Raw genomic sequence first — 56,015 nt, 5'->3', positions numbered from 1 at the left:
CGTCGCCGCCTATGCAGTCCCACAATCGCGACACGATCTCGTGCTGTGTCGCACGAATGGCGCGGTTGTGGCGCATCCAGGGCGCACAACCGACAGTGATGGCTCCGGATATCGGGGGTTGTTCCGGCGCTTAGGAGTAACGCGACCTCAACAGCGGCGGCCCAGAGTTGGTGAGGGAGCCGAAGGTCGCGATTTTGGTAGCCATGTTGGACTTGGGGGGTGTCGGGGCGGATGCTCGGACCGAATCCGAAATGCCTGACCTGTCGCCACGTGCACCGGGCGGAACGGTTTCGCTCGCGCGCGCGCAGCGTCCCCTGTTCTTCTCGCCGTGCGATCTCCGCCACCTTTGCCCTGCTGCTGTCGCTTCCGCTCGCCCATTGCGGCAGGGCGCCAAGCCCCGGCACGCTGGCGGCCAATGCCACTCCGGCACAATCTGCAAGCTTCGACGAGCGCTTCCCGGCACCCCAGTTCCGCGATCGCTTTCCGTCGTCTGCCGAAAGCTTCGAACTCCATAGGCCCTCGGATTTCGCGGCGCAGCCGGCATCCTATCAGGTCGCCTCGCTCGAGCCGCAAGGGCCCGCCACACGCCCGTCTCGCGAGCCGCTGACCACGCTGGTCAGCATGAAGTCCTCGGCATTCCCTTACTACGGCAACAACCCGGCCTCGGACGCCCCCTTCCTCAATGTCACCAGCGGCGACCGGCGCGGCCACCGCAGTTTCTCGGGCCGCGTCTACTGGCAGGACCAGACCTACAATGACAGCCGCGTGCTCGTGCACGTCCCCGAACATTTCGACGTCCGCAAACCCGGCGTGATCGTGGTGTTCTTCCATGGCAACGGCGCGACCTTGGAACGCGACGTCCGCGACCGGCAATTGGTGCCGCAACAGATCAGCGACTCCGGCGTCAATGCGGTGTTGCTGGCGCCGCAAATGGCGGTCGACGCCGCCGATTCCAGTGCCGGCAAGTTCTGGCAGCCCGGCGGCTTCAAACGTTTCATGGACGAGGCCGCGGGCAATCTCGCCCAGCTGACCGGCGATCCTGCCGCAGCGAAGGCGTTCGCCACCATGCCGATCGTGATCGTCGGCTATAGCGGCGGCTTCCTGCCGACCGCCTGGAGCCTCGAGGTCGGCGGCGTCACGAACCGCGTGCGCGGCGTCGTGCTGCTCGATGCCGTCTACGGCCAGCTCGACAAGTTCGCGGGCTGGATCGAACATAATCGGTCCGGCTTCTTCATCTCGTCCTACACGCACTACACCGCCCGTCACGACCAGGAGCTGATGACGACGTTGCGGGATCGCGGGATCGCCATCTCCGAAGACATGGACGGACCGCTCAAGCCCGGCAGCGTGGTGTTTGTCGAGACGCCGGAAGGCGTCACCCACCGGGACTACGTCACCCTGGCCTGGACGCGCAATCCGATCGAGGATGTGCTGGGGAAGATGGCGGCGGCCCAACCGCCGATCCGCATTGCTGCTGGTAGTTCAAGGGCGACAAACCGCTGAGCCGGCGCGCGGCTGAGACCGTAGGCCTCAAAGTGATGTTGATGGCGGCTTGAAGTATCGGCGCCGCGCATTGTCCGCTATCAGCACCCGCCTTAAGATGAAGCATTGTTTGATTGCGATATTGGGGACGGACATTGCGCGATGGGCTTTACAGAGTGGAATTTCACACCGTTCACGGCACCGGATCCGGCGTCGTCTATGCCTGCAGCGGCAAGCTTCGCGGCGGCAATTCGGCCTTCGCCTTCATCGGTAGTTACAGCTCCACGCCGAAGGCGATCCAGGTGAAGGTCTCGACCGAGCGCCACGATCCGGATCCCGCGTTCAAGCCGCTTTTTGGGATCGACAGGGTGACGCTGACGTTGAGCGGGCAGGAAAACGGCGACATGGTCGATTTCGAAGGAACGGCACTGCAGATGCCGGGGCTCGCCTTCAAGGCGGTGCTGACCCGCATCGCCGATTGAACCGGCGCCGACGGGTGGCGACCGCCGTGTCTCGAGCATGATCCGAAAATGCTGGCGCGGCTTTTCGTAGGAGTCTTGCTCGATCAAAAACCAGAGGCGCGACGGCGAGCTGACCTCATCGCCTCGCGCCTCCTGGATCAGGTCTTGGAATCGGGCTTGGCGTCGGGCTTCGGCTGCTTATCAACGAAACCGTTGAAACAGGCCAGCCGCTCGTCCTCTTCCTTGGTGAACTTGCAATCGCTCACCGACTTGGCCTTCATGGCCTTCGGCTTCGGCGCGGGCGGGATCACCCCGTCATAGCAGTTCAGCCGTTCCTTGGTGCCGTCATCGATCTCCAGACACGCCTGAAGGCGCGCGGCCATCGACTGCGGCTTTGCTGCAGCTGCGGTATGGGGCTTGACCTGGACCAACGGATGGCCGCCGACCATCGGCGGGCTGGCCTGGGCAAGAGCGGCCGTCGAAATGAGCGCCACGGCCAGGCTCAAAGTCATTCGCTTCATGTCATATCGCTTTCATATGAACCCGCGGGGGGCGCCGGGCCTCGGTCTGATTAGCCGCCGGTTATGGCGAAATCATCCAGAGCCCCGCATCCCACGTGAAGCGGCTTTAAGCCGGTCTTGCGGCATTTGCCAAGCGACTCTTGGCTGAATCAGGCTAATGCGGCGACCGGTACCCGCGGCCTGCTGGACAGAATGGCCAGGACGGCCATGGCGACGAAGGCCGTGGCAACATAGCCGGTGCTACCAAGCAGGTTCTGCGCGAACAGCGCCCCGCCAATGGCTGAGCCGATCGCCTGGCCGATATAAAGCACCGAGGTGTTCAACGACACGGATGCCGATGCGAGTGGCGGCGCGGCGCTCACCAGGCGGACCTGCTGCATCGAGTTGGCCGAGGCGAAGCCAAGCCCCCAGACCACAACCGCTGTCGCCATCATGGGATAGGTTCCAGCTCCCACGGTCCAGCCCACGATGCCGGTCAGGATCAGGCTGGTGAACAGCAGCGAGGTCCGGAACGCTCCCCAGGAATCGACGATACGGCTGGCGACGATCACCCCGACAAAGCCCGCCACACCATACAGCGCGAACACCAGCCCGACCTGGTTCGCATCCGCGCCGGTCAAGGTCTGCAACAGCGGACCCATGAAGGTGAAGACGACGAACTGCCCGGACATCTGCAGCGTCGTGATCAGCAGCAGCACCACCACCGTCCGGTTGCGGCCGAGTTCGACCCAGGTCTTCAATTCGACGGGCGCGCCCCGCAGCCCGTTCGGCAACCGCCACACCACCAGCAGGCAGCTCACGACACCGACAAGGCCGACCAGCAGATAGGCCATCCGCCAACCCAAATGGCTGCCGATGAAGGTGATCAGCGGCAGGCCGACGGCCGCGGCCAGCGACCAGCCGAGAAAGACATAGGCGATCGAGCTCCCGCGCCGCTCGGCCGGCACGATCAGCGCCGCGGTGCCGGCGGCCTGTGGCGTATAGAGCGCGCCGACCGCAAGCATCCCAAGGCGGATCACCAACAGGCTCGCATAGCCGGGCGCGACGCTCGAGGCCAGATTGCCGAGCGCGAACACCGCGAGCGTGACCGCAAGCAGCCGGCGGCGGTCAATGCGGCTGGTGAGCCACGCGGTCAGCGGCGAACAGATGCACAGGATCACCGCGCCGAAGGTGATCAAAAGACCCGTGGTTCGAATGCTGACGTCGAGCTCTGCGGCGAGCTCCGGCAACACCCCGGCAGGCGCCAGGACGGAGCAGCCGGTGACGAGATTGCCGAGCATCAAGGCCGTGGGAGCAAAGCGAGGGGATGCGGAATGAGCGGTCATAATGGCTTTATACCAGAAATTTTCATGCATCTGCATGAAACATTATCATGTTGAGCATGACATCTGTTCACCGCAGCAGATATCTGGCTCGACGCGTAGCTCACCTCGCCGCGCCGACCACCTGCTCGCGCTCGGCCGATGACGACGTCACTGAGGTGCGCTTGGGCTGCGGGCAGCCGGAAAGCAGCCGCTGCAGTGCCGCCTGCAGACCCTCGGTGGAAAGCCGGGAGGACGCGAATTGCCAGCTGCCGGCACGCAGCTCACCCTCGTTCAGTTCGGGACCGGTGCTGGATGCGAGCGCGCGGAGCCGTGGTCCGGTCACGCCCATGCCCCACGTCTCCTCGCCAGGGTCCTTGTCGCCAAGCCCCTTAGCGTCACGTCCCTTCGCGTCGTGCCCCTTGCGCGGCGGATACAGGAAGTTGAGCCGGTCGGTTCCGTTGGTGATGGCCACCGAGGTGGATCCGGATGCTGCCGGTGCGGGCCGCTGGAAATCCAGCTCGAAGCGGTCGGCATCGAAGCAGACCAGCTGAAATCGCGTGGTACGGAACGAGGTCTCGCCCGGCTTGCGCGTCATCACCGTCTTATAGACGAAGCCGCGGCTGGCGTACTCGAATGTCCAGGGCGTCTCTATTTGCTCGCGCCGGTCGACGCCGAATTTGGCGATCTCCTCGCGGCTGAGGACATGCAGATCCTCGAACCGCACCGAGCGCGACACGCTGAGCAGGCCCGGGTCGACGCCCATTCGCTTCAGATAGTCCAGCACCAGACGGTCAGCACGTGCATTCGCCTGTTGCAGCGCCTGCATCCGCACCTCCGCCGGCGGCGCGCCGCTGCTGAAATTCAGGATCACCCGCGGCGAGTGCACAGCCAGCAGCGTATCCGGCGCGATCTCGCGCGTGGGCGCGCCCAGGATCAGATAGGGGCACGCGGAGTTGCACATCGCCCCTCGGGTCCAAAGCTCTCCCGTCAGCTCGCGGCCGGACTGCTTGAGCTTAACGCAGGCCTCGCCATCCTGGGCCTCGAAGCCGCATTCGCGGACCACGGTGCGCCCCACTCGCGCAATGGCCTTCGTTTCCCGCAGGATGTTGCCGATCGCGAGCCCCTGCTCGAGATTGCCGCCGGGCGAGTTGAAATAGATCGGCAGCCCGCGATCACCGACCTGCTTGACGAATTTGCGAAAGCGGGCTGCGGCGAGGCTGTCGATCTTTCCCTCTGCCGCGATCCAGCTGTCACAACCTTCGCCGCAGACACCGGGCGGTCCCTTGACCACGTAGAACGCGATCGGCGGCGTATGGTCGGCAAAGCGCTGGGCCGGCGCGGCACCTGCAGGCGCGCATGCCAAAGCGAGCGCCGCGAGCAGGATGAGGCGCTGGATCATCCGACCCGCACGATTACAGAGCACAAACATCGGAAAACAGCGCAAGCCCCAAATGTTTCGGTTGTATCACACCGCACCCTCGCCGCAAGGCTGGCAGGTTGATCCCGGCAGGAACTGCCCGGTTTCCGTCGCGAGCCCGGTTGCAGCCTCCGATTCCCCTGCTATATCGCTTGTTCCGCTTACCTGCGCTCGTTCGCAGGAGTGAGCTTACGGAGAACACCATGCCTGACCAGTCCAAGCCTGACCCGTCCAAGTCCGACCCGTCCAAGTCCGACCCGTCCAAGTCCGACTCGTTGAAGTCCGACTCGTTGAAGTCCGATCAGCCCAAATCCGAATCCGGTTTTCAATACAGCCTCAGCAATCTGAAGCCGGCCGAACCAGTGCAGAAGATCATCATCACCTTTCCGGACGGCGCCAAGCGCGATTATCCGAAGAATACCACCGGGTTCGAGATCGCCAAGGGCATCTCACCCTCGCTCGCCAAGCGCACCGTGGCGATGGCGCTCGACGGCACGCTGGCCGACCTCAACGATCCCATTGGACAGGATGCCCGGCTCGAGCTGGTCGACCGCGACGATCCGCGCGCGCTGGAATTGATTCGGCATGACTGCGCGCATGTGCTCGCCGAAGCGGTGCAGTCGCTGTGGCCAGGCACCCAGGTCACCATCGGCCCGGTGATCGAGAACGGCTTCTACTACGACTTCTTCCGCAACGAGCCGTTCACCCCGGAGGATTTCGCCGCGATCGAGAAGAAGATGCGCGAGATCATCGGCCGCGACAAAGCCTTCACCAAGGAGGTGTGGGATCGCGAGAAGACCAAGCAGGTGTTCCGCGACAAGGGCGAAGCATTCAAGGTCGAGCTGGTCGACGCCATTCCCGGCAACGAGCCGATCAAGATCTATTTCCAGGGCGAGTGGTTCGATCTCTGCCGCGGCCCACACATGACCTCGACCGGCAAGATCGGCAACGCCTTCAAGCTGATGAAGGTGGCGGGCGCCTATTGGCGCGGCGATTCCAACAATCCGATGCTGACCCGGATCTACGGCACCGCCTTCGCCAAGCAGGAGCAGCTCGACGCTTACCTCAAGCAGATCGAGGAGGCCGAGAAGCGCGACCATCGCAAGCTCGGCCGCGAGCTCGACCTGTTCCACTTCCAGGAGGAAGGCCCGGGCGTGGTGTTCTGGCATCCGAAAGGCTGGAGCATCTTCCAGGCGCTGATCGCCTATATGCGTCGGCGGCTCGCCGGCGACTACAGCGAGGTCAACGCGCCGCAGATCCTCGACAAGTCGCTGTGGGAAACCTCGGGCCACTGGAATTGGTATCGCGAGAACATGTTCGCGGCCCAGTCGGCCGGCGACGAGGCCGAGGACAAGCGCTGGTTTGCGCTGAAGCCGATGAACTGTCCCGGCCATGTGCAGATCTTCAAGCACGGCCTGAAGAGCTATCGCGACCTGCCGTTGCGGCTCGCGGAGTTCGGCGTGGTCCATCGCTACGAGGCCTCGGGCGCCATGCACGGCCTGATGCGCGTGCGCGGCTTCACCCAGGACGACGCCCACATCTTCTGCACCGAGGAGCAGTTGGCCGACGAGTGCCTGAAGATCAACGACCTGATCCTGTCGACCTACGCCGATTTCGGCTTCGAGGGCGAGCTGACCGTGAAGCTCTCGACCCGGCCGGACAAGCGCGTCGGCACCGACGAGATGTGGGATCATGCCGAGCGCGTGATGGCCACGGTGCTGCAGGAGATCAAGACCCAGCGCAACAACATCAAGACCGAGATCAACCCGGGCGAAGGCGCGTTCTACGGGCCGAAGTTCGAATATGTGCTGCGCGACGCCATCGGCCGCGACTGGCAATGCGGCACCACGCAGGTGGACTTCAACCTGCCGGAGCGGTTCGGTGCGTTCTACATCGATGCCGACGGCGCCAAGAAGCCACCGGTCATGGTGCACCGGGCGATCTGCGGCTCGATGGAGCGCTTCATCGGCATCCTGATCGAGCACTATGCCGGCAGCTTCCCGCTGTGGCTGGCGCCGACGCAGGTCGTGGTCACCACCATCACCTCCGAAGGCGACGAATACGCCAAGCAGGTGCTGGCGGCGGCGCGGCGCGCGGGCCTGCGGGCCGAGATCGACCTGCGCAACGAGAAGATCAACTACAAGGTCCGCGAGCACTCGCTGCAGAAGATCCCTGCCCTTCTCGTCGTCGGCAAAAAGGAGGCCGAGACGCATTCGGTCTCGGTGCGCCGGCTCGGCAGCGACGGCCAGAAAGTGATGCCGACGGCGGAGGCCATCGCCGCGTTGGTCGACGAGGCGACGCCGCCGGATGTGCGGCGCCGCCAGCGCGACGCGGCCTGACCGATCAAGCCATCCGCGTGGCGGCTGCGGCATGGTCCGCAGCCGCCGGCCGGGCTTGCAGCGCCACCTCCGCGCAGTCGGAGAGGTAGAGGAACATGCTCGCCAGCATGCCTCCCAGCGCCTCCCGCCCGCGGGGCAGGATGGTGATCTCGTCATTGGCTCGGCCCCCGCGCAGGAGCAGTCCCTGCGCTTCCGCATCGCGCAGCACGGTCAGCACGTGTTTGCGGGACACCGAAAACCGCGTTGCAAGTCCGTTGATCGAGAGCGGCACCGGTTCGGCCGGAGGAAACCCCTCGTCTGCAGACCCGGACAGCGCCAGGCTGAACAGGATCATCATTCCGGCATTGCGCTCGGCGAACATCGCAAGATCAGGCGCACTGTCGAGGACGCGCAGGCCAGCATAAAATCGGCGGCCGAGTTCGAGCACGAAGGTCTTGAGAAAGGCCGGGTCGTTGAGCGCGGCCCGATAAGCGACCGCGGCGGGGATCACCCGGCTCATGGCGTCGAATTGGCCACCCCAGCGCTCCCGGTGCAGCATCATCAGCTTTTCGGTGGGAACGAGAGGACGGCGACGCCGATCCGTGTTTGGCGCGGCCGCCAGAAAACCGACCGCGCGCATCAGGCCCAGCATCGCCTCGCAACGGCCACGGCTGCACAGACCGAGCCTGACGCACATCTCCTTCATGGCGCCTGCGGTCAGCCCAGGCTCTCCATCGCGCTCGCCGTCGAAATGCAGATAGAGTGCGAAATATGAAAACAGCGCGCGGGCGCGGTCGCTGAGGAGCGCATTGAGGACGCGGCCGCTGCGATAAAGTGCCACCGAACTGTGCGCAGAGGCGCGCATCGCCGCCGGAAAGCCGGAATGGCCGCGCAACCGGGCGATCGCATCAGGTGACGGTGTCAGCACCGGTTCGGTCATGCGCACGCCAATCTGTTCGGCCCCGCGCCAAAATCAGCTGAGCCCTTTTACCGATCCGCCCGAACCTGGACAATCGTCACCGCCAGTCATGTCCGGGCAGATCGCCGCAGGCGCACTGAGCCTTTGCCGTAGAACCGGTGCCTGTAGAACCGATCAAAACGGCCTGGGCGCGCCCTCGTTGCGGGCCGATCCGCATGTTATCTAAGGGCCATCCATCAGCTACCGAGAACCCATAGTGCCCGACACCATTGAACTCCTGAAAACCCGCCGCTCGGTCAAGCCGCGCGAGATGACCGGCCCCGGCCCCTCGCCCGCCGAGCTCGAGACCATCCTGACCATCGGCGCCCGCGTGCCCGATCACGGCAAGCTCGCCCCCTGGCGCTTCATCATCTTCGAGGGCGATGCGCGTCAGCGCGCCGGCGAGATCATCGCCCAGGTGTTTGCCGGCAAGAACCCGCAAGCCACTGAGGCCGACATCGAAGCAGAGAAGAAGCGATTGACCGATGCGCCGCTGGTGATCGGCCTGGTCAGCATCACCAAGCCACATCCGAAGGTGCCGCCGTTCGAGCAGGAGCTGTCGGCGGGCGCGAGCGCGATGAACATCGTCACAGCGGCCACCGCGCTCGGCTACGGCGCGGCCTGGCTCACCGGCTGGTTCTGCTTCGATCGCGACGTGCTCGATCGCCTCGGGCTGAAACCTGAGGAGAAGCTCGCCGGCATGATCCATATCGGCACCCCGACCAAGCCGAGCGAGGATCGCCCGCGCCCGGTGCTGTCAGAGATCGTGACGCGGTTTTAGCGGCGGCCTATGAGCACCTGAGGTCCTGCCGCGAGATCCGAAGACGGGCAGCGCGACGCCCCTTCAGAGGGCGCCGCGGCCGCTTCAGTATGATGGTGCGCCCCCGCTCCCGCGTCCTGCTATTTCACGCCATCAAGAAATTGGCGTATCGTCTTGATGGTCGCCTCCGGCTGCTCTTCCATCAGCCAATGTCCGGCGTCGGGGATGACCACTTCGGTGACATCCGTGGCGGCGTTGCGCATCACCACCGCTTCCATCGCGCCAAAGGATTTCTGACCTCCGACGGCAAGCACCGGAATGGTCAGCTTTGTCGCGATCGCCTTCTTGTTGTCCTCCGCGTCGGTGCGGATCGCCCTGAACTGGGCGAACGCGGCATGCATGGCGCCCGGTCGCGCATAGAGTTCGGCATAATGCCTGCGTGTCGCCTCCCCGACCTTCGAAGGCGTGCCCGCGAACTCATTCCAGAAACGGTCGAGGTAGATGCGCTCGCGGCCCTTGACCAGCCGTTCCATATCGGGGCCGCCGAAATCAAAGTGCCAGAGCTGCGGGCTGCGCACGATCTCGTCCCACGGCGGCACGCCGGGCACCGGAGCATCCATGACGACGAGCTTCTCCGTCAGGTCGCGATACCGCGCCGCGTAGGCATAGGCCACCATGGTTCCGATATCGTGTCCGACCACGAAAGCCTTGTCGATGCCGAGCGCCTGCAAGACGGCCCGCATGTCAGCCGCCTGGGTCCATTTGTCGTAGCCGCTGTCGGGCTTGTCCGAGAGGCCCATGCCCCGCAGGTCCGGCACGACCACGGTGTGATCGCGCACCAGCTCTGCCCCGAGCTTGGCCCACATGTCGCCGGTGTCGCCGAAGCCATGGATCAGGATGACGGCGGGTCCCTGACCGCCGACCCGAACATGGATCTGGGCCCCGTTCGCAGCGATCGTTCTGGTCTTGAAGCTGGAAGGGAACGACCCGACCTCGGCGCGGGCTGCAGGAGCCAGCAGCATGAGAAGAATTGCAAGGCATCTTGCGCGCACCGGCGCCCCCTATCATCTTTGTTTGGCTAGCAATGCGACCGATTATAGAACGATCGATCTATAATAAGCAAGCCAAAGGTAAAATGACGCATGAGGGTGTATCATGAGTGCCGGACGACCCCGTGAATTCGACCTGGATCAGGCTGTCGAGCGCGCACTCGGCCTGTTCTGGCGGCGCGGCTATGAGGGAACGTCGATGTCAGACCTGACTGACGCCCTCGGCATTACCCGCGCCAGCCTCTACGCGGCGTTCGGCAACAAGGAAGGCCTGTTTCAGCGCGTGATGGACCGCTACGAGGCGAAGGCCGGCGCCTATAGAACAGCGGCCGACCAGGCCGCGACATCGCTCGAAGCAGTGCGCCTCTGGATGACCGGCCCAGTCGAGCTCCATGGCGACAAGCAGAATCCGCCTGGCTGCCTCGGCGTTCAGGGTGCGCTTGCCTGCGGAGTGGAATCGGAAGCCGTCCGCCGCGATCTGGCTTCGCGACGCCATCGCGGCGAAGCAGCGATCCGCCGCCGGCTTCAGCGCGCGGCGAAAGAGCACGACCTGCCGGGTGATGACGATCCCGCGGACCTCGCGCGCTATCTCTCGGCGCTGATCTACGGAATGGCCGTGCTGGCGGCCGGCGGGGCCACGCGCAGCGAGCTGCAGGGGGTCGCGGACGTGGCTCTTCACCATTGGCCAAAAGCGCCGCAATCGCGGACGAGGAGAAGCAAGCCGTCGTGACCGGGCACCACTTGCTGCGTCACAAGAGCCGTCATTCCGGGTCAGCCCGCGCGACAAAATGGCAAAGCCATTTTGCGCGGAGGGCTGAACCCGGAATCTCGATATTGTCAGATGCGCAAGTGCGCATCGCCACGCGCGCTACGGCCCGTCCTGGCAGAGGCCGGGTGCCGCCGGCACCTGAAAACGCTTGCTGGTGTCCATGACCTTGCGGTCCCTGACCTTCAGGATCGAAAAGTCCTGGGGTCAGCTAGTTGCCGATTCGACGTCGAGGATGTCAGTTGAGTTCGCGATGCGAACCCAACTGTTGATGACCAGCCAGGCGCATGATCCCCGTTAGCCGACCATACGGTGCCTGAGGCTCTGGTAGAATGCCGTCTCGAAGTTCATGTAGCCGATGAACGACGTGGGATCACCGAACGGCAGGATCTGGGTTGCCCAGAATCCGCCGAAGCCGTTCCGCCGATCGATCCAATAGAACAGGTTGGCAAGACCGGCCCAACCAAGCGCTCCAGCAGGGCGTCCCGTCGGAGCTTCTTCGTCGTTGACCATGAAGCTCGGCGCCCACGACTTGGATTGGCCTGGGAAGAACTCCGCATCGTTGCAGAGCGAGGTGATGACGCCCGTAATCGGGGTCACCTTCTTGTCGCCCAGATGGTTCTGTTCCGCCATGCGCACGGTCTCGGCCTTCAGCACGCGGCCATGTTCGCCAGCTCCGTCATTCAGCCACATGCGGATGAAGCGCATGTAGTCGCCGACCGTGCCGTAGAGGCCATGACCGCCCATATGCACCTCAGGCTTGGCCGGCAGCTCAAAATCCATCGGCGTCAGCGAGCCGTCGGCGTTGCGCGCGTGGATGCCGGCCAGTCTGGCGCGCATCGCATCGTTCAACTCGAACGTCATGTCCTTGATCCCGAGCGGTTCGAAGATGCGGGTCTTGAACACCTCGCCCAGCCGGCGACCGGTGATGGCCTCGACGATCTGCCCGCACCAGTCGAGATTGGTGCCATACTCCCACCGCTCGCCCGGATCGAACAGCAGCGGGGTCATGAGGCAGGCCTTGGTCGCCGTGATGACGCTGGGCTGTCCCTTTTGCTCCGCGAGCCTGTTATAGGTCTGATTGATGAAGTCGTAGCTCAGACCCGCGCTATGGGTCATCAACATGCGCGTGGTGATGTCCCGGCTCGGCGGGCGCAGGATGGGCTCGCCCTTGCTGTCGAAGCCCTCGATGACCTCGAGCTTGCCGATCTCAGGCGCGTAGCGCCTGGCAGGTGCATCCAGATCGAGCTTGCCCTCTTCAACGAGCTGCAACACGGCCGTCGCGGTGATGGCCTTTGTCGTAGAGAAGATCGCGAAGATGCTGTCCGTTGACATCTTGGCCGGCTGGTCCAGACGACGTTGCCCGGCCGCACCTTCGTAGATGTTGCGATTCCGATCCGTCACCATGGCGACGACACCAGGAACCCGCGGCGTGGATGTCACGACCTCATTGAGAACGGCGTCTGCCGCCGCTCTAAGATCGATGCTCATGTGCTTCCTCCGATGCTTATTATGTTGTGCTTTGATTGGGCTCTGTCGCATGGTTCAGCGCATGGCAAAACCCTGGTAGCCGCTCGCTGCGACCTCATCGCATTTCTGGCGATAGGCGCCGACGCCGCCGCAATAGGACAGCACGCGGCGAGGCTTGCCTTTGACGTTCGAGCCTAGGTACCAGGAGTTCGTCTTCGCGATCAGCGTCGCATTCGCAATCTCATCGTGATGGGCGACCCAGGCATCCTGCGTCTCCTTGGTCGGCTCGACCGCAGCGAGACTGTTCGCGCGAACATATCTGATGCAATCGTCGATCCATTCGACCTGCTGCTGAAGGCAGGTTGTCATGTTGCACAGCGCTGCCGATGGCGCCAGCGGCACGGCGGTCGTAAACAGATTGGGGTAGCCGTGGATCTGCAGTCCCATCGTGGTGCGGATGTCCCTGCTCCACTCGTCCTTCAGCGAGCGCCCGCCGCGCCCCCTGATGTCGATCCGCATCAGGGCGCCGGATCCGGCATCGAAGCCGGTCGCGAGGATGATGATGTCAAGTTCGTGGACCGTGCCATCGGCCAGTTGGATCCCCTCGCGCGTGACACACTCGATCGGATTGGTCTTGACCTCGACGATCTCAACGTTCGGACGGTGGAACGCCTCGAGGAAGTTCTGCTCCAGCGGCACCCGATGCGTTCCGAAGCCATAGTCTTGCGGGATCAACAGATCGCACAGCTTCGGATCCTTCAGCCGCTCGCGCATCTTCTCGCGCACGAACTCGGAGATCTCGCCATTGACCGCGTCGTCGAAGAACAGCTCGGCAAAGGACGAGATCCACAGCTTCAGGGAACCATCGTTCCAGCAATCCTCGAGCACCTCACGGCGCTTCTCGGCCGTCAGCGCCGCCCAGGCGTGCTCGAAATCGTACTCGAACCCGGTGAAAGTGTGTGGCAAGCGCTCCACGAAATGCTTGAACTTCGATTTGTAGGCTTCCGCATCGGCCGCGCCGTATTTGGGATTCTTCATCGGGATGATGTATTGCGGCGTGCGCATGAACACCTTGAGGTGGCCGACTTCGCTCGCGATCGTCTGAATGACCTGGATGCCGGTTGCGCCGTTGCCGACAATGCCGACACGTTTGCCCGCGAAGTCGACCGGCTGTGCCGGCCACCGCGCCGTGTGAAACACCTGGCCACCGAAGGTGTCCTGCCCGGGAAACGACACGTGAGGCGCGGAGAGCATGCCACAACAGGTGATGATGAACTGGGTATCGACGCCGTCGCCCTGATCGGTGGTCACCCGCCACCGCTGCGTTGCATCATCGAAGTGGGCGCTCACGATAGCGGTGCCGAACTGGATGTCCTTGCGCAGATCCAGGCGATCGGCCACGTAGTTGAGCCAGCGCTCAATCTCCGGCTGGCCCGGGAATCTTTCGCTCCAGCTCCATCCTTTGTAGAGCTCTTCCGAAAACAGATATTGGTAGATGTAGCTTTCTGAATCGAATCTCGCGCCGGGATAGCGGTTCCAGTACCAGGTGCCGCCGACGCCTGACGCAGCGTCGAAGGCTCTGACCGTCAAACCTTGCTCGCGCAGACGATAGAGCTGATAGAGTCCGGCGACCCCGGCTCCGACGACGACGGCATCGAGCTTTGCCGTCACATGTGTACCGTTGTGCCCATTGGATTTGGTCACGGCTTCTGTCATTTGCGTCCTCCTGGAGCGTTTTTTCAGTGCGCGCCGCGTTCCCGTCCGGTTCGTCGCAGGACTTGGTAGCTCGGCGTTGTCGTTCCCGGAGTGGACCGGATTGCGTTGGGCGTCCTGCTGGTCGTTCGACCTTCCCCCACCGTTCGGGATGGAGGAGCCTAGGAAGTGCGGTCGGCTCAGGCTTGAACGAAACCAACAATCCTTTGAACGGAGCTCGACCTGGCGAGCGAGAGCGGCGCTGCTCGATCTCGCTTGGCGGCAGCCAAAGCCGGCGTATACTGCCCGACGCCATCAGGCCAATGAGAAGCAGGAGCGGTCAACCGCGCCCAGCACTCCGGGGAGGGAGGCTCACGCGATGGGCCAACTTATTACGGTCGAGGAGCTGCCACATTACGCTCCCGGCGAGTTGATGCTCGATAGTATGGCGGTCGGAAAGCCCGAGCTTCGGCTACGCGTCTTCCGCTATGCACCATCAGACATCTGGGTACCACCGTCCGAGAACTTCCTGATCGTCTCCTATCGCGTCGGCACGACCTCGATGAACCGTCGTGTAACGGGCGCCTGGAAGCAGGATCAGGTGGGACGCGGCGCGACGACGCTGCTCACCCGCGCGGAAGCGTCGAACTGGCGCTGGAGCCACGATATTGAGGTGAGCCACTTGTACATCTCCCCGGCCTGGATGGTGAGAACCGCAAGCGAGGCCTTCGACCGCGATGCTGTATCGATCGAGCTCCACGATCTGCTGCGCATCGAGGATTCGGTCCTGTCCTGGATCAGCGAGCGAATGGTGCAGGAGGTTGCGGACGGAGGCCCGGGCGGTCGACTCTGCTATGATGCGCTGGCGCTCCAAGCCAGCGTGCACATCCTACGAAAATACGCCTCGGTCGAGTTCAAAATGCCCTGTTCGCAGGGGCGCTTCCGACCGACGCATGCACGACTGATCGAAGATTATGTCGAGCAGAATATTTCCAGGAATATCACGCTCGAGGAACTGGCCAACATTTGCAACTGCACGCAGGTGCAGTTCGCACGCAAATTCCATGTCCATTACGGAATGCGGCCGCATACCTACGTGCTCGGCCGGAAGGTCGCGCGCGCATGTCATCACTTGCGCCAGGACCGGCTCCCGCTGAAGGAGATCGCGCTTCTGAGTGGATTTGCCGATCAGAGCCATCTCAACCGGATCTTCCGCCGTTTCATGAACATGACGCCCGCCGAATTTCGAAAGCAGTGCGCCGGCTAGCGAAGTACCTCGCCCTAGTTGACTTGGAGGGCGGGAGATTGGTCGAGCAACGCCTGACGGGCGGCGCGCTCACCTGCGAACATCGGAGCCGAACGATGCTGACATGACGCAACATCCAGTGTGGCTTTGCGACTGACACTCGCCTGGGATCACCAGCAGATATGCTCAAGCGAATGTCAAACGCGCCACACTGGATTTGGTGGCGCGCGCTACGGCCCCATCCTGGCCGACGCCGGGTGCCCCGGCACCTGAAAGCGCTTGCCGGTGTCCACGACCTTGCCGCCCTCGACCTTCAGGATCGAAAAATCCTGGGTCAGGTAGTTGCCGACCAGGAGATATTTGCCGTCGGGCGTGAACGCCGCAGCCTCGGGCAATCCACCGACCTCGACATCCTGGGTCTTGCTGACGGTCTTGCCGTCGATTTTCAGAACCGTGATGCTTCCGTTTTTTTCATAGAAGTAGGCGTTCTTTTGGTTGGAGCCGCGGAGGATAACAGATGCGGCAATATCCCCGGTCGGACTGATGGCGAGCCCTTCCGGTCCGTCACCGACGACCACGCGATCGATGATGCGCGGCGGATTGGCTTCGAGATCGATGACGCTTGTGGTGTCGACGCTCCCGTCCGAGGCGCCTGCATTGCCGTTGTCGGAGGTGAGCGCAATCTTCCCACTCGGCGCGACCGCGACATTGTAAGGCCATTGCCCGGCCGGAAGATCGATCTTGCTGTAGGACACCTTGTCACCGGCGACATCCAGGATCGAGATCTTGTGAGCAGGGAAGCGAGCGGCAAGCGCGCGCTTGCCGTCCGGCGCGAACGCTACATGCGAGACGCTGTCCGGCATGGCGACCGTGTCGACAATCTTGACGTCGGTGCCATTGACCGCAAGCACACTGATCGAATTGTCACCGCGATTGGCAACCAGCGCCATCTTGCCGTCCGGACTGAAGCTCAGGCCGGAAGGTTGTTTGCCACCGGTCAGCGTAGCCGCAAGCTTGGGTGGGCTGGCCGCGAGATCGAGCACATAGATCTTGTTGTCAGGCACCTGCTTGAGCGCGTCACCGTCTTTCACGACATCGACGGAATCAGCCACCAGCGCGATTGTCCCGCTCGGATCGATCGCCACGTTCACCGGCGGCCCGACCACGGAGTTCTTGAGCGACAGGGACGCGACGATCTTCGGGCTTTCAGGGTCTGCGAGATCGACGATCAGGACCTGATCCTTGCCCGGCGGGAACAGGATCGGCTTCCCGCCGTCGTCCCACAGCAATTTTTCGTCCAGGCCGACGATCATGAGTGGCTTGGCCTGCCCGGCGCTCAGATTGGCGCTGAGCAGGATCGCAGCTGCAGATAACAGTCCCACGGCACGGCGAGCCGGCATTTGGGCATCCTCCATTGAACACTCGGCCTCTCCAGGGCCGATCTCGGTAGACTACGCTGGGGAGCAGCTATCCGCCAGCGCTTCGCTGTGGCCGCGCGTTAGTAAAGGCCGCCGGTCCCTGGCCGCATGACCGCGCCGGTGTCCAGCGCAGTGCCCTGTGGAACAAGTGCGCGGTCGGGATCGGCTTCGCTCATTGTCGAGAAGCTGTCCGGCGGCGCTGTGCCAGGTTTGAAGGGTTCGAGGATGGCGCCAGCCTGGCCTGGGACGGCGCGCATGCCGGTCCTGGCATCGACGCGGACCAGCTTGATGCCGGCGGGGATTTTGAATGGTGTCGCTGGCTTGTCGATCAGCGCCAGCTTCATGAAGTCGCGGGCAATCGGCGCTGTGATACGCGCGGCCTGCGCTGTTCTGCCAAGACTGCGTGGCTTGTCGTAGCCGACATACAGACCGATGACGAGATCCGGCGAGAACCCGACGAACCAGACATCCTTGGCCTCGTTGGTCGTTCCGGTCTTCCCGGCAATCGGCTTGCCGACCTCCTTGAGGGCAATCGCGGTGCCGCCCTGGACGACCCCTTCCATCAGTTCGGTGATCTGATAGGTCGTCATGGTGTCCAGCACCTGCTCACGACGATCGACGAGCTGCGGCTCGGCCTGATTGTGCCACCCCTCAGGTGCCTCGCAACCGCGGCATTCGCGGGCGTCGTGCCTGAATATGGTGTGACCGTAGCGATCCTGGATGCGATCGATCAGAGTCGGCTTAACACGGCGGCCGCCGTTGGCGATCATCGAGTACGCCGTGACCATTCGCATGACAGTGGTCTCGCCGGTGCCGAGCGAGTAGGACAGATAGTTGGGAACCTCGTCATAGATGCCGAACCGCTTGGCGTATTCGGAAATCAGGGGCATGCCGATATCCTGCGCCAGGCGCACCGTCACCGTGTTCAGCGACAGCCGCAGCGCATTTCGAAGCGTGGTCGGTCCGAGATATTTGCCGTTCGAGAAGTCGTCAGGACGCCAGACATCGCCTCCTTCACCCTGGTCGACTTCAATGGGAGCATCGACCATCATGCTGGACGGCGTATAGCCGTTGTCGAGCGCGGCAGAATAGACAATCGGCTTGAAGGTCGAACCGGGCTGCCGATAGGCTTGCGTGGCGCGATTGAACTGACTTTGATCGAAAGAGAAGCCGCCGACCATCGCCACCACGCGTCCGGTGTTAGGCTCCATGACCACCATGGCGCCGGAAACTTCAGGCAACTGCTCCAGCCGGTACTGGCCTTCGACCGGGCGGCCCTCTTTGTAGAGCGGATCGACATAGATCACGTCGCCCGGCTGCAGCACCTGCGCGACCGAGCTCGGCGTCCGGCCGCGCCCAGGTCCGGAAGCCGCCCTGGCCCATTTGACGCCCTCAAGCGAGATCAACCCGGTCTGCCGCTCCTTGCTGAGCGCGCCAAGCTCGCGGCCCGGTTGGAAGCCGATTCGCGCCGACTGGCCGCTCGTCTCCAGCACCACTGCCAGCCGCCACGGCGAGATGTCCGAAAGCGATTTGATCTCGGCGAGCTTCACGCCCCAGTCACCGGAGATATCGAGCTTGCTGACCGGTCCGCGATAGCCTTGCTCCTCGTCGTAGCGCACCAGGCCCGCCACCATGGTCTTACGCGCCATGACCTGGATCTTCGGATCGAGCGTGGTGTGCACCGATAGCCCACCCTCATAAAGCTTCTTCTCGCCGTAACGGTCAAACAAATCGCGTCGTGTTTCCTCGGCAAAAAACTCACCCGCGAAGGTGTGCGCGCTCCCAGCGTGAGTGCTGATCGTGATCGGCTCCCTGCGCGCCGCGTCGGCATCGGCCTTGTTGATCCAGCTATTTTCAAACAGCCGGTCGACCACGTAATTGCGCCGCTCGATCGCGCGATCATGATTGCGGATCGGATGCAGGCTGCCGGGCATCTTGGGCAGCGCGGCCAGATAAGACGCCTCGGCGACCGTGAGCTCGTTGACCGACTTGTCGAAATAGACCAATGCGGCGGCGGCGACGCCATAGGCGCCCGAGCCCAGATAGATCTCGTTCAGATAGAGCTCCAGGATCTTGTCCTTGGAATAAGCGCGCTCGATGCGCATCGCAACCAGCGCTTCCTTGATCTTGCGGGTGAACGACACCTCGTTCGTCAGGAGGAAGTTCTTCGCGACCTGCTGCGTGATGGTGGACGCGCCCTGCGGACGCCGGTCCGAGCCGAAATGCTGCGCATAGGCCAGCGCTGCGCGTGCCATGCCGGAGAAGTCGATGCCGCCATGTTCGTAAAAGTTCTTGTCTTCGGCTGCGAGGAACGCGTTGATCACGAGCTTTGGCACGGCCTGGATCGGCAGATAAAGCCGGCGCTCCCGGGCATATTCGCCAACAAGCGATCCGTCGGCCGCGTGCACGCGGGTCATCACCGCCGGCTCGTAATTCTGGAGTTGCGAATAATCCGGCAGGTCCTTCGAGAAGTGCCAGAACAGGCCGGCTACGGCGGCCGCGCCGATCAGGAACACGACAGTGCCCGCCGCGAAGAAGAAACTGAAAAAGCGCATCAGCAGGCGCATCGGTCGACATTCCTAACACTGCGCCGAGTCTGCAGCGCTTCTCAGGATCCTGATTCGGTGTTTTCTGGGAAGCAACCGGGGCGGGCAGTCCACATTCCGACGAGACAAGATACCAGATACGGACCTTGCGGCAAATCTGCGACTGCCGATCTCGTTACCGCTTTGCACGAAGGGGATGCGGGCTACGCCAACGATAGAAGAATGAGCAAGAGACCATCGTGCCAAAACACGAAGTTCGGGAACGATTTCAACGGGTACGCCTTCCTGCTGCCCGCTCAGCCAAAGAATCTTCTTTCGTTTTTTCAGAAATCGTGCTTATCTATCGCCATCCCGCCTCGTGCAGAGGGGCGTACGCGTCGTCACGATACGTGGAGTGCGGGATGCGGTGGACGTGAAGGCTGCGCTTGACGAGCGCGGTCCGGCACGGACGGCGAAATCGTGTGGTCCTGACGCCCCGGTGCTGGCGTCCTGCGCAACGCGCTCGCGCGTTGTCGCTCGCGACGATGCTTCGCATCACGCAGTGGGGGCAATCAAGCCGGTCCCCAAGGAGAGCGCGTATAAGCCGTAAACTATCGCGCAGGGAGGGCCGGGATGTCTCAGCCGAACCTGTGGTGACTGCCGCCTGCTTTCTTTGATGCAGGCGGGCCATGGGGGCGGCAAGCTCCCGGCCTTCCCTGCGCCCTCTCGATTTTCGAAAGGGAGATGCTGGTCGCATCACTCGGGCACGACGTGCCGCGAGATGCTGGAGCGTGCTTTAATTGAACTACATGTCGTCATTTTACGCCGTCATGCCCCGCGAAGGCGGGGCATCCAGTACGCCGCGGCATTTCGGGTCATCATCACTGCCGGTGGAATACTGGATCGCCCGCCTTCGCGGGCGAAGACGGCGAGAATAATAGTGGCGGTTCGATGCCTCGACAGGGAAACCCAACGTGACCCGCAAGCCGCACGGACAGCCGCCGTTACGCCGCCCTCGAGCCGCGCGCCCCGAAGCGGACCAGAAGCTCTTCGACTTCGGACGCCGGCTTGGCGGCACTGAACAGAAAGCCCTGCACCTGGTTGCAACCCTCCGCCCGCAGCCAGTCGAGTTGATCGACGGTTTCGACGCCCTCGGCCGTCGTCGTGATGTTCAGGCTGCGGCCGAGCCCGGAGATCGCCCGCACGATCGCGACACAGTCCGAACGCTGCGCGAGATCCTTCACGAAGGAGCGGTCGATCTTGATCTTGTCGAACGGGAAGCTGCGGAGATAGCTGAGGCTGGAATAGCCGGTGCCGAAATCGTCCATCGAGATGCTGACGCCAAGCTGCCGGAGCTGGTGCAAGGTCGCGAGATTGGCCTCGGTCTCCGCCAGGAAGATCGATTCGGTGATCTCGAGCTCGAGCCGGGTCGGTGCGAGCCCGGACTGCGCCAGCGCCGACATCACGACCTGGACCAGGTTGCGGCTGCGGAACTGCACCGCGGAGAGATTGACCGCAACCTTGATTCCGTCAGGCCATTTGGCGGCGACGCTGCAGGCCTCGCGCAGCACCCATTCCCCGAGCGGCACGATCAGCCCGATATCCTCGGCGACAGGAACGAAATCGGCGGGCGAGATCATGCCTTTCTCGCGATGCCGCCAGCGCAACAGCGACTCGAAGCAGCTGATGCGGTTGGATGCGACGTCCACCAGCGGCTGATAGTGCAGTTCGAATTCGCCATGGGCAAACGCATGGCGCAGATCGTGCTCGAGGTCGCGGCGCTTTTGCGCCTGGCGATCCATATCCGTTTCGAAGAAGCGGTGCACGCGGCCGCCATCCTGCTTGGCGCGGTACAGCGCCATGTCGGCGTTCTTCATCAGTTGCTCGCTGCTCGAGCCGTCATACGGCGACACCGCGATCCCGATCGAGGCGCCGATCACGAGCTCCTGGTCCTCGATCTCGTAGGGGGCGCTGAGGACCTCGATCAGATCAGCGGCAAATTCGCTGATGTTGCTGGACGTTCCGGCGTCGTTCAAGATCACCGCAAACTCGTCGCCACCGAGCCGCGCCGCCAGATTGCCACCGCGCGCCTGCTCCTTGAGCCGGTTGGCGACCGCCTGCAACAGGCGATCGCCGATGGGGTGACCGAGCGAATCATTGACGTTCTTGAACAGATCGAGGTCGACGCACATGATCGCGACGCGCTTGTTGCCGGCGGCGCCCTGCTCCAGCGCCTGCTTGAGGCGTTCCTGGTAGAATTCGCGATTGGGCAGGCCGGTGAGCCCGTCATGGTGCGCCATATAGGCAATGCGCGCCTCGGCCTTGCGACGCTCGGTGATGTCGACGATCGAGACCAGAAAGCCGTCACGGCCGTCGAAGGTGACCCGCCGGCCGTAGGTCAAGACCTCGATCTCACTGCCATCGGCCTTGAGGTGGCGCCAGTCGCGCTGAAAATGATCGGTCTCGGCGAGGTCCTCCAAGGCCTGGTCCAGGCTCTCCCATTCGCCGGGCGGCCAGAGTTGCCAGATGGTCCTGCGCAGAAACTGCGCGCGGCTGTAGCCGTAATGCCGGACAGCCGCGTCGTTGACGTTGAGGATTTCCGCGGTCGTCTTGTCGAAGATGCACATCGGCACCGGATTGGCGTCGAACAGCAGGCGGAACGACGCTTCGCGGCGCTTCAGCGCCGTCACGTCGGCAATGGTCAGCGAGACGATATCGCCAAAGGCATGGGCGCCCAGCCGCAGATTGCGCTCATCGCTGTCGACTTCGAACTGGTCATGCCCACCACGCGAGACCACGTCGAACAGACGCATCATGACGTCTTCCGCGCACAGGATGTTGCCGCCGTCGTTGAGGCGGCTCCATTGCAGGCGCGACGATGGCAGCTTGAGATGCCTGGCGGCCGATTGATTGTGATGGACGATCTGGAAGTCGCAAGGCGCACCGGCTGCGTCGCGGATGGTGGCCAGCGAGACCACGCCGTCCTCGGTCGTCGAGAAGATCGCATCGAGCAGATTGTACTGGGCGGACCGCTCGTTCACATAGGTCCCGATCAGGATGCCGCCCCAGCGCGAGCTGGTCGGCAGCGCCAGCACGTCGTAGGTGCGCACCATGCCGTCGCGCACGCAATGGCACGTCGCAAGATAAGGATGCCGCTTCGACAATGCGCAATTGGCGGCTTCGCGCAGCACGGTTGCGCAATCCGGCGATACGATCTCGACCGCGATGTCCCAGCGCTCGTCCTGCAGCCATTGCTGCACATAGCGTCCGGTGCGCGAAATTTCCAACGCGCCGTTCTCCCGCTTCAGGACCGCGATGTGATCGGCAAGGCGTCCCAGACTGCCGAGCATGACATCTTCGTAGCGCGGCAGCCCCTGGCCGGGCTTCAGCGCGGCCTGCCACTTACGTTGGAGGACAGGGATATCCTCGAACAGATCGTGATTGATTTTCGCGGACGGTTTCTTCTTGACGGCACTCATACAATTCCTACGCAATTCCGCACGCGCAGGCGCTTCTCAGCGCCAGGGCCGCTGCTTCCGAACAGCCTTCCTCGCAAGCAATTCCTCCCGGGGAAGCCCGCCGCAGAGCGGCGCACGTCTTTGCGGCACCATGCATTTGCGCGGGTCGCGTCGCGAGCTGATGAGCGGCGGCGCGCTGCACAATGTGGCGCTGCCGGTATCCAATGAAGGGGCGGCTTAATGCCTTGTAAAAATGAAAACAAATTTCGCGGAAATTGCGAATTATGACAGTTTGAAGTCGACCGATGGTTATTGCAATTTTACGACCAATCAACACAGATCGGTGTGTTGGCGTGTCCAACGCGCACGCCGGCGCACAGTCAGCGCGCAATCACCTCGACCTCGCCATCGACGCCGTTCACGACGCTGAAGGTGCGCTCGAAGACCTTGCCTTCGTTCTTGGCGATTGCGCGATATTCGCCTTCCGACAGCACCACCTTCGGAAACGCGCCGATCGATTCCTTGATCACGTCGCCGCCGGGATTGATAACCGACCACGCCGTGTTCGCAAGTGCCTCGCCGCCCTTGTCCGATACCAGCTTCAAGGTGATCACGGCCGCACGGTGGGTCACGGTGACATCGGTCAGCTTGCCGGCCTGCACGCGAATATCCGAGCGCACCACCGAATTGGCGTCGCCATAGTTAGAGACGATGTAATAGGTGCCTTCGGGCAGCAGCAGCACATCGCCGGCCGCCACGCTCGGCACCAAGGGCGGCCGCTCGCCGCCCTCGAACTGGCTGCCTTTGTAGATTGCAAAGGTGAGCTGGTTCTGCGGGATCTTGCTGGCGCCGACGCGCCCCTCCAGCCGCAACCCGCCGGCCGGCAGCACGAACGATTCGCGATCGGTGTCCGTCTTCAGGCTCACCGTGCGCACGGCGCTCACCAGGCCGAGCGAGACGTGGACCACGTAATTGCCCGGCGGCAGCACGATGTTCGGGGTCGCCGTGCGGTCTTCCCGCAGCATCTTGAAGGTGCCGGTCTCGTCGGGACGGTCGGCGAAGACCCGCCAGACCAGGCCGCCATTGACGTTCGGCAGGTCCTTGCCGTAGCGCGCCGACAGCGCGAGCACGGCTTGCGTGGGAGTGGGCGCGCTCGGCGTCTGCGGCGGCGCGGCAGGCGTTGCGGCGGGTGGCACCGCTGCGACGGATGGGGGCGCGGTCGGCATCGGCGGCGGCGCTCCGGCAGCGGGGCCGGACGGCGGTGCAAGGCTGACCGCGGCGCCCGGATCGGGCACAGCGGCCGGCGGTACCGGCGGCGGCCGGTCGCTGAAGAATTGCGCGTTCGCCGGCCCAACGCCGCCTGCGCCGAGCAAAGTGGCCGCGGCCAACAGCGCGCGCAGCCTTGCGCCGCGCCGGTCTCTGGTCATGCCGCCACGTCTCGTCATCATCGTCCTGCTTTTCACCGAAAACGCGGCGAATTCAAGCCTGTGTATCCACGGTGGACCAAGGGATGCCGCGTTTCCGGCACGTTGGTCACATCTTCGTGCGTTGCAGCAATCCAGCCGCGCCACAACATCGCACGAGGCCGCATGGGGTTGTCGGAACCGGAAAATGGCGCCATCAGATCTGCCCCTCGTGCGGCGCGTCCGGAGTTCACCGGGGTGGCGGTTCGGAATTGAACTCCGAAGTTCGCTTATGAGGCCATTGCGAATGGAACGAAGTCGGACGCCGGAGCATGAGCGGGCATAAACCATGCTTCCGCTCCGAACTGGTGAGGGGCTGGTTTGACTGCGTAGTCTGCCGTGTGACGGATCAAGAGCGTACGCCCTGGAGATGGTTGTCGTGTTGGATATGTTGATTGGGCGCCGTCAGAACGGCACAGAGGAGAACGGCAAGGTCGGGCTTGGTGCCATCCGCAAGCCTGTGATCGGGCTCGCCTTGGGCGGTGGCGCGGCGCGCGGTTTCGCCCATATCGGCGTGATTCGCACCCTGCTTGCGCACGGCATCGTACCTGATGTCGTGGTCGGCACGTCGATCGGCGCCGTGGTCGGCGGTGCTTTTGCCGCCGGTCACCTCGACACGCTGGAGGAATGGGCGCGCAGCCTGCAGATCCGCAGCGTGCTCGGCTATCTCGACATCCGCCTCAACGGCTCCGGCCTGATCGGTGGCGAGAAGCTGGCCGCCCAGCTCGAGGCGTCGCTCGGCCGGACCACGATCGAAGAGCTCTCCATGAAGGTGGCGACCGTGGCGACGGAAGTGCGCACCGGCCACGAGATCTGGTTGACCCATGGCCGGCTGGTCGATGCGATGCGCGCCTCCTATGCGCTGCCCGGCATCTTCGCGCCGGTCCTGATCGGCGACCGCTGGCTGGTCGACGGCGCGCTGGTCAATCCGGTCCCGGTATCGGCGGCGCGCGCGCTCGGAGCCGAGATCGTCATCGCCGCCAACCTCTCGAGCGACGTGTTCACCCATTCCACGACGATCTATTCACACGGCCAGCCGGTCGAGGTGCCGGAGACGATCATCGAACCCACCCCGCCGAAGCGGCGCTTCGGCAAGTTCTTCTCGCCCGAGCGCACGGTCAAACGCGAGTTCTTCGGCGGCGGCGGCCGGCCCGGCATCTCGTCCGTCATGGTGGATGCGTTCAACATCATGCAGGACCGCATCACCCGCGCACGTCTCGCGGGCGATCCGCCGGACCTCCTGATCACGCCGCGCGTCGGCCAGATCGGCTGGTTCGACTTTCATCGCGCCGCCGACCTGATCGCGGCCGGCACGCGTGCCGCCGAGCGCGCCCTGGATTCGCTCCAGGACGCGATCGGCGTCATCACGCCTCCAGACGGAGCTACGCCGTCTTGATGTACTGACGGAGGGCTTCCTGCTCGTTCTCGTATTCCTGAACGCGCCATTTCACGACGTCGCCGATCGAGATGAGGCCCACGACGAGGCCGCCATCAATGACCGGGAGGTGTCGGAATTTTCCGAGCGTCATCATTTCCATGATGGCGGAGACCGTGTCCGCCGGCCGGCAGCTCACGACCCGGCGGGTCATGATGCTGGAGACCGGCTCGTCGAGCACCTCGGCCCCGCGCTCGCCCAAGACCCGAACGATATCGCGCTCGGACAGGATGCCTTCCATGCGCGTTCCTGTCATGACCAGAACAGCGCCGATCTTGCGCTCGGCCAGACGCTTGGCGGCATCGGCAAGAGTTGTTTCCGGCTCGACGCTCTCAACCTGATGGCCCTTGGTATCGAGGATTGCGCGTACTGTCATCGACTTGTCTCCTTGAGAAGCCGGTCCCACCCTTCTTGCGCGGGGCGGCTTTCGGCTTGGCGTTTCACGAGTCTAAATCAACAGTTTGAGCGCTGCATTCACTGCAGCCAACCTCGGCAGGCCAGCGTGCATATCCGCTGCGACGCTGACGCCGCCACCTCACATGGGGCTTTCCGCCCGCTTTGCGAGCGTGTGATGATGAATGAAATCGCCTGCTATCGCAAGCACGCGATCAGTGCAGCTCACGCTCCGCCGGCGGCGACGCAGGTGCAGCATCGCGCGTGTGCGGCACGGGATCAAACAGCGCAAACAGGATCAATCCGGCGATGAAGCCACCGATATGCGCCTGCCATGCCACGCTGGCGCCGTCGGTCCCGATCGAGAGCGACCAGACGCCGAAGATGATGTTCACGACGAACCAGACCGAGAGGAAGCCGAGCACGCGCGGATTGCGCAGCGCACGCGACAGCGACAAGGCCGGGACCCTGGCCGCGGCCTCCGCGTCGCCACGGCTAAAGGACAGGAAGCTGCCCTGCACAAAGGCAAACCGCATCGCGGCGGCCATCGTGCCCGAGACCGACGCCGACGCTCCGATCATTGGCGCGATCTCGTGCTCATGCGTCAGCAGGTGTGCCAGCGCGCCGGCTGCGGCGGTCACGGCCATGAACAGGAAGAACCTGAGCGCGCCGAAACGGCGCGCCAATGCGCTGCCGAACGGCAACAGCCACAGGACGTTGAATCCGATGTGGGTCAGATTGGCATGCAACAGCGAATAGCTGACAAAGGTCCAGACCTTGGCCCCGGCGCCACCAGGGAAGTCGACGTTCATCAGCGTGGAATCGTAGCGCTTGGGAATGAAGCCGAACACATCGACGGTCCAGTTCTCCCACTCCAGCGGCAGCAGGACGCGCAGATGGATCGCAGCGATCAGGAGCACATAGGCTGTCAGCGCGCCGGGCAGCGTTAGGATCGGCTCGCGCGGAGGCACCGGCGGGAGCTCTTGCGGGAGGTCTGGCGACGATTCCAAGGGGGTGGGCGCCTTCAGCAGGAGGACAGCAGAGGGCCCAGATAGGCGGCTTTGGCGTCCTTACGCAAGCGCACAAACGGCCTGTTGATCGCATGAGGACGCGGCGAAAAGAATAAGGGAGGGCTCTGAGAAAGCCCTCCCTCCTTGAGGTTTGCCGGCCTTAAGCTGCGGAGAGCCGCCGGGACCAGATCCCCACCCCTCCCCGTCGCGTGACCAGACTGTTTGACGCCGCCTCGTGTCGTTCGCTTCACCGTCTTGCGCCGGACCTTCCACCTTCCAGCGCAAGCTTGATACGCATGATCTTACCGGCCGTTCCTCAGTTGCCAAGCACATCGTTAATTTAACCTTAACGATGGGAAGGCCCGGGAAAAGCAGGCGCAGTCACCGCATCGGCATGGACGCTGCAACATCCCTCCTGCACAACAAACCAGGGAGGCACCTGGCCGAGAGCGAGACAGAAATGTCCCGCTTGATCACAGGGGCCAGGGGTAAGTTCGATGAAACATCCGTCCAATCGCGATTTCTTCGCCTATTGGGACACTCAGCGCGGCTTCGCCCGCGCCCCCGACCGTAGCGAAATCGAGCCGTCCGCGGTGCGCGAACTGCTCGGCGACATCTTCGTGCTCTCCTGCGATCCGGATGCAGGCTTCCCGTTCCGGATGGCCGGAACGCGGCTCTGCGCGCTGCTCGGCGGCGATATGAAAGACAAGAGCTTCCCGGCGCAATTCGCTGCCCATAGCCGCCGCGAGATCGAGGAGATCGTGACGGTGGTCTCGGAGGAAATGCTGCCCGCGGTCGTCGGCGTCACGGCCCCCTCGCCCGATCAGTCGCGCGCCCATCTCGAGCTGCTGATGTTGCCGTTCAACACGCGCGCGCATGAGCCGATCAGCCTCACCGGCCTGCTCGCGCCGTTCGAGCAACCGCACAGCACCCTCGGTCCGCTCGAGATCGTGTCCTGGCGCTATGTCCATCGCCCGCCGGAGCCGATCGTGCCACGCACCTTGCGCAAGCTGGCGCTCGCCCGCGGCTTGATGGTCTATGAGGGCTTGCGTTAGCTAGCGCCTGGCACCGGCGCGCAAGCTAGGACGCATCTCGCATGCTCTGCCCGACTTCAGCGGCGCCAAGATAAGCGCTGCGGCAGGACTTGCCGGTCTCCGCATCGAACACATGGATCGCCTCAGGCGGCGTGCCGAAACCGACCACCGTCCCCGCGACGGGCGCGGCTTCGGCCGGCACCAAGGCCGTGACCTGCCGTGCCGGCTCGCCGGGAAGCGCGATCGTGAGCAGCACGCCGTCACCGAGATATTCGACCAGGTCGACGATCCCCGAGAGGCCGTTGAGCCTGATATCAGGCGAGGTGGATTTCAAATTGGCGGGCCGGATGCCGAGCACGGCACGCATGCCGCGATGCAGGTCGAAGCGGCCGCGCTCGACCAGGAACGTCTCGTGCCCGGTCGACAGCGCCCATTTGTTGTCGGGCGCCTCCCCGACCGTGACATCAAGCAGGTTCATGCGCGGCGATCCGACGAAATCGGCGACGAAACGGCTCCTCGGAAATCCATAGATCTCCGCAGGCGTGCCGACCTGCTCGATCAGGCCGGCCCGCAGCACGACAATGCGATCCGCGAGCGTCATGGCCTCGAGCTGATCGTGGGTGACATAGATCGTCGTAGTCTTCAGCCGCTTGTGCAGACGTGCGATCTCGACGCGCATGTGACTGCGCAGCTTGGCATCGAGATTGGACAATGGCTCGTCGAACAGGAACACGGCCGGCGTCTTGATCATGGCGCGCGCGATCGCCACCCGCTGCTGCTGCCCGCCCGACAATTGCGCCGGCTTGCGCTCGAGCAGCGCCTCCAGGCCCAGGATCGCCGAGACCTCGTGCACACGACGTTCGATGTCCTCTCGCGGCACCCGCATCCGCTTCAGACCGAAAGCGATGTTGGCAAACACGCTCATATGCGGATAGAGCGCGTAGTTCTGGAACACCATCGCGACACCCCGCTCCCGCGGAAGCAGGTCGTTGACGACCTTGCCGTCGATCGAGATCGTCCCGCCCGAGATGTCCTCGAGCCCGGCCACCATGCGCAGGATCGTCGACTTGCCGCAGCCGGACGGGCCTAAGAACACGACGAACTCGTGGTCCTCGACCTCGAGATTAAAGTCCTTCACGACCTCGAGCGGGCCATATGACTTGCAGACATGCGAGCAGGATATTCTGGCCACGATGGTCAGCCCTCGACCAGGATCTGCAGCTTGACGTCGGTCGGCCGACCGGAGGCGGCCCGCTCGAACGCGGTGATGCTCTCTTCGAACTTATAGGTGCCGGTGACCAGCGGCTTGAGGTCGACCTTCCCGGCGGCAATCAGCGCAAGCGCCCGGTCGAACACGTTGGCATAGCGGAACACGGTCTCGATACGGGCCTCCTTGGCGATGGCGCCGACCACGTCGAATGCGACCTGCTCGACCGGCAGGCCGATCAGCACCACCGCGCCGGCAGGCCGGACGATCGCAAACAGGTCTTCGAACGCCTTCGGATTGCCGCTGGCCTCGAACACGACATCGGCACCCCAGCCACCCGTCTCCCGCGCGATGACCGAGGCCAGGCTTTCGTTGCGGATGTTCACCGGCACGATGCCGTCGTAGCCGGCGGCGATTGCGAGCTTCTCGGCGCTTACATCGGAGATGTAGACCTTGGCGCAACCGCCGGCGAGCGCGGCTAGCGCTGCCATGATGCCGATCGGGCCGCATCCGACCACGGCTGCGACATCGCCGGGCCTGATCCGCGCTTGGGCCGCGGCCTGCATGCCGATCGCGAACGGCTCGACCATCGCGCCCTCGGCAAACGAGACATTGTCCGGCAGCTTGAAAGTGAAGGCGGCCGGATGAATGACGCTCGGCGTCAGCACGCCGTGGATTGGCGGCGTCGCCCAGAACCTGACGGCCGGATCGACATTGTACTTGCCGAGCTTGGAGGCACGGGAGGCCAGATTGGGCACGCCGGGCTCCATGCAGACGCGATCGCCGACCTTGAGCCCGCTCACCTCGCTGCCGACTTCGGTCACTGTGCCGGCAGCTTCGTGACCCAGCACCATCGGCGCCTCCACCACATAGCTGCCGATCCGGCCATGCGTGTAGTAATGCACGTCGCTGCCGCAAATGCCGACGGTGTGGATCTTGATGCGGACATCCTCCGGCCCGAGACGGTCATCGAGCTGGATATCGCGGAGCGCAAGCTCGCCTTTTTTCTCCAGAACCAAAGCGCGCATGACGAACCTCCTTCAGGCTTTCTTCTTGATGACGCTGTTGAGGAAGCCGCTGAGGATGCCGATGAACAGCAGCGGCGGCAGCGAAAGTAGAATGACGGACGCGTTCAGGATGCCCCAGGGCACGTCGCGGCCGAGCTGGGTCAGCTCGGAGGCGACGATCGGCAGCGTCTTGGCGTCCGACGTGGTCAGCATCAGCGCGATCAGGAACTCGTTCCAGACCAGCACGAAGCTGAAGGCGACCGCACCGATCAGCGACCTTGATGCGACCGGCAGCGCGATCAGGAAGAAGATCGCATAAGGCCCGTAGCCGTCGACCTTGGCCGCCTCCTCCACTTCCTTCGGCACGCGCTTGAATGCGGGCACCGCGAGCCAGATGATGGAAGACAGCGTGAGCAAGGTATAGGTCGCGATCAGCGCGACGCGGCTGTCATAGAGGCCGAGATCGAGCCAGATCACCATCAAGGGAATCGCGACCGCCACGGGCGGCAGGAACCGCAGCGACAACACGAAGAACTGGATATCGTCGGCCCGTTTGATCGGATAGCGCGCGACTGCATAGGCCGCAGGCAGGCCGAGCACCATGCCGATCAGGACCGAGGCGCCCGAGACCAGGATGGAGTTGATCAGGCCCGCGGTGACGCTCTCACGGCCAAGCACATACAGGATGTTGTCCAGCGTCGGGTGGAAGATCAGCAGCGGCGTTGGCGTGACGAGATCGACCCGGTTCTTGAACGCGTTCAGAAGCGTCCACAACGCCGGAATCACCGCAATTGCGGCCGCCAAAGCGACAGCCGATTTCGCCACCCACTTGCCTCTGCCACGGCTGCTCATGCGTGCACCCGCTTCCACAGCGCGGTGAAGGCGATGGTCGTGGCGACCATCATCAGCACGGCCATGCTCGACGCATAGGAAATGTTGCCGGACTCGATGAAGCCCTGCGAGAAGGCGTACATGTCGAGCGTCTCGGTCTTGATGCCCGGGCCGCCGCGCGTCATCACATAGATCAGGTCGAATGAGCGCAGCGACTCGATCATCTTCACGAATGTGAGGCTGATGAGCGGAATCTTGAGCATCGGCAGCGCAACATAAGCATAGCGCTCCCAGGTCCGTGCATGATCGAGCTCGGCCGCCTCCAGCGGCTCATGCGGCAGGCTCTCGAGCAGATGCAGGATGATCACCGAAAAGAACAGCGACCATTGCCAGACGTCGACAAAGGCGACCGTGGCGAGCGCCGTCGACGGGTTGGCCAAGAGGTCGAGCGGCTGTCCCGTGATCGCCTTGTAGGGATAGACGGCCAGGCCGAACAGCGGGTGAAACGCGAATTTCCAGACGAAGGCCGCGGACACCCGCGGCATCAGCACGGGGATCAGGAACACCACCGACAGGATGTTGCGCATGCGCGCCGAGGCGGCCTCGAACATGAGGATGCCGAGCAGGACCGCGATGCACATCGTAGCCACGACCGTCATGACCTCCCAGGTCAGCGAGACGACGATCGAATTCAGGAAGCGCCGGTCGGAGAACAGCGCGATGAAATTTGCCAACCCGACATAGTGGCTGTCCTCACTGCTGAGCTGCTTGTCCTGGAATGCGATATTGATCGCGAACACGGTCGGAACGAAGGCCAGGACGGCGAGCACAATCATCGAGGGCGAGATGAACACCGCCGGCAAGGAGGTTTTGGACTTCATATCTGGCGATTCCCTCCCTTGGCCCGTCCCTTTGCGTCCCGCGCGGTGAGATTAGCGCAAAGGCGAGATGACGACACGTACATGCCGTCATCTCACACGCTTCATCGAAGCCTTCCGATCAGGACTTGCGCTTCGCCATCAGGCCTTTTGCGAACTCGTTGAGCTCGTCGAGGCTGCCCTTCACGTCCTTCCGGGTACCAGTCACGAGTTCCTCGAGCTCGATGCCCCAGTGGTCGCCGAGATCGGGCCATTGCGGATCCTGCCAGAAGTTGACCGCCGTCACCTTCGCGGTATCGGCGAGCGCCTTGCCGAGGTCGGCGCCGTATTTCTTGGCGAAGCCATCGCTGGTCATGATGCTGGTGCGATTGAGCTCGCTGAACTGGTCGGCGTCCAGCCGCCGCTGCTCGTTCTCCTTCGACGTCACCCAGCCGATGAAGAGCCCGGCGCAGGCCTTCGCCTGCTCGGTCTTGTTCGCCTTGGCACCGATCGCGAGGCCGTGTCCATAGCCGCCGCCGGTCAGCGGCGTTGGCGGCGGCAGATAGCCGACCTTGCCGACGACCTTGGAGACCTTCGGGTCGAGCGCAAGGCCGACCAGCGGCGTCGACTCGACCAGCATCGCAACCTGGCCAGACAGAAACGCGCCGACCGACTCGTCCCAGCTGCCGGTCTGCGTGCCCGGTGCGGAGTATTTGAACAAGTCGAGATAGGTATTGGTTGCCTTGACCGCAGCGTCGCTGTCGAACACCGGCGTGTTGCCTTCGAACCAGTTGCCGCCGAAGCCGCGGAAATAAGGCATCCAGCGCCAGACATTGGCGCCCGATCCGCGTTGCCCACGCAGCGCGATGCCATAAACTCCGTTGGCGGGATCGTGCAGCTTCTTCACGGCGGCGATGAATTCATCGAGCGTCTTGGGCGGCTGGACGCCGGCTTTTTCCAGCAAGTCCTTGCGGTAGACCAGGAGATCACCGCCGCCGGTCAGCGGCGCAAACCACGGCTTGCCGTCGTAGGTCGCGACCTTCTGGCGGCCGGGATCAAAATCCGAGTAGTCGTACTGCTTGGGATAGTAGTCGAGCAGCGGGACGATCCATTTCGACGAGGCGAACAACGCCACGTTGGCTTCGTCGATATAGTAGACGTTGTATTTGCCGACGGTCGAGGCGTCCGCCTTGGTCTTGGCACGGCGGTCGTTCTCGTTCAGATAATCGATGTCGAAGGTGGCGCCGCCGCTGAGCTTCTCGAACTCGCCCTTGTACTTTTCGGCCAATGTCAGGCCGTCGCGCGTCTGCGCCAGCACCTTGATTGAGCCGCTGCAGCTCTGCGCAAATGCGGACCCGGCGAGCGCCGTCGATAGCAGGACGCCGCTGAGATAAACCGATAGCCGGTTATGAAGTGCCATGCTTCCCTCCCTGGATAACAAAGGCATTGCTGAACCACGGCGCTCGGACCTTTATCGCTGGTCCTTGATCTGCATGAGCCATTCGGATGCGCCGCTGATTGCGAAAATACGAGCGCGCCGACCGCTTCCTAGCGGTCGCCATGCGCAAAACCTGTACTTTTTTGCAAGACGCGCCCCAGGGTGGATCACACCCTGCTTTGCGCATGATCTGCGCGTTGCACGCCTAAAGCAGCGCTCGATTCCAAGCGCGTTGTGGCGATTACACCGCCAGTCGCGATCGTGTGCGACGACGGGCCAGTTCGCGGTAGCGTGACGGCGTCATGCCGCGACGTTCCTTGAACTTGCGATTGAAGTTCGAGATGTTGGAATAGCCGACCTCAAAACAGATGTCGGTAATGGCGGTCGTCGTATCGGACAACAGCTTGCAGGCTTCGGCGACCCGCAGGATCGTGACGTGCTCGGTGAAGGTGTTGCCGGTGTTCTTCTTGAAGAACCTGGAGAACGCGGTTTCGCTCATACCGAACATCGCTGCGATGTCGCTGAGCGCAATTTCGCGATTGAAGTTCTGGTGGATGAATCCCAGTGCCCGCTGGATCGTCGCCAGCGCGCTGACATCGAGATTTGGCGTGAAGGTTTCCGACGACAGGATCTCGTAGTCCTCGGACACGCTCAAAAGATGCAGCAGCCGCAGGAAATGCGACAGCCGGGCGAGCGCGCTCATCCGCCCCATCTCCTCCAGCATGCCGGCGGCCACGCGCTGGGTCTCGCCATGGAAGGAGAGCCCGCGCAGCCCTCGCTTCAGGAACGCATCGACCTGCGCCAGCTCCGGCAGCACTGACGCGGCGCTCCTGATGCGCTCGGGATCAAACTGCAGCACGATGTCGCGCTGCAGGATCCGGGTGCCCGGCGCGACGACGGTGACCCAGTCGTGCGGCAAGCCGCTTCCGACCACGGTGAGATGACCGGGCCCGAAATGGCCGATGTGATCGCCGACCAGCGCGACACCCGAGGCGTTGCGGATCAGATGGATCTCATATTCCGGATGATAGTTCCAGACGTTGCGTTCCCAGGGATAGTCATCGCACCGCCACAAGAAGGATTCCGACGGCTCGACCATGATGTGCTCGAACACCGGAGGCTTGGTCGCGAGCTTCGACAGCGAGGCCAATTTGGTCGGCATGCGGCGTGTTTCTCTTCCCTTTGAGCTCCTCGGTATCGCGCCCGTTTCGAGGGCGCAAGGCTTGTTCTAGGGTGCACGTTCTATGGTGCAAGACTTGCCGCTGTACCGTCCGGCGCAAAGGCCTCGACGTGATCGGAGATGACGAACGACATCAGATCGCGCCCGACGATCAGCGGGCCCTGATAGTTCGCTCGCGTGCGCGCAACCAGCGCGTCCTCCGGCACATCCTGCACCGGCTTCACGGTCGCGAAGACGATATGTGAGTAGACCGCGAGCTTCGGTTTGGCCTCGGAGAAGATTCTCCCGGCTTCCTCCGGCGAAGTATGATGGTCCTCGATGGCACGGTAGCTCGGAAATGTCTTCAGCAGCTCTGGATCGATCATGGCGACCTCGTGGATCAAGAGGTCAGCGCCTTCGGCCGCCTTCGCCACCCTTGGATCGGGCTTGGTATCTCCCGACAAGACGACCTTCTTGCCGTCGAACTCGACGACATAGCCCAGCGCCGGCTTGATCTTCTCGCCGTGATTGACCTCGATCGCGGTCACCTTGACGCCGTTATGGTCGTAGACAAGTCCCGGTTCGATATCGGTCGCAGCGAAGGCAATGCCGACGGGCGAATAGCCTTCATCGGCGATCCGGATCCTGATGTCCTCTGAAAAGGCCTTTGTCAGATTTTCGGTCATGGCAACCGTCCCCTTCGGACCGAAGATCACCATCGGCGACTTACGCGAGCCCCAGGGCGTGCCGAGCCAGCCACTCAGCCACATGTCAGGCAAACCGACGATGTGGTCGGAATGCAGGTGGGTGATGAAATGCGCGGTGATCGAGCCGAGCGGGATCTTCTTCTGATAGAGGCGAATGGTGGACCCGCGTCCGAGATCGAAGATGAGCCGCTCCGGCCCGGCTTCGACCAGCGTGGACGCGCTGAAGCTCGACAGCCGCGGCGTCGGCGTGCCGGTGCCTAGCAGGGTCACCTTCAGGTCGGCCGCGTTAGCCGGTGCAAATCCGACCATGGCGCCGGCGAGCACCAGCACCAAGCCCATCAAAGATCGCATGATTGTTTCCCCCTATTTGATTGGCTCGCCGCGAAAACGCGATGCGCACGTCTTCTTCCCTATCAGCTTCGGCAAACCTAAGCGCTGCCTTTCCGCGGTGCGACGCCTGCCGGGAACATCCCGTAACGCCGCATTAACCCTGAAGGACGTAGGGTCGTACGATCCCACAGAGCCGGACTGAATGGCGAAACATGGCGTTGCCGAACAAAAAATTGACTCTTCCGGCCGCCGAGGAGCGCCGTCGCTTTCAGCGGGTGAAGGTCCACCTGCTCGGCCGCTACATGCTGCCGGATCGGCGTGAATTCCCCTGCCAGGTGATCAACATGTCACCCGGCGGACTTGCGCTGCTTGCCCCTGGGATCGGCAATGTCGGCGACCGCGTCATCGCCTATCTCGACCATATCGGTCGCGTCGAGGGCAAGATCACCCGGATCATCGACAACGGCTTTGCGATGACGATCGGGGCAACCGCACGCAAACGCGACAAGCTGGCCGCACAGCTGACCTGGCTCGCCAACCGCGACATCCTCAATCTGCCGGAGGATCGCCGCCACGATCGTATCATTCCGCGCAACCCGATCGCCGTGCTCACGCTCGACGACGGCACCAAGATGACCTGCCGCATCATCGACCTGTCGCTGTCGGGTGCAGCCATTGCCGCGGAGACCAAGCCGCCCTTGAAGTCGCAGGTGATGCTCGGACGCGTGGCCGCGCGCGTCGTGCGCAATCTCGAAGACGGTTTCGCGATCGAGTTCCTGCATTCGCAATTGGCTGAAACGCTCGAAGAGAGCGTTACCGCGCGGTAAAGCGCCGCCTCGCTCCATTCCGCAAGTCTCCGGGGACAACCGGCGTCGGCTGATACCGGCCGCCGGCTGTTGCGCGCGTTCATGGCCAACGCGCAGAGCGTAAGGTGCGTGCACCTAAGCGCGCAGAAAACCAGCAAGATCAATAGGATCGGACAAGATCCATCGCATTTTAATTAAATGCAGTTTTGTTGGATTTTACTCAAATGAGATTCAAGTAAAGCTCAAAACAGATTCAACCTCTACTTGGATTCAACTTAAATGTACTTCGAGTACTTAGCGGCCGGGCAAATTGTTTGTGCGAAACGTGGTCCCAACGACAACGGGGGCCACAATGGTCAAGCGGACGGGACTGGGGAAAGGGTTGGCGGCGGGCGCCATCTTGTTGGCAATGGGCGCAGCCGCCCATGCCGCAGATGAGCGAGTGCTCTACGCAAGCCTGGGCGACACGACCCGCGCGCCGATCGGCTGGATCGAGTTCTGCACTGACACGCCGGAGGAGTGCCGTGGCACTCCCTCTCAGCCCCGCGATATCGTGCTGTCACAGACCGCTTGGCGCGACCTGCTGAAGGTCAACCGCTGGGTCAACGAGAACGTCAAGCCGATGACCGACATGGATCATTGGGGCGTGGTCGAGAAGTGGTCGCTGCCGACCGACGGCTACGGAGATTGCGAGGATTACGTCCTGCTCAAGCGCAAGCTGCTGATCGATGCCGGCTGGCCACGCGAGGCGCTGCTGATCACGGTGGTGCGCGACCGCAAAGGCGAAGGCCATGCGGTGCTGACCGTCAAGACCGACAAGGGCGAGTTCATTCTCGACAACCAGAACGAAAACGTCGTCGCCTGGACCGAAACTGGCTACCGCTTCGTGAAGCGGCAATCGCAAAGTGACCCCAATGTTTGGGTCTCATTGGGCGACGGCCGACCGGCGGTGGCAACTGCGAGCGCGAAAGAGCGCTGACAGCGACCAAAACAAACGGAGTTACGCGACCCGGTCACATCCCCACCCCTCCCCGTCCCAGACCGGTTCGCGCGCGGCCAGGCCTCCCCCAAGGCCTGGCCGCAACTTTTTTCGGCCTTGCTTTAAACGTATGGCGAGACTTCGTGGGCCGATCCGCTAAGGTCAGCCTTGAACTTTCCGACCTCCTGCGTCTTAGGTAATGGCCATGATGATATTGCGAAGCGCCATGCTGCTCGCCGCAGCGGTCACCCTCTCGAACTGCTGCCTCTCGCCGAGCAGCTGCAACGCGCCGCTGGCAGGTAGCTTGGCACCCGCGCCGGCTGCAGCGCTCGCACCTGCGGCGGCGCCCGCCCCAGCCAGGGCCGTGGCTGCCGCCTCGGATGAGGACGGCCTCTACGCCACGGAATCGATGGGATCAGACAGCGACTCCATCGAGGTGCGACCGGCGCGGAAACAAGCCCGGCGCAAGGCTGACAGCGTGGATGCCATGTCGGCCCGCTCCACAACAGGTTACCGCAGAGATGTCGGCTATGAGGAACAGCAGGCGCTCGACCAGGCCGACGAGGAGCGGTTGAAGCAGAAGCTGATGATCTGCAAGAACTGCTCTAGCGCGCAGTAGCTCCTCGGGGTTTCCACCTCGCAACCAAGTGGTCTCGGGCTGGACGATTTGCTGTCCTGCAGCATTCGGCTGCCACGAATGAGGCTGCTCGCCTCCTTTTTGTCGAATTTTCCAATAGAAGCTTACCATTGCCTCCGATCTGGCGACGTCAGATCGGCGGCACGAGGGGCGATCGCTGCCGCCTCCGCGGATGTCGAAGTTGTTTTGCTTGGGTCAAGCGCTGACTGTCAGTCAGGGCACCACGTTTTTTCGATGACGGCGGGTTTTGCGATGCATCCATTGACGCGCGATACCAGACCACATGCTCCCAAATCAGTTGATCCCAAGCTGATCGGCACGCAGCCGATCGCGCTTGCAGCCGCAGCCTTGCTGGTGCTGGTGGTCGGCATTGCCACCATCGCGCTGTGGCGCGCCTATGGCGGATCTACGCCTGAGCCCGATCGCATGGCGGCGGCGCGCCAGCTGCAGGCGCGCACCGCGCAGGCTTCCGAGCAACTGGTGGAAAAGACCAAGGGCCTCGAAGCAACCCAGCAGGAATCCATTGATCAGCTGCAGATGGTGCAGGACCAGCTGCAGACGATGCGACGCCTCTTGGCCGCGCAGCAGGCCGACAGCAAGCGGCTCTCCGACCAGGTCGCCACCCTGACCGAGGCCGTCAACAGCTTACGGCAATCCTTTGCGAGCGCGCCGAGTGCCGAGCCGACGGAGTCCGTGGTCCGAAACGGAGCAGTCCGCGCCCGTGCTCATGCAAGTCGCAGCGCGCATCGCCATCGCCGCAACCGCGCCTGAACTCGGTACAAGTCCCGCCGAATTTTCCCGGAACTTTGTGAACTGTTTCACAAATGATCGGAGGCTTTGGGTCCATCCTCACGTCACCGGATGGCAGCCAATTTCAGGATGGCGCAGGGCCAATTTCAATATCCGGGGCTGGCAAGGTCGTTGGCGGCATACTACGCCAGCGGCCTTGTTTTTTGTGGCCCCCTCATCCGCGGAGACCAAGGCCAAAGAAACGGTCTTGCCTGTCTCTCGTCCTGGTGACTTGCCTTCCAAAACATTTCTTTGCTGAATGAGCCTCCCACCAGCAGAGGAGGCTTCATGACCACCGAGCTTGCGCCATCCGATGTCATCGGACTGACAAAAACTGCTCCGTTCTCCCGCCGCGGTTTCATGACCGCCTCTGCCGCGGTGGCAGCCGGCTACACCCTGGCTGCGGGCCCTGTCCGCGCCGAGGTCATCACCACGGACACCAACGGCCTCAATGCCGGCGACGCCAAGATCAAGGTTGCCGACGGGGAGATGCCCGCCTATTTCGCGCGACCGGCCAACGCCACCAATCCACCGGTGATTCTGGTCGCCATGGAGATTTTCGGCCTGCACGAGTACATCAAGGACGTGACGCGCAGGCTCGCCAAGCTCGGCGCCTTCGCCGTTGCGCCGGACTATTACTTCCGCAAGGGCGTCGACCTCACCAAGATCACCGACATCCAGCAATTGTTGCCGATCGTGAACGCGAAGCCGGACGCCGAGCTGCTCTCCGATCTCGACAGCACCGTTGCCTGGGCGAAGTCGCAGGGCGGCGACAGCGCCCGTCTTGGCATTATCGGCTTCTGCCGCGGCGGCCGCACGGTCTGGGAATATGCGGCCCATAACGATGCGCTGAAGGCCGGCGTGGCGTTCTACGGTCCGCCGGTCGATGCGCCGAATCCGGCCTGGCCGAAGAGCCCGATGCAACTTGCGCCGGAGATGAAGGCACCGGTGCTTGGCCTTTATGGCGAAGCCGATACCGGCATTTCGGTTGCGCAGGTGGAGGCGATAAAGGCGGCGCTGGCCGAGCACCACAAGACGGCGGAGTTCAAGATCTATCCGGGTGCTCCGCACGGCTTCCATGCCGACTATCGCGCAAGCTATCGCAAGGAAGCGGCAGAGGATGCCTGGAATCAGATGCAGGCCTGGTTCAAGAAGTACAACGTCCTCGGCTAAGGCGAGATACGCCGCGCGGCTGATAGGCCGCGCGGCAGTGTTCTAGCGCAGGCGGGGCCCGTTGCGGCGCCCTTTCGCCGACTGCTCGAGCTCCCACATCATCCAGACCAGCGCCGTGCCGAGACTGACGACGATGCCGAGAAACAGCAGTGTGAGTTCCGGGGATGTCAGCGAGATCATCATGCCCGTTTCCCTGCAAGCTGCATACCGCGCCTGGGCGATAGTCAGCACAACAAGAAAATTCCCAACTTCAGCCTAACCTGCGGCGCCAATTGCGATGACCGGTATCAACCACCGGTCTCGCTACAGGTCCGACTACTCACATACGGAGACGCGCCGATAGCGCCATCCATAGCGGGTATGCACGCGCTGACGCACCAGGTAGCAGCCGGCATCATCCTCATAGTCATAATAATAAGGATAGTAGCCGCCGTAATAATAGGGATAGCCGAGGCCAAATCCTACTGCGAAGCCCGGACCGAAGCCATGATGATAGAAACCGCCGTGATGGAAGCCACCGAAGCCGCCATGGCCTCCGAAGCCACCATGGCCTCCGAACCCGCCGCCATGGCCTCCTCCACCGCCAGGGCCCGCCGCCAAGGCGACCCCAGGCACAGCCGTAGCAAGTGACGCTGCTGCCAGCAGCGCAACCAGTATCCTGCGCATCAACACACCCTTTCCAACACCAAGCATTGCGATGATCTCTCATCGCAATCCGACATTCCTTAGGCCTGATTTGGAACCGGTGTCGGGCAATTTCGCTCACATCTGCGCGACGTGGCAGCAATATTCAGCAACCACGACAGATGCTCTTGATCTTGCGATCGAGTGTCTGATTTTCCGCATTGATGGCAGCGTCGGTCGACTGTCCCGAAGCGTCTTGCCCGGTTGCGTTCGAGCCACCGCCTTGTCCCGAGCCGGTCGTGACGCCGGGGCGCGAATTGCCCGATGTCCCGGAGGGCGATCCTCCGGATGATTGTGCGGTACCGGAGCTGTTAGTCCCGGGTGCAGGTGGCGATGCCAATTTGGACGAATTTCCGGCGCCGCTCGGGTCGTTGCCCGAATTGTTGAGGCCCGCCGCGTTGCCAGGCCCCGATGGGACGCCGTTCACGCCCATCGATCCCGCACCTGCGGTGCCGGCGCTCGGGCTGCCTACGGCACTTGGACTGCCGGCCGAGGGTCCGCTTGCGGCACCACCTGCGCTGGCGCCGCTTGCGCCGCCCCCACCTGCCCCACCGCCCGAACCGCCGCCACCACCGCCGCCGCCCTGAGCGAAGGCAGCCGTTGATCCCGCGAGAACCACGATCGCAACAAACGTCCCTAATGAAAATCTGGTCATTGGACGATCTCCCTTGGTCTCATCGTTCAACAGTCGGGTGACCGCCCCGTTCCGGGAACAGATCGGTATCGCGGACGATTGAAGGAGCTGGCTCTGCCGCTTTTGAAACGCGCTCGCGCGGCAGCATCTCTTCGGACGTCAAAGACGCCTTGCGCAAGGGCGCCGCGCGCGATGGCCGCGTCGGTGAGAAACGAGGCAAGAGGAGGAAGACATCATGACCGCCGATCCCGATCCGTTCGAGCAGGGCCAGCGGGCCGCGCGCGAGAACATTCCGGCCGAGGCCAATCCCTACCAGGACGGCAGCGAGCAACATGCGCTGTGGGCGGCAGGGCACGAGCGCGTGGCCACTGCGGTCGAAGCAAGCGAGGGTGAAGGGAGCTGACGGCGGCTTCAGCCGATCTTCTTCAGGCCCTTGCCGTAACGCTCGCCGTTGGCGACATAGAACCGCGCCGCGCTGCCCATCTTCTGAACCTGCTCCGGCTCCAGAGTTCGGATCACGCGCGCCGGCGCGCCGATGATCAGCGAATGCTCCGGAAACTCCTTGCCTTCGGTGATGACGGCACCGGCACCGACCACACTGCCCCGCCCGATCCGCGCACCATTCATCACGATCGATCCCATTCCGATCAGCGCATCGTCCTCGATCGTGCAGCCGTGCAGGATGACGTTATGACCGACCGTGCAGTTCTTTCCGATCCGCAACGGAAAGCCCATATCGGTGTGGCAGGTGGAATTGTCCTGGATGTTGGCGCCCTCGCCGACCTCGATCCACTCATTGTCGCCGCGCAGCACGGCGCCGAACCAGACCGTTGCCGCGTTCAACAGGCGCACGCGGCCGATCACGGTCGCGCTCTCGGCGATGTAGTAATTTCCGTTTGCCGGAAGCTCGGGCGCCTGCCCGTCGAGCTCGTAGATGGCCATCAGCGTCTCCTTCTCGTGAAACGACCTTGGCACAGCGCTGACGGCGTTTTCAAGCAAAGCGGCGCGGCCGCAAGCCGCGCACCACAGGCGCACAGAGCTGGAACTGGATCAGATCAGTCCGGCCGCGCGCAGCGTCATCACGAAGAAGGTGCCGGACATCATGCTCCAGAAGCCGGCGATCACGGTCGCCATCATCACGAACTCGAAGCGCCGCCGTTCGATGCGGGCTCCACGCAAGGTGTTGCGCATGATGATGAAGGGAGCCGCGAACACCAGGAACGGCACCGCTGCAAAGCGCTGCGGCGTCACCCCCTTCTGCAGCAGTTCGAAGCCGGCGGGACGCTCCGCCCAGGCCTGATAGCCGCTCGCCAAGGCGCCGGCGAGCGCAAAACCGATCAGGAGCGTGAACAGGGAATTCAGTGCCTCGGCCGACATCGCAAACGCATCCACACAAACGTCCAGACTACCGGCTCAAGGTTTTGCAGAAATCGGAGGGCTGCGCCACGTTATCCTTAAGAAAGGGTTAATACCGGCGAGCCGGACCTGCGAGATCAGCTGCAACATTGCCGGGTGAAATCCTCCGGAACGCCACGCCTCCGTGGCATAGTCGGCGCTGATTCGGTGCGAGCTCCTTCCCTGAGGACGATGTTTTCGGCAAATCAATCCAGCGCCCGCCCCTTGCGCACCTCTTTGGGCCGCTACGCCCACGCCCTGCCCTTCGCGGCCGGCGGCCTGCTTGCGACTGCTGCAGTCGCCGTGGTCGCGTATCTGCTGTGGCCGACCTGGGGCGCGGCTCCATCGAAAGGACCCGATCAGCTGCCCGTCAGCGTGGGTGGCACGTTGTTCAACGTCCCGACCGCCGCCGTCCGCATGAAGATCCAGCGCCATAGCGGGCCACAGGAGCGGATCGATCTCGGCTACGAGTTTCCCTCGCTCACCGCACCAGAAGCGCCGCGACATGTCAGCGTTGAGCAACTCGACGAGGGGCCGCAACCGATCGACCGCATCTTTGTGTCGATCGCGGCGCATCATGACGCGCTCTCGCCGGACGCGCGACTGCGGACTATCTATCCGCGCTATCTGGATTCGGGAGCCACCTCGGTGCAGGACGGCCTGACGATGCGCGGCTTTCGCGCCGGCACGCCCTATGACGGCGAGGATCTCTTCCTCGCCGAACAGCCGCCGCTTGCCGTCCGCTGCACCCGCGACGCAGCCACGCCCGGCATGTGCTTGAGCGAACGGCGCATCGACGGCGCCGATCTCATCTTCCGCTTCCCCCGAAGCTGGCTGTCGCACTGGCAGAGCGTCGCCGATGCGATGGACCGGCTGACGTCGCAGCTCCACCACTCCAGAGGATAGTTCGAACGGGCGGGCGGCTCGGCTTCGGAGCATGCGCACGCCCGGCCGGACGCTTTATTCGACCAGATCGTCCTCGAGGATCGCCATCTGAAACTGGAACGAGCGATCATCATCTTCGTCATCGACGAACAGCACGCCGATGAATTCCTCACCGATATAGACCTCGGCGGAATCCTCTTTCTTGGGCCGCGGCACCACCCGGATCTTGGGATTGCCGAACACGCGTTTAAGGTACGCGTCTAACTTCCTGACTTCCTGAACGTCCACGGCTATCTCCAATCGGCATCAAGGTTGCGGGATTTACAACGAAACGGCGCGAACCGCCACGGCCCCAGTTCCAGTCCGTGCTTCGGAAAGAGGTACGGACCGGACAGGACGTTGTGGATCCCAGATTCACACCGCCGAAACAAACACAGCCACGGTCAAATCCACAGCCGATCAACGTGGTCGCATGAAATCACCGCGTTGAAAAGCTCTTGACTTGAGCGCGCATTTCCCCGGGGATCAAAGCCCCATCGCATTGATCATCTGATCCATCGTGCGCGATGGTTCAGCGCAGCCGGCTTCACCGACAATCTTGGCCGGCACGCCGGCCACCGTGACATTGTTCGGAACCGGCTTCACCACAACCGAGCCCGCCGCGATCCGCGCGCAATGGCCGACCTCGATATTGCCGAGAACCTTTGCGCCCGCGCCGATCAGCACGCCGTGTCTGATCTTCGGATGACGATCCTCATTTTCCTTGCCGGTGCCGCCGAGCGTCACGCCGTGCAGGATCGAGACATTGTCTTCAATCAAAGCGGTCTCGCCGCAGACGAAGCCCGTGGCATGATCAAGGAAGATGCCGCGACCGATCCTGGCCGCGGGGTTGATGTCGGTCTGAAACACCGCCGAGGAACGGCTCTGCAGATAGAACGCGAAATCCTTGCGGTTCTTGCGGAGCAGCCAGTGAGCCAGGCGATGCGTCTGCAGGGCGTGGAAGCCCTTGAAATAGAGCAGCGGATCGATGAAGCGCGACGTTGCGGGATCGCGGTCATAGACGGCGACGAGGTCAGCGCGGAAGGCGTGGCCGAGATCGGGCTCGTCGCGCAGTGCATCATCATAGGTCTGCCTGATCAGATCGCCCGACAGCGCGGAATGATCGAGCCGGTCGGCCAGGCGGTGCACGACCGAATCCTCCAACCGATCATGGTGCAGCACGGTCGAATAGATGAACGTCGCAAGTTCAGGCTCGCGGCGAACGATGTCTTCCGCCTCTTGCCGGATCCGATCCCAGATCGGATCGAGGGTCGCGACCTTGCCGGCGTGCGGTTGGGTCTGATGCATTGCCATGTGGCTGCTCTCGCAGGTTCGATGGGGGTCGCTTTATAGCACGGAGACCGATCGGTGTCCTGCGGCGCGCGGCGTTGCGTGCCAGGGGACGTCGGGGGTCATGTCGCGCGTCACATATCGGCTATAGCGGCCCCGCAACATCAAATTGACATACTTCCCCTCGCCGGCAGCGGAATGCCGCCGTGCGAAAAGGCGTTGGTGAAAGGTGGTCTCTGGGAACCGGAATTCAAGCACCCGTTGCTCCCATCGCCTTTGCCGCACTGCAAGCCAGGAAACCTCGCAAGAGCGCCTGTCCATGCGCCCGGGCTCCGCCCGGCTTTACCATCCATTGCTCTGCGACTATTGATGAATATGGCCGGGCCACGGGGTGGCCCAGACGGGGGACGCAGGCATCACCAACACACAGATCCTGGACGCGCGCACGGCCGAGACCGGTTCGGCCTGGCTTCCCGTCCTCATCATCCCGCTTTTTCTGGTCGCACCGGCGCTGTGGAACGGCTATCCGCTCCTGCAGTGGGACACTGGCGGCTATCTGGCGCGCTGGTACGAGGGCTATCTCGTACCCAGCCGCTCGACCGTGTTCGGCCTGTATTTGCATTTTGGCGAAGGCTCCGGCTTCTGGATCAATCTCGCCTTCCAGGCGCTGGCCACGCTATGGATCCTGCAGCTCACTCTGCGCGTGCTGGGGCTCAACCAGCCGTTGCGGCTGCTCTGGATCGGGCTGCTCTTGATCCTCGCCACCGCCCTGCCCTGGCTCGCCAGCATGCTGCTGACGGATTTCTTCGCCGGGCCCGCCGTGCTCGCCCTGTTTATCCTGGCTACCCAGGCAGACCGGACGTCCGGATTGGAGAAGGTCGCGCTGTTCGTCTTCACGGCGTTTGCATCGGCCACGCACAGTGCCACGCTGGGCGTGCTGTTCGGGCTCTGCTGCGTCGGCTGGATCGCCAGGCACTTCGTCCGCGATCGAATTTCCTTGTCGGGCTTGATGCAAGCAAGCGGCACGATCATCGCAGGCGCGGCGATGCTGCTCGCCGCGAACTTCGCACTCTCCGGACAGTTCGCCTGGACGCCGGGCGGCGTCGGCGTGGCCTTCGGCCGGATGCTGCAGGACGGTATCGTCACGCAATATTTGCGGGATCACTGCCCGCAGCAGAAGCTGAAGCTCTGTCCCTATCGCAACGAGCTGCCCCCCACCGCCGACGACTTCCTGTGGGGCAAGAGCATGTTCAACACGCTCGGCCGCTTCGAAGGCATGAACGACGAGATGGGCTTCATCGTCGAGCACTCGCTTGCCGAATATCCGCTCTGGCAGGCGAAGGCGGCTGCAGCCGCAACGGTCGAGCAGCTCATGCATGTCGCCACCGGCGAAGGCACCAATGGCTGGCTGCCGCACACTTACGGCATCATCGAGCGGTACGTTCCCTCGCAGTCGAAACCGATGCGCGCTGCGCATCAGCAGCATTGGGACATCGATTTCGCCTTGGTGAACTGGCTGCATGTACCGGTTGCGCTTGGCTCGATGCTGGCGGTCGCCGCAATCGTCGGCCACGCGATCTGGCGCCGACGGCGGGATGACGTCGCGTTGCTCGCGGCAACCGTGACGCTGGCGTTGTTCGGCAACGCTCTGATCTGCGGCGTGATCTCCGGACCGCACGACCGCTACGGCGCGCGACTGGTCTGGATCGCGACCTTCACCGCATTGATCGCCGCCGTGCGCTATTTCAGCACGGAAAAATCGGACAAGCCGCTACGCGCGGCGTGACAGGAACTCGATCACGCCGGTCTTGTAGACCTTGTCGCCGACCGCGCGCATGTGGTCGCGGTTGGGAATATCGAGCACTTCGGCGCCGGGAATGAGCGCCCCCAGCGCCGAGGCGGAACCTGCCACCTCGTCCGTGGTCCCGACTGCAACCAGCACCGGCGCGCCGATGCGTCCCGCATCCTCGCGCGACATCAGCCCGCGTGAGCCGCGCATGCAGGCGGCGAGCGCCAGCCGGTCCGACCGGGTCTGGTCGGCAAAGGCGCGGAACGTCCGACCGACGGGATCGGTGACGTCATCGAGCGACGGCGCCTCGAGCGCGGCTGCGACATTCTCGCCGGGGCCGCCGCCCTCGATCATCGCCATGCCGATGCCGCCGAAGATGGCCGAGCGCACCCGCGCCGGACTTGCCAGCGCAATGTGAGCGGCAATGCGCCCGCCCATCGAATACCCCATGATGTCGGCGCTTTCGATGCCAAGATGGTCCATCAGCCCGGTGACGTCGCCCGCCATGGCCGCAATGGAATACTGGGCGGGATCGTAGAGCTTGGCGGAATCGCCATGGCCTCGATTGTCGAGGGCGATCACGCGCCTGTTGTCCTTGCGCAGCTCGCTGACCCAGGTCGGATAGACCCAGTTGACATTCTTGGTCGACGCAAAGCCGTGCACCAGGACGATCGGCTCACCTTCGCCCTCGTCCAGAAAAGCAATTTCGACTGCGCCGTTGTGAAAGCTCGGCATCGGCGATGAGTCCCAAAGTTGGCGTGGAGGATAAAAAAAGCTTAGCTGCAGCTCGCTGCGGGAGAAAGCACAGGGACGGCAGGACCCGCCTGCAGCTGACGAAGGCGGCGGCGCTTGCGCCGATCGAGCCAGGCCTGTGTGGCTCGTTCGGTCGTCGCCTTGATCGAGGCGAGACATCCGAACAGCGTCATCACAGCACCGAGCAGCCACAGCGTCAGATTGAACGTGCCGGCCATCAGCAGCAGCGCGCCGCGGCCGAGCAGCTTCAGGATCGCCCGGGTCTGGCCGCCCTTGGCTTCGGCCAGACGCGCCGCGCGCGTCACATCCTTCGGCCCTTCGGCGAGCTTCAGCGAATCCAACGCGCCGCGCGTGCCAGCCTTCTCGGTGACGCGGCCGACATCCTTGGCAAGCCGGACCAGCCCGCCGGCTTTCTCGGCCCGGAATGCCGCCTTGATCGCGGTCGCCGTCTCGCCCGGACGCAGCACCGAACCGGAGGCGACCGCCTGCTCCAGCGCCGGCGCATCGACCACCTCGCGCGCCGAACGGCCGGCCCATGCGGCAAGGCCCTCGCCAAGCCGGCCGACCTTGCGGGCATCCTTCACCAGCGTCAGCCCTGCGCGCACCGGCGTGGCGGTGCCAGCCGAAACATAGGTCGCCGCAGTCACGGCCAACCCGGCCGTGGCGAGGCCCAGCACAAGCCGGTCGGTTGCCTCGCCCATGACCAGGTGCTTGCCCTCGCGCACGGCGTCTCTGACATCGCCGAACACGAAGAGGTCGCCGGCCACCGTGCCGGAGAGGCTTGCGACATCGTCGGCCTGGCCCATGACGAGGCCACTGGCAAAGCGCTTGGCAAAATGCGCGGTCGAATTTTCCTCGGCCACCGCGTCCGCCACCCGCTTTGCCCGCTCATCACTCACGCCAACGTGTTGATCCTGCGCGAGCGCCACGAAACTGTTGGCGAGATCGGCGTCATCAGCAGCCAGCGCCGCGTCGATGTTCTCCGCGACCAGGGCCCCGTTGTTCCGCAATAACGAACTGAGCTGAATATCGGACAGAGCCGCAGGATCGTCCTGGGCCGCCAGAATCGCGCCAGCATTCCGGGCATGCGGCCACAGCGCGGCACCGAAGGCCACGCTGAACGCAAGTCCGGCCAGGGCCAGATTGAGTCGTCCGATCTTCACGCCGATTCACGCCTTTTCGCGATCATGTCGCACATGACATAATGTACCGGTACCAAGACACAACGGCCCCGACGAAAGAAGGGCTTCTCGGCTGAACTCCGATCGTATCGAATCCTGCACGATAGCGGTACAGCTGATCCCGGTTCCCCGCACTAGGAATTACCCCTGTCCACCAGTATGGTGCGCGCCGTTTCGACCGCGGCTGCGTGACTTCAGCTCGCCGCATCGACTCTGTTTTCGCTCCCGTTGCTACTCAAGGTGAATTCGATGGCCGACAACATCGTCCCGCACTTCCACAATGATGCCGGCGTTCCCGTCATCGAGATCGGCTCGCATGAGTTCATGTGCGTGGGCGCCAATCCACCGTTCGATCATCCGCATGTTTTCCTCGACCTTGGCAACGACAACGAAATCATCTGCCCCTACTGCTCGACGCTGTATCGCTTCGCAGCCGACCTCGCGGCAGGTGAAGCCCGGCCGCCGGAATGCGTGCTGAAGGACGTCGCGTGAAGCGTTCATCGTGGCATTGCGCACCGTCTTCATCGCAGGCGCCGGGATCGGGGGACTAACGGCTGCACTGGCGCTCGCGACCAAAGGCTTCCGGGTCGTGGTGCTGGAGAAGGCCGAGCGTCTGGAGGAAGTCGGCGCCGGCCTGCAGCTCTCGCCCAATGCCAGCCGCATCCTGATCGATCTCGGCCTGAAGCCGCGGCTGACGGCGCGGGCCGTTGTGCCCGAGGCCATCAGCATCATGAGCGCGCGTGCCGGCGGCGAGATCATGCGGCTGCCGCTGGGCGAGGCCGCAACCCGCGCGGCCGGCGCCCCCTATTGGGTGATTCACCGCGCCGATCTGCAGGCTGCGCTCGCGGCCGAGGTCATGGCGCATCCCGACATCGAGCTGCGACTCGGCTGCCCGTTCGAGGATGCCGCGAGTCACGCCAGAGGACTGACCGTGGTCCAGCGCAGCGGCGATCATCGCAAGCAGGATCTCGCGCTGGCGCTGATCGGCGCCGACGGGGTCTGGTCGTCGGTCCGGCATCACCTTTTTCCGCAGATGCGGGCGCAGTTCTCCGGCCTGATCGCCTGGCGCGGCACGCTTGAGGCCAGGCAGCTGCCGCGCGAATTGGCGGCGGCACGGGTGCAGCTCTGGATGGGGCCGGACGCCCATCTCGTTGTCTACCCGATTTCTGCCGGCCGACAGATCAACGTGGTGGCGGTGGTGCCGGGAACCTGGAATCGGCCGGGCTGGAGCACCGAGGGCAGCGCCGCCGAGCTGATGGAAGCCTTTGCCCCGCCACGCTGGCCGGGTCCGGCGCGGATGATGCTCAATGCGGTCGACAGCTGGCGCAAATGGGCCTTGTTCGGCGTGCCTGAGGGCGGCGACTGGGCCGAAGGGCCGATGGCCCTGCTCGGCGATGCCGCGCATGCGATGCTGCCCTTTGCCGCGCAGGGCGCGGGCATGGCGATCGAGGACGCCGCTGTCCTGGCGAAAACCTTGAGCGAGGCGCGGCCCGACGGGCCGGCCGATGTCGCGGCAGCGCTAAAGGCCTATGCCAAGCTGCGCCGTCCCCGTGTTGCGCAGGTCCAGCGCACCGCGCGCGGACAGGGCCGCATCTATCACTTGACCGGACCGCTTGCGCTGGCCCGCGACCTCGCGATCAAGGCGCTTGGTCCGGCGCGGCTGTTCAAGCGACAGAGCTGGATCTACGACTGGCGCATGTGATCGCCGATCGGGCTCACCGATCAGTAGGTCGAGCCATCCTTGGGCAGTGTGGTCGGCGGGCTGTCTTGAGCTGCGGCACCGGCCGGGTTGGGCAGCTTTGCCGGTTTGGCCGCCTTGGACCCTGCCTTGCCCCCCTTGGCATGAGCTGCCGGCGTCGGCGGCGGAGCTGGCGTCTCCTGACACTTGTTGCGGCGCCAGGCCTCTTCGGCCAACTGTGACTGGCCGCGAACCGAGACATAGTCGTTGCGATAAGCGAGCTCGGCCACCACGGCGCCGCCGGCGCCGGTCTCCGCCTTGGCCATCAGGCCCTGCAGCTCGGCGGAGCGGTTCGCAAGATTCTTGCGCTCGGTCTCGAGCTGCTTGCAGTCATAGAGCTCGTATTTGGCGGGATCAGCGAAAGCGGTCGACATATTGTCGCTCATGCCTGCGCAAGCCGCGAGCATGGGTGCAAGCGCGAGCAGCCCGGCAAATGAGGCGAGCCGGCATGCGGCGCGGCGGTATTCGGCAACGGTCATTCCACCTCGATAGTCCATGAAGCTTAAGAGATCGTCTCAAATTCAATTCATCGGCGCCCGTCCGAAAACACGGCGGTCGACCAATGCGATAGCCCATGATTCCAAGCGGCCTTATGAAGGCTGTAGCCGTTCTCAAGCAAGTGCAGATGCCCGGATTGAGGCTTTACCGGGGCGGCCCGGCTGGCTTAAGCATTCGGGTGAGCAACGGGACGGTATCAGACCTCATTCCCTTTCGTCGAATGAGGCGTTAAATCCCTGATCTCAAAGGCGGACGTGGCGGAATTGGTAGACGCAAGGGACTTAAAATCCCTCGATGGCAACGTCGTGTGGGTTCGAGTCCCACCGCCCGCACCAGGACTTGTCCAGTCTCAGCCAACGACCTGGCGGTGGTCGCAGCGGCACTCAGGACAATTCGCCGCACTGTTTGATCCGGCCGCTCGCTTCACCTACACTGCGCAGGTCGAAAAGGACCAGGATGGCATCGGTAAGTCCATCCCCCCGCATGGGGCTCCGTCTCTTCAGCTATTGAAGAACCCGCGACAAGCAGTCGGCGATCGCTCGCCGGAGGCTTGGCGCACGTTGGACGGAGACTGGTCCCGATGTTCCTTGCCGCCGGCTGGCCTCGCTTCACACAAGGAGCATCCACATGCCTGTCATCAACGCCAACACATCCATCGTCACGCAGATCAACGTCTTCACCGTCCCACCGGGCGGGCAGCAGTCGCTGATCGATTATCTCGCCGAGGCCGCGAAGGTAGCCCACCATGTGGACGGCTGGATCTCTGCCAGTCTGCACCGCAGCCTGGACGGGACGCGCGTCGTCAACTACGCCCAAACCACTGATCTCGATGCCGCCCGACGTGTGATCGCGCATCTGAAGGCAAGAGGCCTGATCGACGGCAACAAGTCCTACGGCACGGCAGATCCCGGCCTGTACGAGGTGGCGTTCACGCTCGAGCGCTGACGAGAACCAGGCCTGCGTGCGCTGCGCGGGACGCGGACTGATGCCAGCGCGTGCGCCCCGCGCATCGCCGTTCACGCCGCCTGGGCGCGCTCCGTCAGCCGCTGCCAGGTCGTGGCCTGGAAGCTTGGCCGGGATTCGAGCCGGTCGATCCAGGCCACGAGATTGGGATGCGGCGCGGTCAGCGCGGCCCATTCCGGGGGCACCGACAGGAAGCTCGCCTGCGGTGCGGCCTGCAGATCGGCCAGAGATAGCACATCGCCCGCGATGAACGGCTGCTCGCCCAGCAGCTCCGACAGCGCGGCGAATACCGTGCGCGCTTTCGGCATCGCCGCTTCGATCGCGGCTTCATCGGTTGCCTGCCCCATGAAGCGCGGGGCGATGATGCGCTGAAATCCGATGACGTTGCAGACGCCCTGGAACAGATACCAGTCGCTGATATTCATCACCTGATCCATCCGTGCCGCCTGTTTCACCTCAGTTGGTGTTAATGACGGCTGCGGCAGGATTCGATCGAGATAGCGCAGGATCGCCTGGGTCTCGTAGAGCACGAAGTCGTCGTGCTCTAGCACGGGGATACGCCCGAACGGGTTGCGCGCCAGATGCTCCGGCGATTTGGACGCGCCCGGCGCTAGCGCCGCGAGGCGATAGTCGGCGCCCTTCTCTTCCAACGCGATCAGCACGCTGCGCCCGAACGGGCTTCCGGGCACGGAATGAACGATGAACTCCGACATGACGACCTCCCTGTTATGTTTGACTCCGTTCGGCTTCCTCGACAAAGCGCTGCATGAGCCCGGGCCAGCCGCCGTCGACATCTCTGCGCATCGAGGCGCCGGCCTCCGCCCCCATGGTCTCGAACTTATGATGCGTCAGCTCGACGCGTGTCGCCTCGGCGCCTTCGGCGATGAAGCGCACGTCCACTTCCGAGCGCATGGTCGCATCCGGCTGCCATTGCGCATTGACCTGCCAGAGCATCACGAAGCGATGCGGCGGCTCCCACAATGTGATCGTGGCAACCGGAGTCTCGGTGCCGTCTTCGGCGATCTCGAGCCAGCGCCCGCCGAGCCGCGGCTCCATCAGCACGGCGCGGATCGGCTTTTTGCCGACGCCATGGGTGTGCGGCCACCAGCGCGTCAGGCCACTGGTGAAGACCTCGAAGGCGTGGACGATCGGCACCCTGACGTTGACCTGCTTCAGCACCGGGGTGATCGACACGATTTCACTCATCCCGTTTCCTTCCCTTCGCTCGTCGATGCGATCGCTCGGCTTCGATTTTGAACGCAAGCAGCGCATCGTCCCAGAAACTGTCGAGCCAGTCGCGCAGTTCGGCAAGCCCCTCGCGCCGCACCGAGTAGAAGCGACGGGTGCCCTCGCTGCGCTCCTCGACCAGCCCAACATCCTTCAGCACCTTCAGATGCTGCGACACCGCCGGCCGCGACACCGGCAGGCCCGCAGCGATCAGCTTGACCGGCTGCGGCCCGTCACGCAGGCGTTCGAACACCTGCCGCCGCGTCGGGTCGGCCAGCACCGCCAAGACAGCTTGGTAAGTCATAACTTACGGTAAGCCGCCGCTAACGTCGATGTCAAGCGACATCCATGCGCTGACCGGATCGCGCGGTGAGCAATAAGCTCACTCGGAGGCGTCGACTGAGCTCCGGCGTTTGAGTTTGGACCCGCCGTATATTTCCGGAATCTTCAGGAGAGGACGACGGCATTAGTGTTCACGGCGAGCCGAATCATCGCTCGCCGACGACAAAGAAGCGACAAGGACAATGCTGGGATTCCGCAACCAGAAGAACGAGCGCCCGAAGGCCGGACCCGAACAGTCCGATGCTTCAGGCCTCGATGCATTCCAGGACATCCTGGCCAAATGTCTCAACGACTGGGCCGACGGCAACTTGAACCGTGAGATAGCGAGCGTCGACGCAGCCGCCCTGCGCGTGCCCGTCAAGCCCGACCTGATGGAAGCCATCCACCGCCTCGGCCGCACGCTGGCCGAGCGCGCGTCTCTGGATCTCGACGCGACGGTGGAGCTCTGCATCAACAGCAACGAAGCCTCGATCAGTGCTGCGCGCCTGATCGCAGCCTCGGTCAACCAGTCCGAACGCTGTCAGGGCCTGGCCGCAGCCTCGGTGGAAATGCAGGCCTCCGTCCAGACGATCAGCACGACGTCGACGGCTGCGGCAACCGAGGCCGCAGCGACGCGCCGGATCGTCGACGACAGCGTGGCGGCAGTGCGGCGAACGCTGGAAACCATGCACGGCATCGCGAGCGCCGTGCGCGACACCTCGGCCAAGATCGCCGATCTCAGCGCCGCCTCCGCCGAGATCGGCTCGATCGTCGGCACCATCGACGCCATCGCCAACCAGACCAACCTGCTCGCGTTGAACGCCACGATCGAAGCGGCCCGCGCCGGCGAGTTCGGCAAGGGTTTTGCTGTGGTCGCCGCCGAAGTGAAGAACCTGTCGCAGCAAACCACCAAGGCCACCGAGGACATCAAGGGTCGTATCGAGCGACTGCAGGCCGAGATGAGCGGCATCGTCGCGGCCATGGCCGGCGGCGCCAAGGCCGTCGATGTCGGCATGTCCGAGATGAACAATCTGGCGCAGACAATCGATCAGGCCGGGAGTCGCACCGCCGCCGTCAGCGCGAAGATGGACGAGATCTCCAGCATCCTGACCGAGCAGACCGCCGCCGCCGACGAGGTTGCCCAGGGCATCACCATCATCGCCGATCTCGCCACCGCCAATTCGAACGAGGTGATGTCGCTCGCCGACACCATGGCCAAGACCGATAGCCAAGTCGGAAAGATGCTGGGTGAGATCGCCAAGCTCTCGCTGGACAACCGGGTGGTGCGGCTGGCCAAGGCGGACCACGTGATCTGGAAGAAGCGGCTTGTCGACATGTCGGTCGGGCGGCTGTCGCTCAAGGCCGACGAACTCAGCGACCATCACAATTGCCGGCTCGGCAAGTGGTACTACGGCGAAGGTAGCCAGCGGTTTGCCGGCAACGCCGTGTTCCGCCATCTCGAGCAGCCGCATGCCGCCGTGCATCGCCACGGGAAGGAGGCGGCGCGTCTGTTCGGCATGGGTCGGATCGATGAGGCGCTGGCCGAGATCGGGAATGTCGAAAAGGCCTCGCAAGAGGTGCTCGCCGACCTCGACCGGATACGCGAGTAAGCTGCCGCAGGAAGAGCAAGCAAAGGCCGGCCCGCTGCGGTCAGGCGCAAGACTACTCGCTCTTGTCGATGTTCCAGAACACCGGCACCGCCTGCCCTTCCAGCACGCCACTCAGCGATTTGCGCCACACGCTCGGGCTGAACCACTGTCCGAGCGGAACGTAGATCACCTGGTCGTAGACCTCCTTCTGCAGCTCGACGGCGATCTTCTTCTGCTCGTCGAGGGCGGTCGCGCGGGCATAGGCCTCGCGCAGCTGCTCGACCTTCGGATCTTCCGGCCAGCCGAACGACGACTTCAGCCCGCGTGCGCCGAGGAAAGTGCTGGACAGCGGATTGCCGACATCCGCGATCACCGAATTGGTGAAGAACATGTTCCAGCCGCCCTCCTTCGGCGGCTTCTGGCTGGCCCGCCGCGTCACCACCGATTGCCAGTCCGTGGCCTGCAGATCGACCTTGAAGCCGGCCGCGCGCAGCTGCTGCGCGACCACGATCGGCTGGGGCTTCAGCGTGATCGCATCCATCGGCCCGAGGATCACGACCGGCGTGCCGTCATAACCGGACTCGGCCAGAAGTTTCTTGGCCTGCTCCAGGCCGTTGCCCTTGACCAGCGTCTCCGAGCCGACATCGGTCTCGAGCGGGGTGCCGCAACCGAACAAAGCGCCACAGATCTTGTAGTATTTGGGATTGCCGACCAGAGCGTCGAGCACATCCTTCTGATTGATTGCCAGGAACGCCGCGCGGCGGATCTTCACATTGTCGAACGGCGGATACAGGAAATTCATCCGGCCAAAGGTCTGATAGCCGAACTTGTTCAGCACGTTCATGGTGAGATCAGGATTGGCCGCCAGCACCGGCTCCAGATCCTGCGGCGGAAACTCCATGAAGTCGATGTCGCCGGCCTGCAGCGCA

At 63.5% G+C, this 56,015-nt stretch carries 53 protein-coding genes and 1 tRNA gene; 21 read left to right on the top strand and 33 right to left on the bottom strand.

What is annotated here, in order from left to right; all coding sequences use genetic code 11:
* The first annotated feature begins 231 nt into the window (after positions 1-231).
* Positions 232-1,503 (top strand): alpha/beta hydrolase, encoded by a 1,272-nt coding sequence (locus BRAS3843_RS01825; protein WP_008966984.1) that lies wholly within the window; start codon positions 232-234, stop codon positions 1,501-1,503.
* Between the two features lie 113 nt (positions 1,504-1,616).
* Positions 1,617-1,964 (top strand): GrlR family regulatory protein, encoded by a 348-nt coding sequence (locus tag BRAS3843_RS01820; protein ID WP_347379564.1) that lies wholly within the window; start codon positions 1,617-1,619, stop codon positions 1,962-1,964.
* Positions 1,965-2,101: 137 nt separating this feature from the next.
* On the opposite strand, the gene BRAS3843_RS01815 is transcribed toward BRAS3843_RS01820, so the two are convergent.
* The 3 genes from BRAS3843_RS01815 to BRAS3843_RS01805 all read right to left on the bottom strand — a co-directional run bounded on the left by BRAS3843_RS01815 (position 2,102) and on the right by BRAS3843_RS01805 (position 5,167).
* A complete protein-coding gene (locus tag BRAS3843_RS01815) occupies positions 2,102-2,464 on the bottom strand; it encodes a hypothetical protein (protein WP_035980555.1) in 363 nt (120 codons plus the stop codon).
* Between the two features lie 149 nt (positions 2,465-2,613).
* Positions 2,614-3,825 carry an MFS transporter gene (locus BRAS3843_RS01810; RefSeq protein ID WP_244425095.1) on the bottom strand — a complete coding sequence of 404 codons (1,212 nt, stop codon included), beginning with the start codon at positions 3,823-3,825 and terminating at the stop codon, positions 2,614-2,616.
* A gap of 64 nt (positions 3,826-3,889) precedes the next feature.
* A complete protein-coding gene (locus BRAS3843_RS01805) occupies positions 3,890-5,167 on the bottom strand; it encodes a hypothetical protein (protein WP_008966979.1) in 1,278 nt (425 codons plus the stop codon).
* 221 nt (positions 5,168-5,388) lie between these two features.
* On the opposite strand from BRAS3843_RS01805, the gene thrS reads away from it, so the two are divergent.
* Complete coding sequence (gene thrS / locus BRAS3843_RS01800) at positions 5,389-7,524, top strand: threonine--tRNA ligase (RefSeq protein ID WP_008966978.1); 2,136 nt, start codon at positions 5,389-5,391, stop codon at positions 7,522-7,524.
* Positions 7,525-7,528: 4 nt separating this feature from the next.
* Here the strand turns inward: thrS and BRAS3843_RS01795 are convergent, their stop codons facing one another.
* Positions 7,529-8,443 (bottom strand): hypothetical protein, encoded by a 915-nt coding sequence (locus BRAS3843_RS01795; RefSeq protein WP_008966977.1) that lies wholly within the window; start codon positions 8,441-8,443, stop codon positions 7,529-7,531.
* A 235-nt stretch (positions 8,444-8,678) separates the two neighbouring features.
* Here BRAS3843_RS01795 and BRAS3843_RS01790 point away from each other — a divergent pair, with 235 nt between their 5' ends.
* Positions 8,679-9,242, top strand: a complete 564-nt coding sequence (locus tag BRAS3843_RS01790) for a nitroreductase (RefSeq protein WP_008966976.1) — start codon at positions 8,679-8,681, stop codon at positions 9,240-9,242.
* A gap of 119 nt (positions 9,243-9,361) precedes the next feature.
* Here the strand turns inward: BRAS3843_RS01790 and BRAS3843_RS01785 are convergent, their stop codons facing one another.
* Positions 9,362-10,243, bottom strand: a complete 882-nt coding sequence (locus BRAS3843_RS01785) for an alpha/beta hydrolase (RefSeq protein ID WP_008966975.1) — start codon at positions 10,241-10,243, stop codon at positions 9,362-9,364.
* A 133-nt stretch (positions 10,244-10,376) separates the two neighbouring features.
* On the opposite strand from BRAS3843_RS01785, the gene BRAS3843_RS01780 reads away from it, so the two are divergent.
* Positions 10,377-11,000, top strand: a complete 624-nt coding sequence (locus tag BRAS3843_RS01780; RefSeq protein ID WP_008966974.1) for a TetR/AcrR family transcriptional regulator — start codon at positions 10,377-10,379, stop codon at positions 10,998-11,000.
* A 333-nt stretch (positions 11,001-11,333) separates the two neighbouring features.
* Here the strand turns inward: BRAS3843_RS01780 and BRAS3843_RS01775 are convergent, their stop codons facing one another.
* Positions 11,334-12,527 (bottom strand): serine hydrolase domain-containing protein, encoded by a 1,194-nt coding sequence (locus tag BRAS3843_RS01775; protein ID WP_008966973.1) that lies wholly within the window; start codon positions 12,525-12,527, stop codon positions 11,334-11,336.
* Positions 12,528-12,581: 54 nt separating this feature from the next.
* Positions 12,582-14,222 (bottom strand): NAD(P)/FAD-dependent oxidoreductase, encoded by a 1,641-nt coding sequence (locus BRAS3843_RS01770; RefSeq protein ID WP_008966972.1) that lies wholly within the window; start codon positions 14,220-14,222, stop codon positions 12,582-12,584.
* 355 nt (positions 14,223-14,577) lie between these two features.
* Here BRAS3843_RS01770 and BRAS3843_RS01765 point away from each other — a divergent pair, with 355 nt between their 5' ends.
* Positions 14,578-15,465 carry an AraC family transcriptional regulator gene (locus BRAS3843_RS01765; protein WP_008966971.1) on the top strand — a complete coding sequence of 296 codons (888 nt, stop codon included), beginning with the start codon at positions 14,578-14,580 and terminating at the stop codon, positions 15,463-15,465.
* Between the two features lie 209 nt (positions 15,466-15,674).
* On the opposite strand, the gene BRAS3843_RS01760 is transcribed toward BRAS3843_RS01765, so the two are convergent.
* From BRAS3843_RS01760 to BRAS3843_RS01745, 4 genes are all read right to left on the bottom strand, one after another.
* Positions 15,675-16,844: a beta-propeller fold lactonase family protein gene (locus BRAS3843_RS01760; RefSeq protein WP_008966970.1), complete on the bottom strand. Its 1,170-nt coding sequence runs from the start codon at positions 16,842-16,844 to the stop codon at positions 15,675-15,677.
* Between the two features lie 98 nt (positions 16,845-16,942).
* Positions 16,943-19,429, bottom strand: coding sequence for a penicillin-binding protein 1A (locus BRAS3843_RS01755; protein WP_008966969.1), 2,487 nt, complete (start codon positions 19,427-19,429; stop codon positions 16,943-16,945).
* A 962-nt stretch (positions 19,430-20,391) separates the two neighbouring features.
* A complete protein-coding gene (locus BRAS3843_RS01750; protein WP_008966967.1) occupies positions 20,392-22,866 on the bottom strand; it encodes an EAL domain-containing protein in 2,475 nt (824 codons plus the stop codon).
* Positions 22,867-23,225: 359 nt separating this feature from the next.
* Positions 23,226-24,290: a hypothetical protein gene (locus tag BRAS3843_RS01745; protein ID WP_035980573.1), complete on the bottom strand. Its 1,065-nt coding sequence runs from the start codon at positions 24,288-24,290 to the stop codon at positions 23,226-23,228.
* Between the two features lie 397 nt (positions 24,291-24,687).
* Here BRAS3843_RS01745 and BRAS3843_RS01740 point away from each other — a divergent pair, with 397 nt between their 5' ends.
* Positions 24,688-25,704 carry a patatin-like phospholipase family protein gene (locus BRAS3843_RS01740; RefSeq protein WP_008966964.1) on the top strand — a complete coding sequence of 339 codons (1,017 nt, stop codon included), beginning with the start codon at positions 24,688-24,690 and terminating at the stop codon, positions 25,702-25,704.
* Here BRAS3843_RS01740 and BRAS3843_RS01735 read toward each other — a convergent pair.
* Entirely contained in the window at positions 25,691-26,119 is a 429-nt protein-coding gene (locus BRAS3843_RS01735) for a CBS domain-containing protein (protein WP_008966963.1), read from the bottom strand. The two genes, BRAS3843_RS01740 and BRAS3843_RS01735, sit on opposite strands and share 14 nt — an antisense overlap.
* Positions 26,120-26,351: 232 nt before the next feature.
* The gene (locus BRAS3843_RS01730) at positions 26,352-27,146 is read right to left on the bottom strand and encodes a rhomboid family intramembrane serine protease (protein WP_035980552.1); all 795 of its coding nucleotides are present in this window, start codon (positions 27,144-27,146) and stop codon (positions 26,352-26,354) included.
* A gap of 497 nt (positions 27,147-27,643) precedes the next feature.
* Between BRAS3843_RS01730 and BRAS3843_RS01725 the strand changes: the two genes are divergently transcribed.
* Complete coding sequence (locus BRAS3843_RS01725; RefSeq protein ID WP_008966960.1) at positions 27,644-28,201, top strand: PAS domain-containing protein; 558 nt, start codon at positions 27,644-27,646, stop codon at positions 28,199-28,201.
* A gap of 25 nt (positions 28,202-28,226) precedes the next feature.
* Here BRAS3843_RS01725 and ugpC read toward each other — a convergent pair whose 3' ends face one another.
* The 7 genes from ugpC to BRAS3843_RS01690 all read right to left on the bottom strand — a co-directional run bounded on the left by ugpC (position 28,227) and on the right by BRAS3843_RS01690 (position 35,737).
* Positions 28,227-29,372, bottom strand: a complete 1,146-nt coding sequence (ugpC, locus tag BRAS3843_RS01720) for a sn-glycerol-3-phosphate ABC transporter ATP-binding protein UgpC (RefSeq protein ID WP_008966959.1) — start codon at positions 29,370-29,372, stop codon at positions 28,227-28,229.
* A gap of 5 nt (positions 29,373-29,377) precedes the next feature.
* The gene (locus BRAS3843_RS01715; protein ID WP_008966958.1) at positions 29,378-30,415 is read right to left on the bottom strand and encodes an NAD(P)-dependent alcohol dehydrogenase; all 1,038 of its coding nucleotides are present in this window, start codon (positions 30,413-30,415) and stop codon (positions 29,378-29,380) included.
* Positions 30,416-30,427: 12 nt separating this feature from the next.
* Positions 30,428-31,246: a carbohydrate ABC transporter permease gene (locus BRAS3843_RS01710; RefSeq protein WP_008966957.1), complete on the bottom strand. Its 819-nt coding sequence runs from the start codon at positions 31,244-31,246 to the stop codon at positions 30,428-30,430.
* Complete coding sequence (locus BRAS3843_RS01705) at positions 31,243-32,106, bottom strand: sugar ABC transporter permease (protein WP_008966956.1); 864 nt, start codon at positions 32,104-32,106, stop codon at positions 31,243-31,245. Before BRAS3843_RS01705 ends, BRAS3843_RS01710 begins: the two co-directional genes overlap by 4 nt.
* Before the next feature lie 118 nt (positions 32,107-32,224).
* Positions 32,225-33,502, bottom strand: a complete 1,278-nt coding sequence (locus BRAS3843_RS01700; protein WP_008966955.1) for a sugar ABC transporter substrate-binding protein — start codon at positions 33,500-33,502, stop codon at positions 32,225-32,227.
* Positions 33,503-33,761: 259 nt separating this feature from the next.
* Positions 33,762-34,682, bottom strand: coding sequence for an AraC family transcriptional regulator (locus tag BRAS3843_RS01695; RefSeq protein ID WP_008966954.1), 921 nt, complete (start codon positions 34,680-34,682; stop codon positions 33,762-33,764).
* An 80-nt stretch (positions 34,683-34,762) separates the two neighbouring features.
* Positions 34,763-35,737, bottom strand: coding sequence for an MBL fold metallo-hydrolase (locus BRAS3843_RS01690; protein WP_008966953.1), 975 nt, complete (start codon positions 35,735-35,737; stop codon positions 34,763-34,765).
* Between the two features lie 191 nt (positions 35,738-35,928).
* Between BRAS3843_RS01690 and BRAS3843_RS01685 the strand changes: the two genes are divergently transcribed.
* From BRAS3843_RS01685 to BRAS3843_RS01665, 5 genes are all read left to right on the top strand, one after another.
* Positions 35,929-36,543, top strand: coding sequence for a PilZ domain-containing protein (locus BRAS3843_RS01685; protein WP_035980549.1), 615 nt, complete (start codon positions 35,929-35,931; stop codon positions 36,541-36,543).
* 331 nt (positions 36,544-36,874) lie between these two features.
* On the top strand, positions 36,875-37,501 hold the full coding sequence (locus tag BRAS3843_RS01680) for a transglutaminase-like cysteine peptidase (RefSeq protein ID WP_035980547.1): 627 nt from the start codon (positions 36,875-36,877) through the stop codon (positions 37,499-37,501).
* 226 nt (positions 37,502-37,727) lie between these two features.
* Positions 37,728-38,120 carry a hypothetical protein gene (locus tag BRAS3843_RS41955; protein ID WP_244425094.1) on the top strand — a complete coding sequence of 131 codons (393 nt, stop codon included), beginning with the start codon at positions 37,728-37,730 and terminating at the stop codon, positions 38,118-38,120.
* Between the two features lie 270 nt (positions 38,121-38,390).
* Positions 38,391-38,909, top strand: a complete 519-nt coding sequence (locus BRAS3843_RS01670) for a hypothetical protein (RefSeq protein ID WP_035980570.1) — start codon at positions 38,391-38,393, stop codon at positions 38,907-38,909.
* 378 nt (positions 38,910-39,287) lie between these two features.
* Entirely contained in the window at positions 39,288-40,100 is an 813-nt protein-coding gene (locus BRAS3843_RS01665) for a dienelactone hydrolase family protein (RefSeq protein ID WP_008966948.1), read from the top strand.
* Positions 40,101-40,142: 42 nt separating this feature from the next.
* Here the strand turns inward: BRAS3843_RS01665 and BRAS3843_RS41235 are convergent, their stop codons facing one another.
* Together BRAS3843_RS41235 and BRAS3843_RS41230 are read right to left on the bottom strand one after the other, a co-directional pair.
* Entirely contained in the window at positions 40,143-40,283 is a 141-nt protein-coding gene (locus BRAS3843_RS41235) for a hypothetical protein (RefSeq protein ID WP_008966947.1), read from the bottom strand.
* 132 nt (positions 40,284-40,415) lie between these two features.
* The gene (locus BRAS3843_RS41230; protein ID WP_035980569.1) at positions 40,416-40,766 is read right to left on the bottom strand and encodes a hypothetical protein; all 351 of its coding nucleotides are present in this window, start codon (positions 40,764-40,766) and stop codon (positions 40,416-40,418) included.
* 887 nt (positions 40,767-41,653) lie between these two features.
* On the opposite strand from BRAS3843_RS41230, the gene BRAS3843_RS41225 reads away from it, so the two are divergent.
* Positions 41,654-41,821: a hypothetical protein gene (locus BRAS3843_RS41225; protein WP_008966944.1), complete on the top strand. Its 168-nt coding sequence runs from the start codon at positions 41,654-41,656 to the stop codon at positions 41,819-41,821.
* A gap of 8 nt (positions 41,822-41,829) precedes the next feature.
* Here BRAS3843_RS41225 and BRAS3843_RS01655 read toward each other — a convergent pair whose 3' ends face one another.
* On the bottom strand, positions 41,830-42,360 hold the full coding sequence (locus BRAS3843_RS01655; RefSeq protein ID WP_008966943.1) for a gamma carbonic anhydrase family protein: 531 nt from the start codon (positions 42,358-42,360) through the stop codon (positions 41,830-41,832).
* 108 nt (positions 42,361-42,468) lie between these two features.
* The gene (locus BRAS3843_RS01650; protein WP_008966942.1) at positions 42,469-42,795 is read right to left on the bottom strand and encodes a hypothetical protein; all 327 of its coding nucleotides are present in this window, start codon (positions 42,793-42,795) and stop codon (positions 42,469-42,471) included.
* A 210-nt stretch (positions 42,796-43,005) separates the two neighbouring features.
* Between BRAS3843_RS01650 and BRAS3843_RS01645 the strand changes: the two genes are divergently transcribed.
* Positions 43,006-43,719: a hypothetical protein gene (locus BRAS3843_RS01645; RefSeq protein WP_035980544.1), complete on the top strand. Its 714-nt coding sequence runs from the start codon at positions 43,006-43,008 to the stop codon at positions 43,717-43,719.
* Positions 43,720-43,773: 54 nt separating this feature from the next.
* Here BRAS3843_RS01645 and BRAS3843_RS01640 read toward each other — a convergent pair whose 3' ends face one another.
* Positions 43,774-43,986: a DUF3126 family protein gene (locus tag BRAS3843_RS01640; RefSeq protein ID WP_006611186.1), complete on the bottom strand. Its 213-nt coding sequence runs from the start codon at positions 43,984-43,986 to the stop codon at positions 43,774-43,776.
* Positions 43,987-44,223: 237 nt separating this feature from the next.
* Positions 44,224-45,051, bottom strand: coding sequence for a serine O-acetyltransferase (cysE, locus tag BRAS3843_RS01635; protein WP_008966940.1), 828 nt, complete (start codon positions 45,049-45,051; stop codon positions 44,224-44,226).
* 406 nt (positions 45,052-45,457) lie between these two features.
* Here cysE and BRAS3843_RS01630 point away from each other — a divergent pair, with 406 nt between their 5' ends.
* Positions 45,458-46,813 carry a hypothetical protein gene (locus BRAS3843_RS01630; RefSeq protein WP_083841290.1) on the top strand — a complete coding sequence of 452 codons (1,356 nt, stop codon included), beginning with the start codon at positions 45,458-45,460 and terminating at the stop codon, positions 46,811-46,813.
* On the opposite strand, the gene BRAS3843_RS01625 is transcribed toward BRAS3843_RS01630, so the two are convergent.
* Both BRAS3843_RS01625 and BRAS3843_RS01620 read right to left on the bottom strand, forming a co-directional pair.
* Positions 46,799-47,551 (bottom strand): alpha/beta hydrolase, encoded by a 753-nt coding sequence (locus tag BRAS3843_RS01625; protein WP_008966937.1) that lies wholly within the window; start codon positions 47,549-47,551, stop codon positions 46,799-46,801. The genes BRAS3843_RS01630 and BRAS3843_RS01625 overlap by 15 nt on opposite strands.
* A gap of 41 nt (positions 47,552-47,592) precedes the next feature.
* A complete protein-coding gene (locus tag BRAS3843_RS01620; protein ID WP_008966936.1) occupies positions 47,593-48,732 on the bottom strand; it encodes a hypothetical protein in 1,140 nt (379 codons plus the stop codon).
* A 267-nt stretch (positions 48,733-48,999) separates the two neighbouring features.
* Between BRAS3843_RS01620 and BRAS3843_RS01615 the strand changes: the two genes are divergently transcribed.
* Together BRAS3843_RS01615 and BRAS3843_RS01610 are read left to right on the top strand one after the other, a co-directional pair.
* Positions 49,000-49,242 carry a zinc-finger domain-containing protein gene (locus BRAS3843_RS01615; RefSeq protein WP_008966935.1) on the top strand — a complete coding sequence of 81 codons (243 nt, stop codon included), beginning with the start codon at positions 49,000-49,002 and terminating at the stop codon, positions 49,240-49,242.
* A 7-nt stretch (positions 49,243-49,249) separates the two neighbouring features.
* A complete protein-coding gene (locus tag BRAS3843_RS01610; protein WP_175361063.1) occupies positions 49,250-50,452 on the top strand; it encodes an FAD-dependent monooxygenase in 1,203 nt (400 codons plus the stop codon).
* 20 nt (positions 50,453-50,472) lie between these two features.
* Here BRAS3843_RS01610 and BRAS3843_RS01605 read toward each other — a convergent pair whose 3' ends face one another.
* Complete coding sequence (locus BRAS3843_RS01605; protein WP_008966933.1) at positions 50,473-50,967, bottom strand: hypothetical protein; 495 nt, start codon at positions 50,965-50,967, stop codon at positions 50,473-50,475.
* Positions 50,968-51,234: 267 nt separating this feature from the next.
* Here BRAS3843_RS01605 and BRAS3843_RS01600 point away from each other — a divergent pair.
* Together BRAS3843_RS01600 and BRAS3843_RS01595 are read left to right on the top strand one after the other, a co-directional pair.
* Positions 51,235-51,321 (top strand) — tRNA-Leu (locus tag BRAS3843_RS01600).
* 292 nt (positions 51,322-51,613) lie between these two features.
* Positions 51,614-51,931 carry an antibiotic biosynthesis monooxygenase family protein gene (locus BRAS3843_RS01595; protein ID WP_008966932.1) on the top strand — a complete coding sequence of 106 codons (318 nt, stop codon included), beginning with the start codon at positions 51,614-51,616 and terminating at the stop codon, positions 51,929-51,931.
* A gap of 71 nt (positions 51,932-52,002) precedes the next feature.
* On the opposite strand, the gene BRAS3843_RS01590 is transcribed toward BRAS3843_RS01595, so the two are convergent.
* Genes BRAS3843_RS01590 through BRAS3843_RS01580 form a run of 3 tightly spaced genes read right to left on the bottom strand, consistent with a single transcriptional unit; the run spans position 52,003 to position 53,480 of the window.
* On the bottom strand, positions 52,003-52,662 hold the full coding sequence (locus BRAS3843_RS01590) for a glutathione S-transferase family protein (RefSeq protein ID WP_244425093.1): 660 nt from the start codon (positions 52,660-52,662) through the stop codon (positions 52,003-52,005).
* 13 nt (positions 52,663-52,675) lie between these two features.
* Entirely contained in the window at positions 52,676-53,155 is a 480-nt protein-coding gene (locus tag BRAS3843_RS01585; protein ID WP_035980542.1) for an SRPBCC family protein, read from the bottom strand.
* The gene (locus BRAS3843_RS01580) at positions 53,148-53,480 is read right to left on the bottom strand and encodes a metalloregulator ArsR/SmtB family transcription factor (protein ID WP_008966929.1); all 333 of its coding nucleotides are present in this window, start codon (positions 53,478-53,480) and stop codon (positions 53,148-53,150) included. The genes BRAS3843_RS01585 and BRAS3843_RS01580 overlap by 8 nt, the downstream gene beginning before the upstream one ends.
* A gap of 220 nt (positions 53,481-53,700) precedes the next feature.
* Here BRAS3843_RS01580 and BRAS3843_RS01575 point away from each other — a divergent pair, with 220 nt between their 5' ends.
* The gene (locus BRAS3843_RS01575) at positions 53,701-55,107 is read left to right on the top strand and encodes a methyl-accepting chemotaxis protein (RefSeq protein ID WP_008966928.1); all 1,407 of its coding nucleotides are present in this window, start codon (positions 53,701-53,703) and stop codon (positions 55,105-55,107) included.
* A gap of 52 nt (positions 55,108-55,159) precedes the next feature.
* Here BRAS3843_RS01575 and BRAS3843_RS01570 read toward each other — a convergent pair.
* Positions 55,160-56,015: ABC transporter substrate-binding protein (locus BRAS3843_RS01570; RefSeq protein ID WP_035980540.1), on the bottom strand; the 856-nt coding region annotated here is incomplete at its 5' end.

The sequence above is a fragment of the Bradyrhizobium sp. STM 3843 genome (assembly GCF_000239815.1).
GTDB lineage: Bacteria > Pseudomonadota > Alphaproteobacteria > Rhizobiales > Xanthobacteraceae > Bradyrhizobium.
Note: the sequence above shows the minus strand (reverse complement) of the source record. Positions and strands in the feature narration are given on the sequence as shown.

What these genes read in the sequence shown, in the direction of transcription:
- BRAS3843_RS01825 (WP_008966984.1), top strand. Translation starts at nt 232, where the DNA reads ATGCTCGGACCGAATCCGAAATGCCTGACCTGTCGCCACGTGCACCGG.
- BRAS3843_RS01815 (WP_035980555.1), bottom strand. Translation starts at nt 2,464, where the DNA reads ATGAAGCGAATGACTTTGAGCCTGGCCGTGGCGCTCATTTCGACGGCC.
- BRAS3843_RS01810 (WP_244425095.1), bottom strand. Translation starts at nt 3,825, where the DNA reads ATGCAGATGCATGAAAATTTCTGGTATAAAGCCATTATGACCGCTCAT.
- BRAS3843_RS01805 (WP_008966979.1), bottom strand. Translation starts at nt 5,167, where the DNA reads ATGATCCAGCGCCTCATCCTGCTCGCGGCGCTCGCTTTGGCATGCGCG.
- thrS (WP_008966978.1), top strand. Translation starts at nt 5,389, where the DNA reads ATGCCTGACCAGTCCAAGCCTGACCCGTCCAAGTCCGACCCGTCCAAG.
- BRAS3843_RS01795 (WP_008966977.1), bottom strand. Translation starts at nt 8,443, where the DNA reads ATGACCGAACCGGTGCTGACACCGTCACCTGATGCGATCGCCCGGTTG.
- BRAS3843_RS01785 (WP_008966975.1), bottom strand. Translation starts at nt 10,243, where the DNA reads ATGCTGCTGGCTCCTGCAGCCCGCGCCGAGGTCGGGTCGTTCCCTTCC.
- BRAS3843_RS01780 (WP_008966974.1), top strand. Translation starts at nt 10,377, where the DNA reads ATGAGTGCCGGACGACCCCGTGAATTCGACCTGGATCAGGCTGTCGAG.
- BRAS3843_RS01775 (WP_008966973.1), bottom strand. Translation starts at nt 12,527, where the DNA reads ATGAGCATCGATCTTAGAGCGGCGGCAGACGCCGTTCTCAATGAGGTC.
- BRAS3843_RS01770 (WP_008966972.1), bottom strand. Translation starts at nt 14,222, where the DNA reads ATGACAGAAGCCGTGACCAAATCCAATGGGCACAACGGTACACATGTG.
- BRAS3843_RS01765 (WP_008966971.1), top strand. Translation starts at nt 14,578, where the DNA reads ATGGGCCAACTTATTACGGTCGAGGAGCTGCCACATTACGCTCCCGGC.
- BRAS3843_RS01760 (WP_008966970.1), bottom strand. Translation starts at nt 16,844, where the DNA reads ATGCCGGCTCGCCGTGCCGTGGGACTGTTATCTGCAGCTGCGATCCTG.
- BRAS3843_RS01755 (WP_008966969.1), bottom strand. Translation starts at nt 19,429, where the DNA reads ATGCGCCTGCTGATGCGCTTTTTCAGTTTCTTCTTCGCGGCGGGCACT.
- BRAS3843_RS01750 (WP_008966967.1), bottom strand. Translation starts at nt 22,866, where the DNA reads ATGAGTGCCGTCAAGAAGAAACCGTCCGCGAAAATCAATCACGATCTG.
- BRAS3843_RS01745 (WP_035980573.1), bottom strand. Translation starts at nt 24,290, where the DNA reads ATGACGAGACGTGGCGGCATGACCAGAGACCGGCGCGGCGCAAGGCTG.
- BRAS3843_RS01735 (WP_008966963.1), bottom strand. Translation starts at nt 26,119, where the DNA reads ATGACAGTACGCGCAATCCTCGATACCAAGGGCCATCAGGTTGAGAGC.
- BRAS3843_RS01725 (WP_008966960.1), top strand. Translation starts at nt 27,644, where the DNA reads ATGAAACATCCGTCCAATCGCGATTTCTTCGCCTATTGGGACACTCAG.
- BRAS3843_RS01715 (WP_008966958.1), bottom strand. Translation starts at nt 30,415, where the DNA reads ATGCGCGCTTTGGTTCTGGAGAAAAAAGGCGAGCTTGCGCTCCGCGAT.
- BRAS3843_RS01710 (WP_008966957.1), bottom strand. Translation starts at nt 31,246, where the DNA reads ATGAGCAGCCGTGGCAGAGGCAAGTGGGTGGCGAAATCGGCTGTCGCT.
- BRAS3843_RS01705 (WP_008966956.1), bottom strand. Translation starts at nt 32,106, where the DNA reads ATGAAGTCCAAAACCTCCTTGCCGGCGGTGTTCATCTCGCCCTCGATG.
- BRAS3843_RS01700 (WP_008966955.1), bottom strand. Translation starts at nt 33,502, where the DNA reads ATGGCACTTCATAACCGGCTATCGGTTTATCTCAGCGGCGTCCTGCTA.
- BRAS3843_RS01695 (WP_008966954.1), bottom strand. Translation starts at nt 34,682, where the DNA reads ATGCCGACCAAATTGGCCTCGCTGTCGAAGCTCGCGACCAAGCCTCCG.
- BRAS3843_RS01690 (WP_008966953.1), bottom strand. Translation starts at nt 35,737, where the DNA reads ATGCGATCTTTGATGGGCTTGGTGCTGGTGCTCGCCGGCGCCATGGTC.
- BRAS3843_RS01685 (WP_035980549.1), top strand. Translation starts at nt 35,929, where the DNA reads ATGGCGTTGCCGAACAAAAAATTGACTCTTCCGGCCGCCGAGGAGCGC.
- BRAS3843_RS01680 (WP_035980547.1), top strand. Translation starts at nt 36,875, where the DNA reads ATGGTCAAGCGGACGGGACTGGGGAAAGGGTTGGCGGCGGGCGCCATC.
- BRAS3843_RS41955 (WP_244425094.1), top strand. Translation starts at nt 37,728, where the DNA reads ATGCTGCTCGCCGCAGCGGTCACCCTCTCGAACTGCTGCCTCTCGCCG.
- BRAS3843_RS01670 (WP_035980570.1), top strand. Translation starts at nt 38,391, where the DNA reads ATGCATCCATTGACGCGCGATACCAGACCACATGCTCCCAAATCAGTT.
- BRAS3843_RS01665 (WP_008966948.1), top strand. Translation starts at nt 39,288, where the DNA reads ATGACCGCCTCTGCCGCGGTGGCAGCCGGCTACACCCTGGCTGCGGGC.
- BRAS3843_RS41235 (WP_008966947.1), bottom strand. Translation starts at nt 40,283, where the DNA reads ATGATGATCTCGCTGACATCCCCGGAACTCACACTGCTGTTTCTCGGC.
- BRAS3843_RS41230 (WP_035980569.1), bottom strand. Translation starts at nt 40,766, where the DNA reads ATGCGCAGGATACTGGTTGCGCTGCTGGCAGCAGCGTCACTTGCTACG.
- BRAS3843_RS41225 (WP_008966944.1), top strand. Translation starts at nt 41,654, where the DNA reads ATGACCGCCGATCCCGATCCGTTCGAGCAGGGCCAGCGGGCCGCGCGC.
- BRAS3843_RS01655 (WP_008966943.1), bottom strand. Translation starts at nt 42,360, where the DNA reads ATGGCCATCTACGAGCTCGACGGGCAGGCGCCCGAGCTTCCGGCAAAC.
- BRAS3843_RS01650 (WP_008966942.1), bottom strand. Translation starts at nt 42,795, where the DNA reads ATGTCGGCCGAGGCACTGAATTCCCTGTTCACGCTCCTGATCGGTTTT.
- BRAS3843_RS01645 (WP_035980544.1), top strand. Translation starts at nt 43,006, where the DNA reads ATGTTTTCGGCAAATCAATCCAGCGCCCGCCCCTTGCGCACCTCTTTG.
- cysE (WP_008966940.1), bottom strand. Translation starts at nt 45,051, where the DNA reads ATGGCAATGCATCAGACCCAACCGCACGCCGGCAAGGTCGCGACCCTC.
- BRAS3843_RS01625 (WP_008966937.1), bottom strand. Translation starts at nt 47,551, where the DNA reads ATGCCGAGCTTTCACAACGGCGCAGTCGAAATTGCTTTTCTGGACGAG.
- BRAS3843_RS01615 (WP_008966935.1), top strand. Translation starts at nt 49,000, where the DNA reads ATGGCCGACAACATCGTCCCGCACTTCCACAATGATGCCGGCGTTCCC.
- BRAS3843_RS01605 (WP_008966933.1), bottom strand. Translation starts at nt 50,967, where the DNA reads ATGACCGTTGCCGAATACCGCCGCGCCGCATGCCGGCTCGCCTCATTT.
- BRAS3843_RS01595 (WP_008966932.1), top strand. Translation starts at nt 51,614, where the DNA reads ATGCCTGTCATCAACGCCAACACATCCATCGTCACGCAGATCAACGTC.
- BRAS3843_RS01590 (WP_244425093.1), bottom strand. Translation starts at nt 52,662, where the DNA reads ATGTCGGAGTTCATCGTTCATTCCGTGCCCGGAAGCCCGTTCGGGCGC.
- BRAS3843_RS01585 (WP_035980542.1), bottom strand. Translation starts at nt 53,155, where the DNA reads ATGAGTGAAATCGTGTCGATCACCCCGGTGCTGAAGCAGGTCAACGTC.
- BRAS3843_RS01580 (WP_008966929.1), bottom strand. Translation starts at nt 53,480, where the DNA reads ATGACTTACCAAGCTGTCTTGGCGGTGCTGGCCGACCCGACGCGGCGG.
- BRAS3843_RS01575 (WP_008966928.1), top strand. Translation starts at nt 53,701, where the DNA reads ATGCTGGGATTCCGCAACCAGAAGAACGAGCGCCCGAAGGCCGGACCC.